At 64.9% G+C, this 56,757-nt stretch carries 54 protein-coding genes and 1 tRNA gene (2 of these 55 running past the window's edge); 24 read left to right on the plus strand and 31 right to left on the minus strand.

Going from position 1 to position 56,757, the window contains the following annotated elements; translation table 11 throughout:
• From mtgA to ACW170_RS04810, 3 genes are all read left to right on the plus strand, one after another.
• Positions 1-92, plus strand: partial view of a monofunctional biosynthetic peptidoglycan transglycosylase gene (mtgA, locus tag ACW170_RS04800; RefSeq protein WP_492088534.1) — the 3' end only. 604 nt of this gene lie to the left of the window's left edge; the window shows 92 of its 696 coding nt (coding positions 605-696); the start codon falls outside the window, past its left edge; it ends in the stop codon at positions 90-92.
• Between the two features lie 100 nt (positions 93-192).
• On the plus strand, positions 193-2,097 hold the full coding sequence (locus ACW170_RS04805; protein WP_492088535.1) for a M2 family metallopeptidase: 1,905 nt from the start codon (positions 193-195) through the stop codon (positions 2,095-2,097).
• Between the two features lie 171 nt (positions 2,098-2,268).
• A complete protein-coding gene (locus ACW170_RS04810) occupies positions 2,269-3,891 on the plus strand; it encodes a TadE/TadG family type IV pilus assembly protein (protein ID WP_492088536.1) in 1,623 nt (540 codons plus the stop codon).
• 18 nt (positions 3,892-3,909) lie between these two features.
• Here ACW170_RS04810 and ACW170_RS04815 read toward each other — a convergent pair whose 3' ends face one another.
• The gene (locus tag ACW170_RS04815) at positions 3,910-4,821 is read right to left on the minus strand and encodes an isopenicillin N synthase family dioxygenase (protein ID WP_492089138.1); all 912 of its coding nucleotides are present in this window, start codon (positions 4,819-4,821) and stop codon (positions 3,910-3,912) included.
• Positions 4,822-5,069: 248 nt separating this feature from the next.
• On the opposite strand from ACW170_RS04815, the gene ACW170_RS04820 reads away from it, so the two are divergent.
• Positions 5,070-5,744 carry a YiaD family glycine zipper/OmpA-like lipoprotein gene (locus ACW170_RS04820; protein WP_492088537.1) on the plus strand — a complete coding sequence of 225 codons (675 nt, stop codon included), beginning with the start codon at positions 5,070-5,072 and terminating at the stop codon, positions 5,742-5,744.
• 426 nt (positions 5,745-6,170) lie between these two features.
• On the opposite strand, the gene ACW170_RS04825 is transcribed toward ACW170_RS04820, so the two are convergent.
• The 3 genes from ACW170_RS04825 to ACW170_RS04835 all read right to left on the minus strand — a co-directional run bounded on the left by ACW170_RS04825 (position 6,171) and on the right by ACW170_RS04835 (position 9,072).
• Entirely contained in the window at positions 6,171-7,331 is a 1,161-nt protein-coding gene (locus ACW170_RS04825; protein ID WP_492089139.1) for an OmpA family protein, read from the minus strand.
• A gap of 251 nt (positions 7,332-7,582) precedes the next feature.
• The gene (locus tag ACW170_RS04830) at positions 7,583-8,035 is read right to left on the minus strand and encodes a MaoC family dehydratase (protein WP_492088538.1); all 453 of its coding nucleotides are present in this window, start codon (positions 8,033-8,035) and stop codon (positions 7,583-7,585) included.
• 56 nt (positions 8,036-8,091) lie between these two features.
• A complete protein-coding gene (locus ACW170_RS04835; RefSeq protein WP_492088539.1) occupies positions 8,092-9,072 on the minus strand; it encodes a threonine ammonia-lyase in 981 nt (326 codons plus the stop codon).
• Between the two features lie 57 nt (positions 9,073-9,129).
• Here ACW170_RS04835 and glpK point away from each other — a divergent pair, with 57 nt between their 5' ends.
• Positions 9,130-10,659: a glycerol kinase GlpK gene (gene glpK, locus ACW170_RS04840; RefSeq protein ID WP_492088540.1), complete on the plus strand. Its 1,530-nt coding sequence runs from the start codon at positions 9,130-9,132 to the stop codon at positions 10,657-10,659.
• A gap of 36 nt (positions 10,660-10,695) precedes the next feature.
• On the plus strand, positions 10,696-11,781 hold the full coding sequence (locus ACW170_RS04845) for a phosphotransferase family protein (RefSeq protein WP_492088541.1): 1,086 nt from the start codon (positions 10,696-10,698) through the stop codon (positions 11,779-11,781).
• Here the strand turns inward: ACW170_RS04845 and ACW170_RS04850 are convergent.
• The 6 genes from ACW170_RS04850 to ACW170_RS04875 all read right to left on the minus strand — a co-directional run bounded on the left by ACW170_RS04850 (position 11,778) and on the right by ACW170_RS04875 (position 16,902).
• Positions 11,778-12,263: a PA2169 family four-helix-bundle protein gene (locus tag ACW170_RS04850; RefSeq protein ID WP_492088542.1), complete on the minus strand. Its 486-nt coding sequence runs from the start codon at positions 12,261-12,263 to the stop codon at positions 11,778-11,780. The two genes, ACW170_RS04845 and ACW170_RS04850, sit on opposite strands and share 4 nt — an antisense overlap.
• A 90-nt stretch (positions 12,264-12,353) precedes the next feature.
• Positions 12,354-13,151 (minus strand): tryptophan 2,3-dioxygenase, encoded by a 798-nt coding sequence (locus tag ACW170_RS04855; RefSeq protein WP_492088543.1) that lies wholly within the window; start codon positions 13,149-13,151, stop codon positions 12,354-12,356.
• Between the two features lie 39 nt (positions 13,152-13,190).
• The gene (locus tag ACW170_RS04860) at positions 13,191-13,721 is read right to left on the minus strand and encodes a CHAP domain-containing protein (RefSeq protein WP_492088544.1); all 531 of its coding nucleotides are present in this window, start codon (positions 13,719-13,721) and stop codon (positions 13,191-13,193) included.
• Positions 13,722-13,770: 49 nt separating this feature from the next.
• A complete protein-coding gene (locus ACW170_RS04865; RefSeq protein ID WP_492088545.1) occupies positions 13,771-14,910 on the minus strand; it encodes an acyltransferase family protein in 1,140 nt (379 codons plus the stop codon).
• Positions 14,911-14,976: 66 nt separating this feature from the next.
• Entirely contained in the window at positions 14,977-16,449 is a 1,473-nt protein-coding gene (locus ACW170_RS04870; protein ID WP_492088546.1) for a carotenoid oxygenase family protein, read from the minus strand.
• 24 nt (positions 16,450-16,473) lie between these two features.
• Positions 16,474-16,902 carry a DUF2141 domain-containing protein gene (locus tag ACW170_RS04875; RefSeq protein ID WP_492088547.1) on the minus strand — a complete coding sequence of 143 codons (429 nt, stop codon included), beginning with the start codon at positions 16,900-16,902 and terminating at the stop codon, positions 16,474-16,476.
• 254 nt (positions 16,903-17,156) lie between these two features.
• On the opposite strand from ACW170_RS04875, the gene ACW170_RS04880 reads away from it, so the two are divergent.
• A tRNA-Ala gene (locus ACW170_RS04880) sits at positions 17,157-17,233 on the plus strand.
• Between the two features lie 14 nt (positions 17,234-17,247).
• Here ACW170_RS04880 and ACW170_RS04885 read toward each other — a convergent pair.
• The gene (locus ACW170_RS04885; protein WP_492088548.1) at positions 17,248-19,410 is read right to left on the minus strand and encodes a primosomal protein N'; all 2,163 of its coding nucleotides are present in this window, start codon (positions 19,408-19,410) and stop codon (positions 17,248-17,250) included.
• 30 nt (positions 19,411-19,440) lie between these two features.
• Between ACW170_RS04885 and fsa the strand changes: the two genes are divergently transcribed.
• The 8 genes from fsa to ACW170_RS04925 all read left to right on the plus strand — a co-directional run bounded on the left by fsa (position 19,441) and on the right by ACW170_RS04925 (position 26,347).
• Positions 19,441-20,094 carry a fructose-6-phosphate aldolase gene (fsa, locus tag ACW170_RS04890; RefSeq protein ID WP_271165077.1) on the plus strand — a complete coding sequence of 218 codons (654 nt, stop codon included), beginning with the start codon at positions 19,441-19,443 and terminating at the stop codon, positions 20,092-20,094.
• A 36-nt stretch (positions 20,095-20,130) separates the two neighbouring features.
• Complete coding sequence (locus tag ACW170_RS04895) at positions 20,131-20,844, plus strand: DUF484 family protein (protein ID WP_492088549.1); 714 nt, start codon at positions 20,131-20,133, stop codon at positions 20,842-20,844.
• The gene (locus tag ACW170_RS04900; protein WP_492088550.1) at positions 20,826-21,755 is read left to right on the plus strand and encodes a tyrosine recombinase XerC; all 930 of its coding nucleotides are present in this window, start codon (positions 20,826-20,828) and stop codon (positions 21,753-21,755) included. The genes ACW170_RS04895 and ACW170_RS04900 overlap by 19 nt, the downstream gene beginning before the upstream one ends.
• Before the next feature lie 37 nt (positions 21,756-21,792).
• The gene (locus tag ACW170_RS04905; protein ID WP_492088551.1) at positions 21,793-22,248 is read left to right on the plus strand and encodes an iron-sulfur cluster assembly scaffold protein; all 456 of its coding nucleotides are present in this window, start codon (positions 21,793-21,795) and stop codon (positions 22,246-22,248) included.
• Between the two features lie 79 nt (positions 22,249-22,327).
• Positions 22,328-22,576: a membrane protein insertion efficiency factor YidD gene (gene yidD, locus ACW170_RS04910; RefSeq protein WP_035305826.1), complete on the plus strand. Its 249-nt coding sequence runs from the start codon at positions 22,328-22,330 to the stop codon at positions 22,574-22,576.
• Positions 22,573-24,516 carry a threonine--tRNA ligase gene (thrS, locus tag ACW170_RS04915; RefSeq protein WP_492088552.1) on the plus strand — a complete coding sequence of 648 codons (1,944 nt, stop codon included), beginning with the start codon at positions 22,573-22,575 and terminating at the stop codon, positions 24,514-24,516. Before yidD ends, thrS begins: the two co-directional genes overlap by 4 nt.
• Positions 24,517-24,574: 58 nt before the next feature.
• On the plus strand, positions 24,575-25,756 hold the full coding sequence (locus tag ACW170_RS04920; protein WP_492088553.1) for an alpha/beta fold hydrolase: 1,182 nt from the start codon (positions 24,575-24,577) through the stop codon (positions 25,754-25,756).
• 90 nt (positions 25,757-25,846) lie between these two features.
• Positions 25,847-26,347 carry a YciE/YciF ferroxidase family protein gene (locus ACW170_RS04925; protein ID WP_164952646.1) on the plus strand — a complete coding sequence of 167 codons (501 nt, stop codon included), beginning with the start codon at positions 25,847-25,849 and terminating at the stop codon, positions 26,345-26,347.
• 60 nt (positions 26,348-26,407) lie between these two features.
• Here the strand turns inward: ACW170_RS04925 and dapD are convergent, their stop codons facing one another.
• From dapD to ACW170_RS04960, 7 genes are all read right to left on the minus strand, one after another.
• A complete protein-coding gene (dapD, locus tag ACW170_RS04930; RefSeq protein WP_492088554.1) occupies positions 26,408-27,265 on the minus strand; it encodes a 2,3,4,5-tetrahydropyridine-2,6-dicarboxylate N-succinyltransferase in 858 nt (285 codons plus the stop codon).
• The gene (locus ACW170_RS04935; protein ID WP_492088555.1) at positions 27,262-27,924 is read right to left on the minus strand and encodes a pyrimidine 5'-nucleotidase; all 663 of its coding nucleotides are present in this window, start codon (positions 27,922-27,924) and stop codon (positions 27,262-27,264) included. The genes dapD and ACW170_RS04935 overlap by 4 nt, the downstream gene beginning before the upstream one ends.
• Entirely contained in the window at positions 27,921-28,850 is a 930-nt protein-coding gene (argB, locus tag ACW170_RS04940; protein ID WP_492088556.1) for an acetylglutamate kinase, read from the minus strand. Before argB ends, ACW170_RS04935 begins: the two co-directional genes overlap by 4 nt.
• 52 nt (positions 28,851-28,902) lie before the next feature.
• Complete coding sequence (locus tag ACW170_RS04945) at positions 28,903-29,736, minus strand: sulfotransferase family protein (protein WP_492088557.1); 834 nt, start codon at positions 29,734-29,736, stop codon at positions 28,903-28,905.
• 139 nt (positions 29,737-29,875) lie between these two features.
• Positions 29,876-30,529 carry a hypothetical protein gene (locus tag ACW170_RS04950; protein ID WP_492088558.1) on the minus strand — a complete coding sequence of 218 codons (654 nt, stop codon included), beginning with the start codon at positions 30,527-30,529 and terminating at the stop codon, positions 29,876-29,878.
• Positions 30,530-31,648 carry a glycosyltransferase family 4 protein gene (locus ACW170_RS04955; protein WP_492088559.1) on the minus strand — a complete coding sequence of 373 codons (1,119 nt, stop codon included), beginning with the start codon at positions 31,646-31,648 and terminating at the stop codon, positions 30,530-30,532. It abuts the gene before it with no gap.
• Positions 31,645-33,219, minus strand: a complete 1,575-nt coding sequence (locus ACW170_RS04960; RefSeq protein ID WP_492088560.1) for a glycosyltransferase — start codon at positions 33,217-33,219, stop codon at positions 31,645-31,647. Before ACW170_RS04960 ends, ACW170_RS04955 begins: the two co-directional genes overlap by 4 nt.
• Before the next feature lie 697 nt (positions 33,220-33,916).
• On the opposite strand from ACW170_RS04960, the gene ACW170_RS04965 reads away from it, so the two are divergent.
• Positions 33,917-36,178 (plus strand): glycosyltransferase, encoded by a 2,262-nt coding sequence (locus ACW170_RS04965; RefSeq protein WP_492088561.1) that lies wholly within the window; start codon positions 33,917-33,919, stop codon positions 36,176-36,178.
• 9 nt (positions 36,179-36,187) lie between these two features.
• Here ACW170_RS04965 and ACW170_RS04970 read toward each other — a convergent pair whose 3' ends face one another.
• Positions 36,188-36,997: an alkaline phosphatase family protein gene (locus ACW170_RS04970; RefSeq protein ID WP_492088562.1), complete on the minus strand. Its 810-nt coding sequence runs from the start codon at positions 36,995-36,997 to the stop codon at positions 36,188-36,190.
• A 135-nt stretch (positions 36,998-37,132) separates the two neighbouring features.
• Between ACW170_RS04970 and ACW170_RS04975 the strand changes: the two genes are divergently transcribed.
• From ACW170_RS04975 to ACW170_RS04995, 5 genes are all read left to right on the plus strand, one after another.
• Entirely contained in the window at positions 37,133-37,891 is a 759-nt protein-coding gene (locus ACW170_RS04975; protein WP_492088563.1) for a hypothetical protein, read from the plus strand.
• Between the two features lie 241 nt (positions 37,892-38,132).
• The gene (locus ACW170_RS04980; protein WP_492088564.1) at positions 38,133-39,575 is read left to right on the plus strand and encodes a hypothetical protein; all 1,443 of its coding nucleotides are present in this window, start codon (positions 38,133-38,135) and stop codon (positions 39,573-39,575) included.
• Positions 39,576-39,716: 141 nt separating this feature from the next.
• The gene (locus tag ACW170_RS04985; RefSeq protein WP_492088565.1) at positions 39,717-41,465 is read left to right on the plus strand and encodes a GspE/PulE family protein; all 1,749 of its coding nucleotides are present in this window, start codon (positions 39,717-39,719) and stop codon (positions 41,463-41,465) included.
• A 4-nt stretch (positions 41,466-41,469) separates the two neighbouring features.
• Complete coding sequence (locus ACW170_RS04990; protein WP_492088566.1) at positions 41,470-42,672, plus strand: type II secretion system F family protein; 1,203 nt, start codon at positions 41,470-41,472, stop codon at positions 42,670-42,672.
• On the plus strand, positions 42,669-43,091 hold the full coding sequence (locus ACW170_RS04995) for a type IV pilus modification PilV family protein (RefSeq protein ID WP_492088567.1): 423 nt from the start codon (positions 42,669-42,671) through the stop codon (positions 43,089-43,091). The genes ACW170_RS04990 and ACW170_RS04995 overlap by 4 nt, the downstream gene beginning before the upstream one ends.
• Before the next feature lie 28 nt (positions 43,092-43,119).
• Here ACW170_RS04995 and ACW170_RS05000 read toward each other — a convergent pair whose 3' ends face one another.
• The 3 genes from ACW170_RS05000 to ACW170_RS05010 are packed head-to-tail and all read right to left on the minus strand — an operon-like array spanning position 43,120 to position 46,618.
• Positions 43,120-45,450 carry a secretin GspD/PilQ domain-containing protein gene (locus tag ACW170_RS05000; RefSeq protein ID WP_492088568.1) on the minus strand — a complete coding sequence of 777 codons (2,331 nt, stop codon included), beginning with the start codon at positions 45,448-45,450 and terminating at the stop codon, positions 43,120-43,122.
• Positions 45,451-45,470: 20 nt separating this feature from the next.
• A complete protein-coding gene (locus ACW170_RS05005) occupies positions 45,471-45,953 on the minus strand; it encodes a hypothetical protein (protein WP_492088569.1) in 483 nt (160 codons plus the stop codon).
• Positions 45,953-46,618, minus strand: coding sequence for a hypothetical protein (locus tag ACW170_RS05010; RefSeq protein WP_492088570.1), 666 nt, complete (start codon positions 46,616-46,618; stop codon positions 45,953-45,955). Before ACW170_RS05010 ends, ACW170_RS05005 begins: the two co-directional genes overlap by 1 nt.
• Before the next feature lie 170 nt (positions 46,619-46,788).
• On the opposite strand from ACW170_RS05010, the gene gspG reads away from it, so the two are divergent.
• Both gspG and ACW170_RS05020 read left to right on the plus strand, forming a co-directional pair.
• On the plus strand, positions 46,789-47,265 hold the full coding sequence (gene gspG, locus ACW170_RS05015) for a type II secretion system major pseudopilin GspG (protein ID WP_492088571.1): 477 nt from the start codon (positions 46,789-46,791) through the stop codon (positions 47,263-47,265).
• Between the two features lie 25 nt (positions 47,266-47,290).
• Positions 47,291-47,752 carry a pilus assembly FimT family protein gene (locus tag ACW170_RS05020; protein WP_492088572.1) on the plus strand — a complete coding sequence of 154 codons (462 nt, stop codon included), beginning with the start codon at positions 47,291-47,293 and terminating at the stop codon, positions 47,750-47,752.
• Here ACW170_RS05020 and ACW170_RS05025 read toward each other — a convergent pair.
• Genes ACW170_RS05025 through ACW170_RS05035 form a run of 3 tightly spaced genes read right to left on the minus strand, consistent with a single transcriptional unit; the run spans position 47,700 to position 50,371 of the window.
• On the minus strand, positions 47,700-48,776 hold the full coding sequence (locus tag ACW170_RS05025; RefSeq protein ID WP_492088573.1) for a hypothetical protein: 1,077 nt from the start codon (positions 48,774-48,776) through the stop codon (positions 47,700-47,702). The two genes, ACW170_RS05020 and ACW170_RS05025, sit on opposite strands and share 53 nt — an antisense overlap.
• The gene (locus tag ACW170_RS05030) at positions 48,745-49,761 is read right to left on the minus strand and encodes a hypothetical protein (protein WP_492088574.1); all 1,017 of its coding nucleotides are present in this window, start codon (positions 49,759-49,761) and stop codon (positions 48,745-48,747) included. The genes ACW170_RS05025 and ACW170_RS05030 overlap by 32 nt, the downstream gene beginning before the upstream one ends.
• Complete coding sequence (locus ACW170_RS05035; protein WP_492088575.1) at positions 49,748-50,371, minus strand: type II secretion system protein; 624 nt, start codon at positions 50,369-50,371, stop codon at positions 49,748-49,750. Before ACW170_RS05035 ends, ACW170_RS05030 begins: the two co-directional genes overlap by 14 nt.
• A gap of 396 nt (positions 50,372-50,767) precedes the next feature.
• Between ACW170_RS05035 and ACW170_RS05040 the strand changes: the two genes are divergently transcribed.
• A complete protein-coding gene (locus tag ACW170_RS05040) occupies positions 50,768-51,385 on the plus strand; it encodes a cell wall hydrolase (RefSeq protein ID WP_492088576.1) in 618 nt (205 codons plus the stop codon).
• Here the strand turns inward: ACW170_RS05040 and ACW170_RS05045 are convergent.
• From ACW170_RS05045 to putA, 6 genes are all read right to left on the minus strand, one after another.
• A complete protein-coding gene (locus tag ACW170_RS05045; RefSeq protein WP_492088577.1) occupies positions 51,340-52,263 on the minus strand; it encodes a hypothetical protein in 924 nt (307 codons plus the stop codon). The two genes, ACW170_RS05040 and ACW170_RS05045, sit on opposite strands and share 46 nt — an antisense overlap.
• Complete coding sequence (locus ACW170_RS05050) at positions 52,245-52,919, minus strand: ABC transporter ATP-binding protein (protein WP_492088578.1); 675 nt, start codon at positions 52,917-52,919, stop codon at positions 52,245-52,247. The genes ACW170_RS05045 and ACW170_RS05050 overlap by 19 nt, the downstream gene beginning before the upstream one ends.
• A complete protein-coding gene (locus ACW170_RS05055; RefSeq protein WP_492088579.1) occupies positions 52,920-54,083 on the minus strand; it encodes a KpsE/RkpR family capsule polysaccharide export protein in 1,164 nt (387 codons plus the stop codon). It abuts the gene before it with no gap.
• Positions 54,084-54,126: 43 nt separating this feature from the next.
• Complete coding sequence (locus tag ACW170_RS05060; RefSeq protein ID WP_492088580.1) at positions 54,127-54,855, minus strand: ABC transporter permease; 729 nt, start codon at positions 54,853-54,855, stop codon at positions 54,127-54,129.
• Positions 54,856-55,004: 149 nt separating this feature from the next.
• Entirely contained in the window at positions 55,005-56,324 is a 1,320-nt protein-coding gene (locus tag ACW170_RS05065) for a glycosyltransferase family 4 protein (RefSeq protein WP_492088581.1), read from the minus strand.
• A gap of 63 nt (positions 56,325-56,387) precedes the next feature.
• A protein-coding gene (gene putA, locus ACW170_RS05070) for a bifunctional proline dehydrogenase/L-glutamate gamma-semialdehyde dehydrogenase PutA (protein WP_492088582.1) crosses the window boundary here: on the minus strand, positions 56,388-56,757 show its final stretch. It continues 2,762 nt past the right edge of the window; the window shows 370 of its 3,132 coding nt (coding positions 2,763-3,132); its start codon lies off the right edge, out of view — the gene reads right to left on this strand; the stop codon is at positions 56,388-56,390.

The following is a 56,757-nucleotide window of genomic DNA, read 5'->3' on the forward strand; positions in this document are numbered from 1 at the left end:
GTCCCTATGTCCGCCGGCGCGCCTCACGCATCCAGGCCGCCATGGGCACGGTCCGCAACGACGGCCTGAACGCCTGCGTCCGGCTCAAGTAGGCCGAAGGCCGATAGCCAAGAACAATCTCCGTTGAACGGCGTCGCTTGACGGCGGATCAGGCCTGACCTCTCCTGCGCCCGCTGTTCAGGAGATCCCATCATGAAGCGTCAGATGATGACCGCCGTCGCGGTCTGCGCCCTCGCCTTCACCGCCGGCTGCGCCGCCACCACGACCCCGGACGAGGCCCTGCCGCTTCAGGCCGGCGGCGGCGAGCAGACCTTCACCCCCGCCCCGGTCACCGCCACCGGCCTGCGCGCCGACTATCCGACTACCGTCGCGGGCGCGACCCAGTTCGTCGCCGACGCCGAGGCCAAGATGCTGACCTTCGGCGAATACGCCGCCCGGGTGCAGTGGGCCCGCGCCACCAACATCACCTTCGACACCATGTGGCTGGAGTCCAAGGTCAACGCCGAGGCGACCGAGCTTCAGGTACAGTTCGCCAACCAGGCGGCCAAGTTCAATGATGTCGCGGTGGACCCCGTCGTCCACCGCAAGCTGAATCTGCTGCGGCTCGGCATCGTCCTGCCCGCCCCCAACCGCCCCGGGGCGGCCGAAGAGCTGTCGCAGATCACCACCCGGCTGGACTCGACCTATTCGACCGGCAAGTTTGACTTCAAGGGCCAACCGATCACTCTGGACGAGGCCTCGCTGATCCTGGCCGACAGCCGCGACCCGAACGAGACCAAGGCCCTGTACGAAGGCTGGCGCACCATCTCGCCGGTGATGAAGAACGACTACGCCCGCATGGTCGAGATCGCCAACGAAGGCGCGCGCGAACTGGGCTTCGCCGACACCGGCGCCCTGTGGCGGTCCGGCTACGACATGCCCGCCGACGATTTCGCCGAGGAAACCGACCGCCTCTGGGCTCAGGTCAAACCCTTCTACGAGAACCTGCACTGCTATGTTCGGGGCCGGCTGAACGCCAAATACGGCGACGCGGTCCAGCCCGACCACGGCCCGATCCGCGCCGACCTGCTGGGCAATATGTGGTCGCAGCAGTGGGGCAATATCTATGACGTCGTGGCCCCGACCAGCGGCGGCGCCTCCAGCTACGACCTGACCGAACTGCTGAAGACCGCCGACTACGACCCGGTGAAAATGGTCAAGACGGGCGAGGGCTTCTACGTCTCCCTGGGTCTTGACCCTCTGCCCCAGACCTTCTGGGAACGCAGCCAGATCGTGCGCCCCCGCGACCGCGAGGTCGTCTGCCACGCCTCGGCCTGGGACCTGGACAACGCCGACGACATTCGCATCAAGATGTGCACCAACGTCAACGGAGACGACTTCTACACCGTCCACCACGAGCTGGGTCACAACTACTACCAGCGGGCCTACAAGAACCAGCCGATGCTGTTCCGCAACGGGGCCAACGACGGCTTCCACGAGGCCATCGGCGACTTCGTCGGCCTGTCGGCCCTGACCCCCACCTATCTGAATCAGATCGGTCTGTTGAAGACGACGCCGGGGGCGGAGGAGGACATTCCCTTCCTGCTGAAGATGGCCTTGGACAAGATCGCCTTCCTGCCGTTCGGCCTGATGGTCGACCGCTGGCGCTGGGGCGTCTTCTCGGGCGAGACCTCGCCGGACCAGTACAACGCCGCCTGGACCGCCGACATGCTGAAATACCAGGGCCTGGTACCGCCGGGGCCACGTCCGACCAACGCCTTCGACCCGGGCGCGAAATATCACGTGCCGGGCAACACCCCCTACACCCGCTACTTCCTGGCCCACATCTACCAGTTCCAGTTCCAGCGCGCGGCCTGCAAACAGGCGGGCTGGACCGGCCCGCTGCACCGCTGCTCGGTCTATGGAAACGAGGCGGTCGGCGCCCGTTTCAACGCCATGCTGGAGATGGGCCAGTCCAAGCCCTGGCCCGAGGCGATGCAGACCTTCACCGGCGAGAGCACCAACGACGCCTCGGCCGTCGCCGACTATTTCGCGCCGCTGAACCAATGGCTCACGGTCCAGAATCGCGGCCGCGACTGCGGCTGGTCCGAGGCCTGAGGCCGCCCACGGCTTATAGGTCTGCGGGGCCGTTAACCTGAGGCTTGAGGCTTCTCTTAACCGTATGACGGCATTCTGCCGTCATACGGGCCGGGTGCGCCCGGCAGGGAAGCGACGAACTTGGCCTCTCCATCGATCCGTCGGGCGGTCCGCCGCCTCTGCAGCCTCGTCTTGCGCCTTGGTCGCGACCGGCGCGGCAATGTGGCGATGATCTTCGCCTTCAGCCTGCCGATCATCGCCATGCTGGCGCTCGGCGGCATTGATCTGCACCGCGTGACCACGGCCCGGTCCCAGTTTCAGGACGCCCTGGACGCCGCCACCCTGTCTGCGGCGCGGTCGTCCTACACGGATCCGAAGGATCTGAAGGCCGTCACCCTGATCACCCTGCGCGCCAATCTGGAGAATACCGAGATCGAACCGATCCAGGACTCCGACGTCACTGTCGTGATGAACGGCACGACCGTGGTGGTCTCTGACGCGGTCGGCAGGGTGAAGACCCTGGTCGCCAACATCGTCCTTCCGCCCTATGGCCAGATTCTCGACGACACTATTCCCGTCAACGTCCATTCCGAGGTCAATCGGTCGGCCAAGAACCTCGAAGTGGCCATGGTGCTCGACATCACCGGCTCGATGAGCGGGAGCAAGATCTCCGACCTGAAGACCGCCGCGCTCAAAATGGTCGATATCGTCGTCAAGGACGTCCAGACCCCCTACACCTCGCGCATGTCGGTGGTGCCCTATTCGATGGGGGTGAATATGGGATCACGCGCCGCCGCGGCGCGGGGGCCTGTGGCGGCAGGCAAGACCATCACCGGCGCGACCAAGACCTGCACGCCGTCCAAAAATCCGACCAGCTGCACCATCACATTGACGGCCGCGAACCATGGCTTCGCCGTCAATGATCGCGTCGTTGTCACCGGAGTGTCCGGTATGGCGATCAACAGCGCGACAAATATGGACCGCAGCTCGAAGAACACGGCCTTCACAGTCACGGCGCGGACGACCAACACGTTTAGCTATGTGGTCAACAATAATGTCAGCGGCAGCTATTCCAGCGGTGGGACGGCTTATTGCACAGCTGAAGGATGTCAGTATCTCGCCTACACTAATGCTGCAGGCGGTACGTCCGTTCATGAGATCAGCGCCTGCGTGACGGAGCGGATCGGATCGGCCGCCTATACCGACGCCTCGCCCGCGTCGGCCTATGTGGGCCGCAACTATTCGAGCACCAATGAGAACACCTGCCTCACCGTCGGCGTTCAACCCCTGACCAGCGACCGCGACAGTTTGAAGGCCATCATCAACAGCCTGTCCGACGGTGGATCCACCGCCGGCCATATTGGCACGGCCTGGGGCTGGTACACGGTGGCGCCCAATTTCAACAGCCTGTGGCCGTCCGCCTCGGCCGCCAACGACTATGATGAGTTCAAGACGATCAAGGCCGTGGTGCTGATGACCGACGGCGACTTCAACACCCCCTACTATAACGGGGTCATAGCCAAGAATTCGCTGGGCGGTTCCTATTCGTACAATGATGTTCGGATCAACCAGAACGCCAGCAACGGATCTTCCGCCTCGCAGGCTGAGAAGCTCTGCACCGCCATGAAGGAGGAGGAGGGGGTTGTCGTCTATACCGTCGGCTTTGCGATCGCCGCCAACAGCGCGGCGGCCACCCTGCTGTCCAACTGCGCCTCCTCGTCCGACAAGGCCTACCTCGCCAACAGCGGAACGGCCCTGGTCGCGGCCTTCGAGGCCATCGGCCGCGACATCACCCAGCTGCGGATCGCGCGCTGAGCCGCTGAACCGCCGCCGTCAGAGCAGGCGGATTTCCCGGAGACGTTCGGTCAGATAGGCCTCGGCCGTGATGGTCTTTCCGGCGTAGCGGTCGGGATTGTCCGGCGTCACCGCGCTGGGCAGGGTTTCGATCGGGAAGTCCGGGTTGAAGTGCAGGAAGAAGGGCGTCGAATAGCGGGCGAAGCCCCGCCGTTCCGGCGCCGGATTGACCACCCGGTGGGTCGTCGACGGCAGGACATGATTGGTCAGCCGCTGCAGCATGTCGCCGATATTGATCACCAGGGCGCCCGGCGGCGGGGCGATGTCCAGCCAGCTTCCGTCCTTCTCCTTCAACTGCAGTCCGGCCTCCTCGGCCCCCAGCAGCAGGGTGATGACATTGATGTCCTCATGCGCCCCGGCGCGGACGCCGGGCGCATCGGCCGGCACCGGCGGATAGTGCAGCAGCCGCAGCACGCTGTTGCCCATCTCGACCTTGTCGTCGAAATAGCCGTCGTCCAGGCCCAGATAGCGCGCGATGGCCCTCAGGATCTTGCGCCCCAGGGCGTCCAGATCCTCGTACATGCCATAGACATGGGCCTTGAAGCCGGGCGTCTCGGTCGGCCAGACATTGTCCCGCATGAACTGGCGGTACGGATGGTCCTGCGGCAGTTCGCGGCCCACGTGCCAGAATTCCTTCAGATCGACGGTGGCGGCGCCCTTGGCCGCTTCGACGCCGAACGGGGTCAGGCCGCGCGCCCCGCCGGTTCCCGGCTGGTGGTGTCGGCGTTTCACCTCTTCCGGCAGGGCGAAGAAGGCCTTGGCGTCGTCAAGAGCGGCGGCGATCCGCGCCTCGTCCAGCCCGTGGTCCGCCACCACGGCGAAACCGAAGCGCGCGAAGGATGCGCCCAAGGCGTCGCTGAAACCCTGGAAGTCCGCGTCATAGCGCGTCATCGAAACCGGCGTGATGGCCTGGGGGACGATGGTCTGGGTTTCGGTCGAGCTCACAGGCGGTCTCCTTCAGGCGATATGCGGCGGCTTCATACGCCTATTCCGCCTCTGTGTCAGTCGGGGCGGATTGTCCTGAAGGGTGGCGTTACGCGCCGACGGATGCGGAGGACCTGTTCATCTATGGTACAGCTTGGAACCTAGACAGTAAGCAGGCGTTTTTGCGCCAGACTGCAATTCGGAAGGACCATTCCATGCGCGCCAAGATCTTCGTCGCCAGCGTTTCCATCGCGGCCCTGCTGGGGACCGCCGCCTGCACCACGACCGACCCCTACAGCTCCACCCCGACCCGCAACAACACCGGCACGGGCGCCATAGCTGGCGCACTGGGCGGTGCACTGCTGGGTTATCTGACCAATACGTCCAACGGCGAGCAGGGACGCAAGAACGCCCTTATCGGCGCCGGCATCGGCGCGCTCGGCGGCGCCGCCGTGGGCCAATATATGGACCGCCAGCAGCGCGCCATGGAGGCTGAACTGTCGGGCAGCGGAGTCGGCGTCGCCCGTCAGGGCGATAATCTCGTGCTGCGCATGCCGTCAGACGTCACCTTCGCCACCAACCAGTCGTCGATCGATCCGCGCTTCCTGCCGGTGTTGGACGACGTCTCGCGGGTGCTGCAGGAATATGACCGTTCGACCATCGACATCGTCGGCCATACCGATTCCTCGGGCGGCGACGCCATCAACCAGCCGCTTTCGGAACGTCGCGCGGCCAGCGTCGCGTCGGAGCTGGTGCGTCGGGGCGTGATCGCCGAACGTCTGTATGTTGCGGGCGTCAGCTCCAGCCAGCCGGTGGCGTCCAATGCGACGCCTGAAGGCAAGGCCCAGAACCGTCGGGTCGAAATCCTGATCCGGCCGTTCACGGGCTGATCTGACCTGTCGCAACGTTCAAGGAGGGCGGCGTCATGGACGCCGCCCTTTTTCATGGGGCGCACCGAACCGTGATTTGCACCGGGTCGCGCCGTATGATTCCCCGGAGGGCGTGGCGGTGGGAGGAGTCTGGTGGCGCCTGACGGTCCAGGGTTTGGGCAGGGTCTGAAGCTTGCGGGGATTGCGCTGGTCAGCGCCATCCTTACGGCCACGCTCGTCGTCCTTGTCGGGGAAGCGTTTCTTCAACCGTCTCAGCCGACAACACTCGATCCGCAGATCCAGCTGACGTCCTCGGCAGACTGATGCCCGAAGGGGCAGTCGCCGGCGCACACACAACAACAGCCAAAGAAAAACGCCGCTTCCGGGCGGAAGCGGCGTTCAATCTTACGACAGGCTTCTGACCTGGGGCCGACCCTTGGAACGGTCTTAGAAGTTGATGTCGATGGTGGCGCGACGGTTCAGCGGCTCACGCACGCCGTCAGCCGTGGGCTTGGCCAGGGCGGTTTCGCCCTTGCCGTCCAGGGCGATGACGCCGCCGTTGACGCCTTGGGCGACCAGGGCGTCGGCGACGGTGCGCGAACGACGGTTCGACAGGCCGAGGTTATAGGCGGCCGAGCCGGAGGTGTCGGTGTAGCCGACGATGACGACGCGGGTCGCAGCGCCGGTCTTGGCGTAGCTGGCGGCCTGGGTCACGACCGAGCGGGCTTCAGCCGTCAGGTCCGAACGATCCCAGTCGAAGTAGACCACGAACTGACGCGCGGCCGGCTTCTGAGCGACCGGCGGAGGCGGCGGCGGGGGCGGAGGAGGCGGGGGGGGCGGGGGCGGCGGGGGCGGAGGCGGCGGAGGAGCCATCTCTTCTGCGCCGAAGCTGTAGCGCAGGCCCAGGGTCACAGTGTGCGACTGGTCGTAGTCGCCGTCCCATTCGCCGAACGACGTAGCGCCCGCGCCGGTGCCGACGGTGGTCGAGGCCCAGGAGGCGTCGCCCGTCAGATAGCGGTAGGTCAGGTCGATGTTGGCGCGGTCGCCGATCGCCCAAGCCAGGCCGGCGATCGCCTGAGCGGCGAACTCGGTCGAGCTGTCGTCGATGCCGAAGCTGGCGCCGCGGTTGGCGCGCAGGTTGCCGACGGTCTCAGCGTTGATGTGGTTCACGCCGGCGCCGAGGCCGACGAAGGGACGCACGCCCCAGGCTTCGTAGCCGAAGTCGTAGAGGACGTTGGCCATCAGGGTGGCGGACTCGATGTCGCCTTCCGGGGAGAAGCAGCCGCCCGTCGCCGGGGTCAGGTTGCAGACGCCCTGGGTGCCCGACACGGCGCGGATCTTGCCGATGTCGCCCGAGCGGTAACCGCCTTCCAGTTCAACGCGCCAGCTGGGGTTGAAGCGATAGCCGAGGCGGGCGAAGGCCGCCCAGCCGTCGTTCACTTCATAGTTCCAGTTAGCGCCGGTGGTCGTCGACTCGGCATTGATGTCGTCGATGATGTGGTAGCCGGCGTCGATCGCGCCGTACCAGCCGTTCGGCTCGGCCGACGCGACGCCAGCGGACAGGGCCAGAGCGGCCGCTGCGCTGGAGGCCAGCACGAAAGTCTTCATACGCATAGGGGGTAGCCCTCCGCCTGTTGTAATCTAGGGCGGGTCTACCGCCTGCGCGGGTCTTATCAGCGTTGCCGTGGAAGGTCGAGGCGAAAACGGGGCGATAGAAGGCCCCGAGATCAACATCGTGCTATTGATGCTACAGGTTAAATTAGCGACCCAGCCGTGATTGGAACGATTTTAGGCCGTTTCCTGAGGACTTGCATTCACCATGACGGCCGACATCGGCGGGCGCAGCCCTGAGCGCCGGTTTAGGGAGCCGCCACCTGCATCCCCAGCCACTCGGCGACGAGGGCGGGTTTGTCGGCGCCTTCGATCTCTACCGTAAGCTCGTGCTTCAGCAGCCAGCGACCGTCACCCTTGTCTTCGGCCGACAGCAGGCGAAACCGGCCGCGCACGCGCGACCCGGCTCGGACGGGCGCCAGGAATCTCAGCTTGTCGAACCCGTAGTTGATCCCCATCGTCAGACCTTCCAGCGGCGCGACGGCGTCATAGCTCATGGCCGAGGCCAGGCTGAGGGTCAGGAAACCATGGGCGATGGTCCCGCCGAAGGGCGTGGCCTTGGCCGCCTCCGGATCGACATGGATGAACTGCCGGTCCTCGGTGCAGTCGGCGAAGGCGCCGATCCGCGTCTGGCTGACCTCGAACCATCGCGAGACCCCGACCTCCTGTCCGATCAGGTCCTGGAGTTCCTGTGGCTTCATTATCCTATCCTCCCTTTTTCGCGAAGCTGACCCAGCCGCACGGGGAAGGAAAGAGGTCAAACGCCGGGCCGACCCTCGATGATCTCGGCGTAGAGACCGGGATCCACATTGCCGCCGGACAGGATCACGCCCGTCGTTCGGCCCTCGCCCTCGACCTTGCCGGCCAGCAGAGCCGCCAGGGACACGGCCCCGCCCGGCTCCACCACCAGTTTCAGGTGGCGGAAGGCGAACCGCACCGCCTCGGCGACCTCGGCGTCGGACACGGTCGCGGCGCCGGCCAGCCGCTTATTGATCGGCCAGGTCAGCACGCCCGGCATGGGCGCCATCAGGGCGTCGCAGATCGAGGGCGCCCCCGCCGGATGTCCGACCCGTTCCCCGGCCGCCAGCGAGCGGGCCGTGTCGTCATAGGCCTCGGGTTCGACCACCAGGACGCGGGTTTGCGGGCTGCGTTCGGCCATGACCAGATTGATCCCGGCCATCAGCCCTCCGCCCGAGGCGCCGCACAGCAGCTGGTCCATCGGCGCATCGGCCTGGTCCAGCATTTCCAGGGCCGTCGTCCCCTGGCCCTCGATGATGAAGGGGTCGTCGAACGGCGGCACGAGGACGCACCCCCGCTCGGCGGCGATGGCGGCCCCGATCGCTTCGCGGCTCTCGGTCCAGCGATCATACAGCCGCACCTCGCCGCCGAAGCCGATCACCCCCTCGATCTTCACCTTCGGCGAGTCCGACGGCATGACGATCAGAGCCGACGTCCCCACCAGAGCCGCGGCGGCGGCCACGCCCTGGGCATGATTGCCGGACGAGAAGGCCACGACCCCGCGCGCCTTCTCCTCTGCGCTCAGCCGGCTGATCCTGTTATAGGCGCCGCGAAACTTGAAGGCCCCGGCTCGCTGCAGGCTTTCCGCCTTCATCAGAACCCGACCGCCCACGACGGCGTTCAGGGCGGGGCTCTCGATCAGGGGCGTGCGGACGGCGACGCCGTCGATCTGGCGGGCGGCGTCGAGAACGCCTTCATAGCTGGGCAGGTGCGTCGTCATATGCTCCCTTTAGCTCGAGCCGCAGGCGTCGCCCAAGACGGTGCAGGAGAGAAATTCATGAGCCTGATCCTCGCCATCGACCAGGGCACGACCTCGACCCGGGCCATCGCCTTTGAACTCTCGCCTCAAGTAGCGCGAAGCGCGATAGGCGAAAGAAACCCTGATCTTCGCCCGGTCGCCGTCAGCCAGATCGAGCTGGCCCAGCATTTCCCCCGCTCCGGCTGGGTCGAACATGACGCGGCCGAGATCTGGTCCGCGACCCTGCAGACCTGCCGCGAGGTGGTGCGCCAGGCCGGAGGCGTCGATCGGTTCGCCGCCATAGGCCTGACCAACCAGCGCGAGACGGCGGTGATCTGGGACGCCGCGACGGGCGAACCCCTGCACCGCGCCGTCGTCTGGCAGGACCGCCGCACCGCCGACGTCACCGCCCGACTGACCGCCGAAGGTCATGAACCGACGGTCCAGGCCGCGACCGGCCTGATCCTCGATCCCTATTTCTCGGCGACCAAATTCGCCTGGCTGCTGGACGCCGCGCCCGGCTCGCGCGAGCGGGCGGCGAGGGGCGAGGTGAAACTGGGCACGATCGACGCTTGGCTGATCTGGAAACTGACCGGCGGTCGGGTTCACGCCACCGACGCCACCAATGCGTCTCGCACGGCTCTGATGGATTTGAAGATGGTGGAATGGCGCGATGACCTGTGCGCCCTGTTCGACGTGCCGCGTCAGGCCCTTCCCGCCATCGTCCCCTGCGCCGGCCTGATCGGCGAGACCGATCCGGCGCTGTTCGGCCGCCCCCTGCCCATCGCCGGATCGGCCGGCGACCAGCAGGCGGCCCTGGTCGGCCATGGGGCCCTGCAGCCCGGCGACGCCAAAATCACCTACGGCACCGGCGCCTTCCTGGTCGCCAATGTCGGCGAGACGCCGGTGGCCTCGACCCGTCGTCTGCTCGGCACGCTCGGCTACCGGGCCGACGGCCGCACCGCCTATGCGCTGGAGGGGTCGATCTTTTCGGCCGGGTCGGCGATCCAGTGGCTGAGAGACGGGGTCAAGCTGATCTCCGAGTCCCGCCAGTCCGAAGCCCTGGCCCAGAGCCTGGCCGACAACGGCGGGGTCTATATGGTCCCCGGCTTCACCGGCCTTGGCGCGCCCTGGTGGGAGCCGGAGGCGCGCGGGACCGTGGTGGGGCTGACGCGGGATTCGGGCCCGGCCCATTTCGTCCGCGCCGCGCTCGAGGCCCTGGCCTATCAGACCCGCGATCTGCTGGACGCCCTGGCCCAGGACGGCGCCCCGCCGTTGAAGACGCTGAAGGTCGACGGCGGCGTCACCGCCAACAGTTTCGCGATGCAGTTCGTCGCCGACATCTGCGAGGTCGAGGTCGAACGTCCCGCCTTCCAGGAAATGACGGCCCTGGGAGCCGCGCGCCTGGCGGCTCTGGGCGTCGGCCTGCTGTCCGATCTGGAGGCCCGTCCCGCAGAAGCCCCGGCCTGCTGGAAGCCCCGAATGAAGCCTGAGGAACGCGACCGTCTGCTTTCCGGCTGGCGCCGCGCCGTCAAGGCCGCCATCATCGCAGCGCCGGACCGCGCCTAAGACGCGGGCGGTTCAAGGGAAACGACAGGGCTACATATGACCGACGCCTCCGACGCGCCTATGCAGGATGCTCAAACCGCCTTTTCCGGCACCCGCGAGGTCGATCCCCGCTACCGGCTGGACGAGGCCGCGCTGGACGCCTGGATGACCGACCACGTCGCGGGCTACGCCGGCCCGCTGACGGTGCGCCAGTTCAAGGGCGGGCAGTCCAACCCCACCTATGAGCTGACCACCCCGACCGCCGCCTATGTGCTGCGCCGCAAGCCGCCCGGCGTTCTTCTGCCCAGCGCCCACGCCGTGGACCGCGAGTTCCAGGTCATCTCCGCCCTGGCCGCACAGGGGTTCCCGGTGGCCAAGCCCCATGCGCTGTGCCTGGACGAGGCCGTCATCGGCTCGATCTTCTATGTGATGGACAAGGTCGAGGGGCGTATTCTCTGGGATCTGAAACTGCCGGGTCTGACCCCTGCCGAACGCCGCGCCATCTATCACGCTCAGACGGATGCTCTGGCCCGGCTCCACGCCTTCGATCCCGCCGCCATCGGCCTGGCCGACTATGGCAAGGCCGGCAATTATTTCGCGCGTCAGGTGGGACGCTGGACCAAACAATACCGCGCTTCCGAAACCGAATCTGTCCCCGCCATGGACCGCCTGATCGCCTTCCTGCCGGACAGCCTGCCGCCCGAGGGCCCCAGCCGCATCGTCCACGGCGACTTCCGTCTCGACAACATGATCCTGGCGCCGGACCAGCCGGACGTCCGCGCCGTGCTGGACTGGGAACTGTCGACCCTGGGCGATCCCATGGCCGACTTCTCCTATCTGCTGATCGCCTGGGCCATTCCGGCCAGCCTGCGAAACGGCCTGGCCGGCGCCGATCTGGAGGCCCTGGGCATTCCCTCGGTCGAGGAGACAGTGGACCGATACGCCGCCGCCACCGGCATGCGGCCCGCGGATCTGGACTGGCTCTACGCCTATAACCTGTTCCGACTGGCGGCGATCTGCCAGGGCATCGCCGGCCGCGTCCGCGACGGCACGGCGGCCAGCGCCCACGCCCGCAGCATGGCCGCCCAGGTCGGCCCGCTCAGCGACGCGGCCTGGGGCTTTGCGAAACGGGCCGGGGCCTAGGTCGGATACAGCGGGTTCGAGGCGTCCCTCTGGCCTTCCAGACTGTGTTTCAGGGCGTGCATCTCGTCATGCCCGACCTTGATCGCCGCATAGGCGCGACGGACAGTCTCGCGCGTGGTGGCGGAGATTCCGGTGTCCTCCAGCGCCTTTTCGAACTTGTCGGCGATGAAGCCTTCCCCGCTGTTGATCGAGCCGACAACGGAATCGTCGTTGCGCATCAGGGCGTGTTTCACATCCAGGAAGGCGCGATGGGCCTTGGCCAGGATCGAACCATGCGGCTCGGGATCGCCGCCCAGGCCGCGCACGGCGCCCGATAGATCCTCGACCACCTGCCGTCGTTCGGCGCTGCGGTTCTCGAACAGGGTGCGGTAGTGCGGATCCTCGGTTTGTTCGGCCGCCTCGCGATAGCCGTCCACGCTGTCCAGCGTGGTTTCGATCAGCCCATTCAGAACCTTGATGTCGTGGGCGTTGGGATTGGTCATTTCGCTCATTCCTTCCGCATTGCGGTCGAACGGCGAAATGGTCGGGCGTGACGAAGGTTGCCGCGCACCGATCAGATGATCAAAACGGCGTCACAGGCTGGTACGCAGCGACCACAGCTCGGGGAAGCAGCGCTTGGTCAGGGTCGAGGCCAGATAGGCCGCTCCCTCGGTGCCGCCGGTGCCGCGCCGCCGGCCGATGATCCGCTCGACCGTGACCACATGCTTGTGCCGCCAGGTCAGCAGGGCGTCGTCCAGATCGACCAGCTTCTCGGCCAGCTGATACAGGGGCCACCAGCGTTCGGTGTCGCGATAGACCTCCAGCCAGGCCGCCTCCACGGCTTGCGACGGCTCATAGGGCTGGGTCACGTCGCGGTTCAGCACCTCGGTCGGCACCGGCAGGCCGGCCTTGGCCATCTGGGCCAGGGCGTCGTCATACAGGCTGGGGGCGGCAATGGCGGCCTGGAGCGCGGCCAGGGCCTCGGGCCGGTCCGTGTGGAACTTCAGGAAGCTGGAATCCTTGAGCCCCAGCATGGCCTCGAACCGGCGGAACTGGTCGCTCTGGAAGCCGGAGGACGAACCCAGAGAACCCCGGAACCGCAGATAGTCGGCCGGGGTCATGGTCGACAGAATGTCCCAGCTCTGGGTCATCACCGCCTGGATGCGGCTGACGCGGGCCAGGCTCTTGTAGGCGGGTACCAGATCGCCGGCGCGCACCATGGACTGGGCCAGGGCCACCTCGTGCAGGATCTGTTTGAGCCACAGTTCCTTGGTCTGGTGGATGACGACGAACAGCATCTCGTCGTGCTGGTCCGACAGCGGATGCTGGGTGGAAAGCAGGTCGTCCAACGCCAGATAGCCGGCGTAGGTGATGTCGCTGGATTGGGTCATGCCCGCCTATCGCCCGGGCGGGCGGGCGGCGCAAGCGGCCTACTGGCGGGACTGGCTCGTGGCGTTCGAGGCGATCTGACGGCCGGTGTCGAAGGCGTCGCGGGCACCTTTGTAGATGAAGCCGTAGGTCGGATAGACGGTGGTGCCCAGATCATTGATCGGATTGTACCAGACCTTGACCTGCGACCAGTCGTTGGAGGGCGAGACGTCGACGACGGTGACGTTCTCCTCGACCTTGCCGCGGCTGCCGCCCCAGTTGGCGTGGGTCACGCGGACCACGCGGTCGGTCAGAATGTCGGAAACCACGGCGACATGGCCCCGGCTCATGCGGCCCTCAGGCCGGAAGACCAGGACCGATCCGGTCTCGGGCGCAGCGCCGGTGCGGAACTTCTCGGCGGCCTGACGCCACCAGGTCCAGGCGTCGCCGAAGATGTTGATGCCCGAGAACATGCGGGCGAAGGTGACGCACTGCCAGTACGGCTCATCGGCCTTTGCGGAAGCGGGCGCGACGCCCAGCGCAAGAAATCCGAAGGTCGTCGCAACCGCGACGGCTTTGAGCCGTTTAATCATGCTGAGGCTGTATCCCGACTGCCGATGGTGGTTTTTAGAACACAGAGCCTCAGGATTCGACAACCCCTTTCGGCGTATCGCCGTGTGGTAGGGGCTTATCCTTCTGTTCGCTTGACAGGGGATTTCGACCCTGGCCCCAGGCCCTCAAAGCCTTGCGAGCCGGGTGTTCGACGAGGTGGTAGGACAGGGCCGCGACGACCGGCAAAAGCGCCAGAATCGCCAACCACACGAAAACGTGAACCTGCTTGTCGGGGGCGTCCGTTGCCTTGGCCGCCAGGTTCACGGCCAGCAATTTCCACGGCACGCAGACCATATAGACCGAGTAGCTGATCTCCCCCAGATAGACCGCCGGCTTGGACGCCAGCCATCCGGCCCGTTCGTTCGGCAGCGAGGCCAGCGACAGGATCAGGGCGCCGGCCAACAGGACGGTGATCCCGTCCCAAAGACCCAGGGCCGCGCTCAGCACCATCAGGCCGAACGACACGGCCGAGGCGGTCCAGGGCGCCTTCAGCGGGGCCCGGCGATAGATCAGGTACAGGGCGCACCCCAAGGCGAAACAGGGCACGATCCGCAGCGCCCCCCAGCGGATGGTCGCCTCGGTCAGGGGGAAGCCCGCCAGCTGCTCGAACCCGGAGTAGAGGGCCGCGAGGAACAGCGCGGTTCCGATCACGGCCGCGAACGGCCGCTGACGCAGCCGCCAGAAGACGAAGGCGAACAGGGGGAAGCACAGATAGGCGAACCATTCGGCCGAGATCGACCAGGAGGGATGGTTCCACCCCGCCACCGGCGCCAGGCCCCAAGCATGGACCATCAGCAGATTGGCCGGCAGCGACGCCCAGCTCAGCACATTGCCGTCCACGCTCATCCCCGCGACCAGGGCGGCGCCCGCCAGCAGCCCCACCCCGACCAGGGTCGCGATGTGCAACGGATAGACCCGCGCCACCCGCGCCCAAAGGAAGCTGCGGTACGAGAACCGCTTCTCCCCCGCCGCCTGCAGATAGACATGGCTCAGGATGAAGCCTGACAGGACGAAGAACAGTTCGACCCCCAGATAGCCCTTGTCGACAAGGCCGGACGATGGCGCCCCGGCCAGGTTCTCCCAGAAGGTATAGACGGCCACCCAGATCGCCGCGCCGAAGCGCAGGGCGGTGATGGGGCGGAGATCGGCGGGAGTCTGGACGGGGGTCATGGTCTCACCTTGGCACGTCGGTCTTGTCGAACCGTGAAGGCCCGCAAGCTTGGCGCCCCCGCCGCCTTACGCGACCCACGTCCCGTGGAACCCCGCCGGCAGGGCCGTATCCGCCTGCCAGGTCGCCACCGGCCCGTCCTCGACATGGGCCGCGTCGAAGACGTGCAGCTCGGTCCGACCCGCCGCCAGGTTCACCGAAGGCCCGACCAGCCAGGCGTCGGTCTCGGCCGTGGCTCCGGGCTTGGGCACGAAGACCGTCTCCTCAACGATCTGATGGAGGCCGAAGGTGAAGCCGTGCGACCGACCGCTCTCCCAGTCCTGCACGGCCAGACCTGTGGGCAGGGGACGTCCCGACGTCTCGCCGCTGGTGTGAACGGTCAGGCTGCGCTTCAGGCCCAGACGGCGCGGGTCCGCCTTGGGGAACTCGCCAACAGCGTCCGTCGTCAGCATCTCGGCCTTGCCGTCGGGACGCAGGGTGATCAGGGCCAGCTTGGCCGGATCGCCCGGCACCACCCCGTGTCCCTCGACCAGAACCCGCGCCCCATCGACGGCGAAGCGTGGATCGCCGCTGGCCGCGACATCGAAACGGATCGTCCCGTCCGCCTCGGCCCAGGCGTCGCCCAGATGGAAGTGGAAGAAGCCCGGCAGTTCATACAGGCGCGACTGCGTCAGGTCGTCCTTGTCCAGCACCATGACCTGCGTCCCGGTCTCCGGACGCCACACCAGGCCGTTGATGATCGGCAGGGCCTGACGCTCCTGGATCCAGGGCTGGAGCACGAGGATCACATGCCGGTCGGTGGCGGTGAAGTCGTGCATATAGCTGGCGCGCGGCAGGCGGATGATCTCGGCCTGGTTCAGGCCCCCGTCGGCGTTCAGCCGCCAGATCACCGCCCGATCGCCGGCCGTGCCCACATTCCAGATCGAGCCGTCAGGCGCGCGACGCGGATGGGCCTGGAACGGCATGCCCTTCAGGTCGTCGCGCAGGGTGACGAAGCCCTGGCTCGACAGGTCAGCCGCATCCATGGCCAGCGGCGAGCCGCCTTCCCACAGGGCCCATACCTGGTTCCCCGTCGCCATGACGGCGGTGTTGGCGGCGTTGGAATCATCGTTCGAGCCGACGCGGGCGCGGGCGTCGCCACGGGTGCCGAAACCGGGCGTGACGACGGCGTCCAGTTCGGTCTCCACCCGGCGTTTGGGCGTATCGGCGAACCGGGCCTCCAGCGTGGCCTGACCGTCCTGGATGCGGAAGGCCCGCATCAGGCCGTCGCCGTCGAACCAGTGGGTGACGGATCCGCCCGGCCGCCGGAACCGGCCGGGTCCATTGCGGAACAGGGCGCCCTCCAGCCCCGCCGGGGCTCGGCCGTGGATCAGACGCATCGTCTGACGCGGCAGGTCGCCCTCGACGTCGCGGGTGGCCAGGGCCCAGTCGGCCTTGGCTGCGGCGTCGAGCGCGGCTGCGGCGCGGACCCTCTCGGGCGTGGCGACTGCGGCCGACAGGGCGGCGGCGCCCATCAGGAAGGAACGGCGGGAGGGGGTCATGATCTGGCTCCGGAAGAGGTCTGGTTACTTCAGGCTGATGGTCTGGGCGACCGCGCCGGTCGCGGCGAACTTCGCGCGCTCCCACGACGCCGGACCCATGTTGCCGACGGCGTTGTTGGAGAAGGCGAAGGGTTCGACCGGCATGCCGAACGGATTGGTCTTCATCTTCCCGTCGCCGTCGAAGTCGTGGAAGGCGCGCATGGCGTAGTCGCCGTCCGGCAGGTCCTCGAACCGGACCTGTTTGGAAGCGCCTGCCGCGTCCACCATGGCGTAACGAACCGGCTGGCCCTCGCCGCCATAGTTGGCCTCGCTGTTGAACAGGGCGACCATGATCCGCCCGGTCGGCGCGGCGACATCGAAGTCGAAGGTGACGTCGGCGGCCAGTGCGGACGTCGAGGCCAGGGCGGCGGCGGCAAGCGTGGCGCCAGCGCAGAGGGCGAAAAGGGTCTTCATGGCGCAGTGTCCTTTCAGGGGGACCGACGACCGGCCCTTGATGACCTGACCCTGAAGACGATGGGTCGCCCTCGCCATCGGACATGCGGGAGCGACCACCCGGCCTTCGTGAATGACCATCTCGGCCGCCAACGATGCGCGTGTCGTCACCCACTCGATGATTCAGCGCCCCATCTCGCCGCTACGCCGCGCTTCAGCTCGAAACGCGGACGACATCCGCCACGGCCCGGCCTGTGGCGGTCTGCACGCGTTACGGCCTGGTGGCGGAGTGGCTACGCGGCGGGCATGCAAGCCCGAAAACCCTCCGTTCGACTCGGAGGCCAGGCCTCCATCCTCTCCTTCAGGTCAGAGGAAGGAGTAGGGGTCCACGTCCACCGTCAGCCGGACCGAGGCGGGGATCTTCACCCGCGTCAGCCAGGCGCGCAGGAAGGCCTGAAGGTTCACATCACGGTCGGCCCGCACCAGCAGCCGCTTGCGGCGCCGTCCGCGCACCAGGGCGAGGGGCGCGTCGGCGGGGCCATAGACCTCCAGCCGCTCGGCGTTGGGAATGGCCTGGGCCAGGTCGGCGGCGACCTTTTCCACCGCCGCCGCATTCTCGCTGGACAGGATGATCGCCGCCAACCGGCCGAAGGGGGGCAGGGCCGCCGCCTCACGCTCGGCCATCTCCGCCTCGACGAAGGCGTCCCGGTCGCCGGCCGCCAGGGCCTGAAGCACCGGATGTTCGGGGGTCCAAGTCTGCAAAATGGCCCGCCCCGGTCGGTCGGCGCGACCCGCCCGTCCCGTCGCCTGCGCCAAGAGCTGATAGGTGCGCTCGGCCGCCCGCAGGTCGCCGCCCCGCAAGCCCAGGTCCGCATCCACCACCCCGACCAGCGTCAGGCGGGGGAAGTTGTGGCCCTTGGCGGCGGCCTGGGTGGCGACCAGGATGTCGATCTCCCCGTCGGTCATCCGCTGGATCAAGGCCCGGGCAGACTTGGCGTCGGGCGCGGTGTCGGAGCTGAACACCGCCGTCCGCGCCTCGGGGAACAGCTGGCGCACCTCTTCCTCGACCCGTTCGACGCCGGGCCCGACCGAGACCAGGGAGTCCTCGGCCCCGCACGAGGGGCACAGTTTCGGCCGCGCCATGGAGAAGCCGGTCAGGTGACAGACCAGACGGCCGGTGTACCGGTGCTCGACCAGCCAGCTGTCGGTGTCCGGCGCAGTCAGCCGGTGCCCACAGACGCGGCACAGGACGACGGGCGCATAGCCGCGCCGGTTCAGGAACAGCAGGGTCTGCTCGCCCCGCGCCAGGGTCTCGCCCACCGCAGTACGCAGCGGTTGTGACAGCCAGGTCTGGGGATCGGGCGTGTGCTGGCGCAGGTCCAGCAGTTCGATATCGGGCATCACCGCCACCCCGTGACGCGCGCCCAGCTTCAGCCAGTCATACCGCCCGGCCTGAGCGTTCCACAGGGTCTCCAGCGACGGCGTCGCCGAGGCCAGGACCACCGCCGCCCCCTCGATCCGCGCCCGCGCCACCGCCAGGTCGCGCCCGTGATAGACCAGACCCTCTTCCTGTTTGAACGAACTGTCGTGCTCCTCGTCCACCACGATCAGCCGCAGATTGACGAAGGGCAGGAACAGGGCCGAACGGGCGCCGACCACGATATTGCACCGGCCGGCGACCACCGCCTCCCACACCTGACGGCGGCGGGGCGGGGCGACGCCGGAATGCCATTCGGCCGGGGCGGCGCCGAACCGGGCGGTGATCCGTTCGATCAGGGCCTGGGTCAGGGCGATCTCGGGCAAGAGGATCAGGATCTGCGCCGCCGGATCGGCCCTCAGCACCCGCGCGATCGCCTCCAGATAGGCCTCGGTCTTGCCCGACCCCGTGACCCCGTCCAGCAGGAAGGGCCGGAAACCGCCGCCCGTCACGCCCGCCGCCAGGGCCGAAGCCGCCGCCGCCTGGTCGCCGTTCAGGGTCGCCGGCGCATGGTCAGGATCGGGCCGGTCGAACGCCGCCTCCGCCGCGATTTCGACGATCTCCAGAACCCCCTCGTCGATCAGGCCCTTGATCACGCCCGACGACACGCCGGCGGCGCGCGCCAGATCGGCGCCCACCATAGAACGGTCGCCCAGGGCCTCCAGCACGCCTGTCCGGGCCGGGGTGGCGCGCGCCGGCTGACGGTCGCCGACCCGCCGCACCCGACGTTCCGGCCGGGGACGCGGCGCGCGCAGCCCCTTCAGCGCGGTCGCCGCCATCTCGCCGGGCGGCGACAGGGTCCAGCGCCCGGCCCATTCGACGAAGTCCATCACGCCTGCGGGTAGCGCAGGATCGTCCAGTCTCGACTCCACCGATTTCAGCCGCCGGTTGGAGCCGGTGGTCTCGAACACCTCCGCCACTACGCCCCGGATCAGGCGCGGCCCCAGAGGCACGGCGACCTGATCGCCGCGCGCCAGGCTCAGCGTCTCAGGAACCTCATAATCAAAGGCTTCCGGCACGGGCAGGGGAATGAGGACCGAGGCGACTTTCACCGAACTTCGCCCTCGGCTATGAAGCCGTCCATGAAACTCTTTCTCGATACCGCCGACGTCGCCGTCATCAAGGACATGGTCCCCACCGGCATGGTGGACGGCGTCACCACCAATCCGTCGCTGATCGCCAAGTCGGGTCGGAACATCGCCGAGGTCATCGCCGAGATTTGCGCCCTCGTCGAGGGGCCGATTTCGGCCGAGGCCGTCTCGCTCGATTTCGAGACCATGGTCAAGGAGGGGGACAAGCTCGCCGCCATCGCCCCGAACGTGGTCGTGAAACTGCCCCTGACCTGGGACGGCCTGCGCGCCTGCCGCGTCTTCACCGACAAGGGCATCAAGACCAACGTCACCCTGTGCTTCTCGGCCGCCCAGGCCCTGCTGGCGGCCAAGGCCGGCGCCACCTTCGTCTCGCCCTTCGTCGGCCGGCTGGAAGACAATGGCGCCGACGGCATCGCCCTGCTGGAAGAGATCCGCGTCCTGTATGACGTGCACGGTTTCGAGACCCAGATCCTGGCCGCCTCGCTGCGCAACGTCGCCCATGTGGCCGCTGCGGCCGTCGCCGGATCGGACGCCGCCACCTTCGGCGCCGACACATTCAAGGCCCTGGTAAAGCACCCGTTAACCGACAGAGGTCTTGATGCCTTCGTGGCGGACTGGGCCAAGACCGGTCAGTCCATCCTGTAAATCGCGCGTCACGGAGAGGTCTGTTTGAGCGGCTCATTGGACCTTTTCGAAACCTCCGAGGCGGACGTCGTTCCCCATCTGGGCGACGGCCTGCATTGGCCCGAGGTGCGCGGCTGGCTTCAGACCCATCCCCAGACCCTGCTGGACGATCGCTCCCTGCTGGAAGAGATCGGTTTGCGCCCGCACGGCCGCAATGTGGTCGAGTTCGGCGCCGCCGCCTTGACGCGGCTGGAGGCGGTGGTCGAGCGCGAAGCCGGCGCCCGGCGCGAGGTCGAGACCATCGCCCGCGCCAATTTCGCCGCCCAGACCCAGACCCACGTCGCAGCCCTGGACCTCATGGAGGCCCGCAACCATTCCGACTTGGCGCGACGTCTAGATGCGGCGGCTCAAGGGCGGTTCGGCCTGGCCGGCGCCGCCATCGCCCTGGAACGACCCGGCGGCGTGCCCTTCGGCTGGCGTGGCTTGGAAGCCGGCGAAGTGGACGGCCTGCTCGGCGAACACGGCCTGACCTGGCTGGGCCCGATGTTCGAGGGGCTGGACCTGTTCGGCGCGGCCGCCGATCAGGTGAAGTCCGTCGCCCTGATCCGCATGGCGCCCCATCTGACGCCGGGCGAACCGCCCCGGTCCTGCCTGTGCGCCTTCGGCTCGCCTGAACCGGAAGGCTTCACTCCCACCATGGGCTGCGAACTGGCCGCCTTCCTGGCCCGGGTGGTGGAGCGGATGGCCGAGCGATGGCCGGTGCTGAACTGACCGCCGCCGAGGCCCTGCTCGCCTGGCTTGAGCATCTGGCGCACGAGCGGCGGCTGTCGCCCCGCACCCTGGAGGCTTACGGCCATATCGGCCGGCTCTATGTCGCCTTCCTCGAACGCCATCGCGGCGAGGCCCTGACGTTGAAGACGCTGGGAACTGTCACCGCCGCCGAGGTCCGCGCCCATCTGGCGGACCGCCGGTCCGGCGATCATCCCCTCGCGGCCCGGTCCCTCAGCCAGACCCTGTCGGCCATTCGCGGCTTTCACGCCTTTCTGGACCGACGACTGGACACCCCCGCGCCCCAACTGGCTTTGGTGCGTGGTCCCCGCATCAAGCCGTCCCTGCCCCGACCGGTGACGGAGGACCAGGCGCGCGGTCTGCTGGCCGAACCCGACGCCGATCCGGACGCCGAACCCTGGGAAGCCGCGCGCGACCGCGCCGTCCTGACCCTGCTCTACGGCTGCGGTTTGCGGATTTCCGAAGGCCTGTCCCTGACCTTGGCCGATGCTCCGCTGGGCGAAACCCTGCGTGTGCTCGGCAAGGGCTCCAAGACCCGGATCGTCCCGGTCCTGCCCGCCGTCCGCGCCGCGGTGGACGCCTATCTGGCGCTCCAGCCCTTTCCGCTTCAGCCGTCCGACGCCCTGTTCCGCGCCCGACGCGGCGGGCCGCTCAGCCCGCGTCACGTTCAGGCCTCGGTCCAGCGGCTGCGCGGGCGGCTGGGCCTGCCCGAACGCACCACCCCCCACGCCTTGCGCCACAGTTTCGCGACCCATCTGCTGGGCGCCGGCGCCGACCTGCGTTCGATCCAGGAACTGCTGGGCCACGCCAGTCTCTCGACGACCCAGAAATACACCGGCGTCGACGCCGAACGCCTGTTGAACGCCTATATGGCGGCCCATCCGCGCGCCTAGGCTTTCCCCTAGGCGCCGCCCGTCCTATCTTCCCGCCATGATCGACGATCTCTACAGCGCGCGCATTCTGAGCCTTGCGGCCAACCTGCCGCACGCGGGCCGGTTGCCGGCGCCGGAGGGAACCGGCGAGCGGGTCGCCAAGCTGTGCGGATCGCGCGCGACGGTCGATGTGACGCTGGACGATCAAGGCCGCGTCGTCGGCTTCGCCCAGGACGTCAAGGCCTGCGCCCTGGGCCAGGCGGCGGCCGGGGTGTTGGGCCAGTCCGTCATCGGCGCCTCGGTCGAGGAGATCGTCGACGCCCGCGACGCCATGATCGCCATGCTGAAATCCGGCGGGGAAGGCCCGGTCGGCCGGTTCGAGGATCTGCGCCTCCTGCGCCAGGTCGCCGACTATCCCGCCCGCCACGCCTCGACCCTGGTGGCGGTCGAGGCGACGCTGGAGGCGGTCAATCAGGCCCTGGCGGAACGAACTCGTCTCGCCGGCGCGGCCTGACGGGCTCTGACCGGTTGATCCCCCTGCGATGACAGGGGATAAGCGCGGCGAACCCATCCAGCCCCCGGCGAAGGGACAAATGTCTCTCTATGAACGCGGCGTCCGCGCGGCCCATCGGGGCTACAAGCTGACGCTGTCCCCCCTGATCGGCCAGCAGTGCCGGTTCCTGCCGACCTGTTCGGACTATGGGCGCGACGCCCTGATCCAGCACGGACCGGTCAAGGGGGGATGGCTCACCGTGCGCCGTCTCTGTAAATGCCATCCCTTCGGCGGTTCGGGCTATGACCCGGTCCCGCCCCTGAAGACCGACGAAAAAGAACAGTCATGATCGATCTGAAATTCCCCGACGGCGCGGTGCGTCAGTATCCGGCCGGTTCGACGGCGCGCGACGTGGCGACCTCGATCTCGCCGTCCCTGGCCAAGAAGGCCGTGCTGGCCGAGCTGAACGGCGAGCAGCGCGACATGGGTCGGGTGCTGGAAACGGGAGGCGACTTCCGCCTGATCATGCGCGACGACCCCGCCGCCCTCTATACGATCCGCCACGACACGGCCCACGTCCTGGCCGAGGCGGTCCAGACCCTGTTCCCCGGAACCCAGGTCACGATCGGCCCGGCCATCGAGGACGGCTTCTACTATGACTTCTTCCGCGACGAGCCCTTCTCGACCGACGACTTCGCCGCCATCGAAAAGGAGATGGGTCGGATCGTCGATCGCGACGCCAAGTTCGAGCGCGAGGTCTGGGACCGCGACGAGGCCATCGTCTTCTTCGAAGCGCGCGGCGAGAAGTTCAAGGCCGAGCTGATCCGCGACCTGCCCGAGAACGAGACCATCACCCTGTACAAGCAGGGCGACTGGATCGACCTGTGCCGGGGCCCGCACTTCCCCTCGACGCGCCATGTCGGCAAGGCGTTCAAACTGACCAAACTGGCCGGCGCCTATTGGCGCGGCGATTCCAAGCGCGAACAGCTGCAGCGCATCTACGGCACCGCCTGGGCGACCAAGGAGGATCTGGACGCCTATCTCCAACGTCTGGAAGAGGCCGAGAAGCGCGACCACCGCAAGGTCGGCAAGGCGATGGAGCTCTTCCACATGCAGGAAGAGGGCCGGGGCATGGTCTTCTGGCATCCCAAGGGCTGGATCCTGTGGCGGGTCCTCGAGGCCTATATGCGCCGCCGCCTGGACGCCGCCGGCTATGTCGAGGTCAAGACGCCCCAGGTGCTGGACCGCAAATTCTGGGAACAGAGCGGCCACTGGGACAAGTACCGCCCCAATATGTTCGTCTGCGAGACGGTCGAGGGCGAGACCCTGTCGCTCAAGCCGATGAACTGCCCCGGCCACGTCCAGATCTTCGACCAGGGCCAGCGGTCGTACCGCGAACTGCCGCTGCGCATGGCCGAGTTCGGCGCCTGCCACCGCTATGAGCCGTCGGGCTCGCTGCACGGCCTGATGCGGGTGCGCGGCTTCACCCAGGACGACGCCCACATCTTCTGCCGCGAGGACCAGATCGTCGAGGAGACGGCTGAGTTCATCAAACTGGCCCGCAGCGTCCACGCCGACCTGGGGATGGAGACGGCCTATATCAGCCTGGGCACCCGGCCCGAGAACCGCGCCGGTTCGGACGAGTTCTGGGACAAGGCCGAGGCCCTGATGGCCGAAGCCGCCCGCGCCGCCGGGACCGAGCCGGTCGTGACCGAGGGCGACGGCGCCTTCTACGCGCCCAAGCTGGACTTCATCGTCAAGGACGCCATCGGCCGCGAATGGACCTGCGGCACGATCCAGCTGGACTATGTCCTGCCCGAACGCCTGGACGCGACCTACATCGCCGAGGATGGCCAGAAGCACCGGCCGGTCATGCTGCACCGGGCGATTCTGGGCAGCTTCGAACGGTTCATCGGCATCATGATCGAGAACTACGCCGGCGCCTTCCCCCTGTGGCTGGCGCCGGTCCAGGCGGTGGTGGCCACCATTACCTCGGACGCCGACGACTACGCCCGCGACGTCATGGCCCGGTTCAAGGCCGCCGGCCTGCGCACCGAGATCGACCTGCGCAACGAGAAGGTCGGCTACAAGGTCCGCGAACACTCGGTCGGCAAGGTCCCGGTCATCGCCGTCGTCGGCCGCCAGGAAGCCGAGCAGGGCATGGTCGCCATCCGCCGCCTGGGCTCCCAGGCCCAGACGGTGGTCACGGTCGAGGAAGCCATCCGCATCCTGACCGACGAGGCCACGCCGCCGGATTTAAAGGATGGTCGTGATGTTCCGCTGTCTTGAGATGAAGACTTAATAGACTGCACAGTCGATGACGGAACTTTTTCGAAGCGATAACGTCGTGGCGCGCGCCGTTGCTTGCGAGGATGTATCACGCTGGGTTGTTACGTTTGACAACTATAGTATCGGCCACGGATTTGACCGCGAAGGGTTCGCAGAATCATATCTTCGAGCGCAAGGCATATCCGCCATTCACATAATGGGCAAACGCGAAGACTGGTATCAGTATCCCGATATGCCCGACGTACTCGGCGCCGTTCGGGCGGTAATTGGAGGCGCGTCACGAAGCATCACCTACGGATCTTCCATGGGCGGCTATGCCGCGCTTCGGTTTGCAGACGCACTTGGCGTAGATGCGGCTTTGGCCTTGTCTCCTCAGTATTCGATTAATCCGGCGCGAGCACCCTTTGAGAAGAGATGGCTGCAGGACGCCGAGCGCATATCGTGGCGTCGCGACGGTGAACCACCGCTTCCACGACGAGCCCGAGCCGTAGTGGTGTTCGATCCGGCCTCGCTCGACCGCTTGCACGTCGAGTGCATCGCCGCAGAAACTGAGATCGTCGCTATTCCAATTCGATACTCAAGCCACCCATCCACCTCCATGCTGGCGGAACTGCAGATGCTTTCGCCGTTGGTGAGGGATGTTCTCGCGGGGATCGAGGATGCCGCCCTGTATCGACGAACAGCCAAATCGCGCAGGGCCGAGAGCGTCACCTATCTGACGACCGTGTCTGAGGCAGTGGCCGCGCGACGGCCCCGCTGGGCGCTAAGCTTGTCAGAACGCGCAGTAGAGGTTCAGCCTATGCACGTTGGCGCGCTTCAGTCTCTTGCTAAGAATCTTCACGCTCAAGGCCGCCATGACGAAGCATTGACAGCGCACCAAAAGGCGCAGGACCTGTCAGGTGGCGATGTCACGATATCAGTGCCTTATGCCAGCATGTTGTCAGAGCTGGGTCAACACGACAGCGCCTTGGCGCTGGCGCGGGAGGTTGTTTCCAAGCCTGACGCCCGCACCATGGCGCCCGTGCATGCGTGGCATGGGCATATCGCCTATCAGGCAGGAGAGAAGACAGAGGCCCTAAGGGCGGTAAGCAAGGCTGTCGCTCTTCATCCTACGGAGCCAGCATACCTAGAACGGCTGAATAAATATCGAAATGAAGTTTCACGCAGTCGCAGGATACGATTAGTCCTGCTGCGGATTCGTGCATCCGCCCTTGCGTATCTGAACCGTTTCACGCGTTGAGCGCGATTTCGGACACAGGAACATTCGCCGATCTGATCGCTTGTGGTGGGGTGCGCCCCCGCGCCCCATAACCATTTGTGAGACACGACCATGGCCGAGAAAACCCTCGACACCCTGTTCCACGACACCCTCAAGGACATCTATTACGCCGAGCGCAAGATCCTGAAGTCCCTGCCCAAGATGGCTCGCGCCGCTCAGTCGCCCGAGCTGAAGGCGGCCTTTGAAAAGCACAAGGACCAGACCGAAGGTCAGATCGAACGCCTGCAGCAGGTGTTCGAGATCATCGGCAAGGCCCCGCGCGGCAAGACCTGCGACGCCATCGAGGGCATCCTGGCCGAGGGCGACGAGATCATGGAAGAATACAAGGACAACCCCGCCCTCGACGCCGGCCTGCTGGCCGCCGCCCAGGCGGTCGAACACTATGAGATCACCCGCTACGGCACCCTGAAGCGCTGGGCCCTGGTGCTGGGCATGAAGGACGCCGCCGCCCTGCTGGACGAGACCCTGCAGGAAGAATCCCAGACCGACGAAGACCTGACCGGCATCGCCGACGCCGCCGTCAACAAGGACGCGATGAAGTCCGCCGCCTGATCTTGTCGGCCGGATAGACAACGGAGGCGGCCGCGCGGTCGCCTCCGTTTTCGCATCTGATCAGTCGCGCAGCAGCTCGTTGACCCCGGTCTTGGCCCGCGTCTGGGCGTCCACTCGCTTGACGATGACGGCGCAGTACAGCGACGGCCCCCCCTTGGGATCCGGCAGAGCGCCCGGCACCACGACCGAATAGGCCGGCACCTCGCCCCGGAAAACCTCGCCCGTGGCGCGATCGATAATCTTGGTCGAGCCCGACAGATAGACGCCCATGGCCAGGACCGCGCCCTCGCGCACGATCACGCCTTCGGCCACCTCGGCGCGGGCGCCGATGAAACAGCCGTCCTCGATAATGGTCGGATTGGCCTGGAGCGGCTCCAGCACCCCGCCGATGCCCGCCCCGCCCGACAGGTGCACGTTCTTGCCGATCTGGGCGCAGGATCCGACCGTGGCCCAGGCGTCGACCATCGAGCCTTCATCAACGAAAGCGCCGATGTTCACGAAGGACGGCATCAGCACGACATTCTTGGCGATGTAAGCGCCTTGGCGAACAATGGCGCCGGGCACCGAGCGGAAGCCGGCGGCCTGATAGTCGGCGGCGGCCCAGTCGCCGAACTTGTTGGGCACCTTGTCCCAGTAGGGACCGACGCCCGGCGCATGGCTGGTCGGGCCGCGGTCGCCGGCGCGCATGATCTGGTTGTCGTTCAGGCGGAAGGACAGCAGCACCGCCTTCTTCAGCCATTGATGCGTGGTCCAGACCCCGTCTTCCCCGCGCGAGGCGACGCGCGCCTGGCCGGCGTCCAGCAGGGCCAGGGCGGTCTCCACGGCGTCGCGCACATCGCCATGGGTGGCGGCCGAGACGTCTGCGCGCTCTTCCCAGGCGGCCTCGATGACGGATTCGAGATGCGACAGGTCGGTCATGCGGCTTCGTCCTTGAAGGTCAGGGCGTTGAGGAAGTCGAGAAGATCGGGGGCGATCCAGTCAATATGGTCCCCCAGGGGTTTGCCGTGGCCGTCGCCGATCAGGACGGTCGCCATACCTAAAGCCTTGGCCGGCTCCAGGTTCTTGGGCGTATCCTCGAAGAAGGCGGCGCAACGGGGTTCGAAATCGAACCGCTCGATCATGCGACGAAAGGCCGATGGGGCCGGCTTGGGCGTCAGATCGCCGTCCTCGATGGCGAACACCCCCTCAAAACAGTCGGCGACGCCGATCCGGTCCAGCACCCGGTGCGCATACTCCCGCGCGCCGTTGGTGAAGACGAAACAGCGTCCCGGCAGTGTCTTCAGACGCTCGGCCAAGCGCGGATTGGGCTCCACCCCGTCCAGCGGCACGTCGTGGACCACGTTCAGGAAGTCCTCGGGATCGATGGTGTAGTTGGCCATCAGCCCGGCCAGAGTGGTGCCGTGTTCATCCAGAAACTGCCGTTGCAGGACCCGCGCCTCCTGCGGCGCCAGGCCGACCGCCTCGACCACATAGGCGTTGATCCGCGCCTGAACCAAGGACATCAGCCCCTGTTCGCGCGGATACAGGGTGTCATCCATGTCGAACACCCAGGCGTTGACGTGCGAAAGGTCGATCAAGACGCCTTCACCAGGGTGCCGGCGCCGAACTCGGTGAACAACTCCACCAGCATGGCGTGGGGCCGACGGCCGTCCAGAATGACCACGGCCTCGACCCCGGCGCGCACGGCCGCCATGGCCGTCTCCAGCTTGGGGATCATGCCGCCCGAGGCCACGCCGGTGTCGATCAGGCCTTGCGCCTCTTCCAGCGTCATCTGGCGGATGATGTCGCCATCAGCGCCCTTGACCCCCGGCACGTCGGTCAGCAGCAGCATCCGCTTGGCGCCCAGGGATCCGGCGATGGCCCCCGCGACGGTATCGGCGTTGACGTTATAGGTCTGGCCGTCTTCGGCCACCCCGATCGGCGCGATGACCGGCACCCAGTCCTCGGTCTCCGAGGCGATCAGCCCCTTGATCAGCTTGGGGTCCACCTTGGTCGGTTCGCCGACATAGCCCAGGTCGACCTCGTGCTCGATCATGCTGTCCGGGTCGCGTTTGGTCCGGCGGGTCTTCTCGACCGTCAGCAGGCCGGCGTCCTTGCCCGACAGGCCGACGCCCCGCACATCCGCCTCCTTGCCCGCCATGGTGATCCAGTGGGCGATCTCTTTATTCACCGCCCCTGACAGGACCATCTCGGCTACTTCCATCGTCGCCGGATCCGTTACCCGCAAGCCGTCGACAAAGCTGGACTTCACCCCCGCCTTCTCCAGCATGGCGCTGATCTGCGGCCCGCCGCCGTGCACCACGACCGGGTTCACCCCCATCAGCTTGAGCAGCACCACATCGGCCGCGAATTGACGCGCCACGGCGCTCTCTCCCATGGCGTGGCCGCCATATTTGATGACCACGGTCTCACGGTCATAAACCTGGATATACGGCAGGGCCTCGGCGAGCGTCTTCGCCGTCTCCCAGCTGCGTTCCTCGGACTGGCGTTCTGTTTCGTTCATCACCGGCGCGAGATAGCGGGGGCGGGGCGGGGAGTCACCACCAAACCTTGTTTCAGCGCGGCGCGTCGGCAAACAGGTTGCTCGCGGCGTCGAACATCCACCGGATTTCGTCAAGACGGTCTCGCGCACCGGGGCCTTCTCCGTCTGTTGCGAAGCCAGCGAGTACGTCGTGTACATCTGAAGCCCAGGGGGCGATCTCGGATCGGCTCGCGATGTGACGGCGCAGATCGCCAGACAGGAAGTCATCCACTGCCGCCGATCGGGCGGTGTCTTCGACGGCGAGGGCTAGTCCAAGCGTTTGATTTGCCATGGACGCTGCGGTCCGCCAGTTTGACAGGAACCCGTTCCAATCCAAAAACAACCGAGGAAGGCCACGACTGGCCCGCTCGGCGTCCAATACGTGGCGTAGCCATAATCGCAGCGCTTCCGCCTGTCCCATGTCGTTGCGGACGGTGAGTGAGGCGGCGACCTCAGCCGGCGCACGCAAGGGCGACAGGATCACTGTTCGATATCCGGCCTCGTCCAGCACCCCCTCCCACAAGGGGAAAAACCGACAAATACGTGGATCCTTGAGAACGATTAGCGACGCATTGCCGAACTCTGAGTCAAGTAATCGCCGGGCCTCATCCCGGAACTCTGGTCGCGCCTCCAGAACGGCCGACAGGTTGAATGGCCGCCAATCCCGCCAATTTGAACCGCCCGCCTCAAGCAGTCGGTCGTGAAACTCCATCAGGACCAGACTTTCCCAGAAGCCTCGAGGGTTGTCGTCGGCAGCCGGCATCAGGGTGCGCGGCGGCGCCCCTCCAAGCAAAGTCATCGCCCCCGCTACGGAGGACGTGCCGCTTCTGTGCATGCCAAGAACGATAAGAGCCGTGCGATCAGACATCAAACGGGGTCCCGCCAAAACCTAACCATCAGCCTTGCCGAGCTCGTTCGATGATCTCATTCACACGGAGCTCGAATTCATGGCTTGAAACGCAGGCTCGGAAAACAAAGCTGTTAGAGGTGCGGTGTAGGTGTAAAATCTATAATAGTCCGGTCATATCAAACATAAATCCTGCCATGAATGGGCCGGGTATCGTGGATTGCCACTTTTCCTTGTATTCGGACGCCTCTATTATATCGAGTATATAGAACTCAATCTTCTCATCATCGGTCTCGAAAGACTTGTCGAGATCTGGTGCGTCTATATCAGGCCATCGTCCAAACAAGGTTTGGTAAGCGGCCTCAATGAACTGTCGTGCGCCGTGGCGGCGATAATGATTGAGTGCAAAAGGCATCAACTGATCGATCCCCGGACAGCAGTCCGGCTCTCGCACCATCGCCGCCAGGTCATCAGCGGAAAGCTGGACTGCCGATGGAGTCGTCGCGCTAAGCCTGTCGATTGACAACGTCGCCAAGATTTCGTCCGACACGCCGCAGCGCAATTTGACATCATCGCTGATGGCAAAAGCTTGGCGCAGACCGTGAAGTTCGAAGCCGCACCACCCCATCCGCAAACCGGAGGCCGAAGCTGATGCAGAATAGCCTGTCGCACGGGCGAAGGCGATCGGCGTCTCATCGGCAGTCAGTTTGACCAAGGCGGGTGCGGCGCCGCTCGGAGCCGCGTAGCCTCTTAAACACTCGTTTTTCGCATCTTCCAGAGCGAAGGCGGCGATGGTCGAATAGGCGTATGACATCTACTGCTCCTTCATCCAGCGTGCGATTTCCTCGTAGCAGGCGTCCCATTTGTGCGGCGCCGCACGGTCCATGATGTCGGACAGCGACTGTCCTTTTGACCGCGTTTGGGCCGCGCGCAGTTCGGCGACTCTCATCGCTTGAACGAATTCAGGCATTTCGCTGGGGTCGAAGAAGACGCATTGTTCTGGGAAGACCTCCGGAATGCTCGAGCTATTGGAGCAGGCGGTGATCTTTCCCAAAGCCCCGGCTTCCAGAACGGGCAATCCGAAACCCTCGAAGAATGAGGGGTAGATGCAGAAGGCGCTATTCAGCATCAGCGCTGTCCTTTCCGCGTTGGAAAGGTAGCCAGTGAAGTAAATGCGATCGTCGGAAACGCCAACGCTATTCAACTTTTCAAGAAGTCGAACCTTCTCGTCCAGCCATCCGTCGCGTCCGATGAAGACAATGCGGTATTGATGTGCAAAGCCGGGGTTCTGTGCAAGGTAGTCAAATATCAACCCGCCGTTCTTTCGAGGTTCAAGCGTCCCGATCACGGCCACATAGGGTTCGGCCTGCAAGCCCGACCGGACCTGTAGCAAACCTGCACTGAGTTCGGCTGGGTCAAACTCGGCGCCTAGCCGAACTACAGACATTTCCGATTTTGGCTTGCCGAAATAGGCATGAACATCTGTCAGAGTTGCGTCGGATACACAGAAAATATGATCCGACGTGGCCACGTCTTCACGGATACGATTGGCGAAATGGAAGATGTTGTCAGCGTTATGAAATTCTGGCGTCAGTATGGGGCTGAGGTCGTGAACAATGATCGCTTCCTTGCCGAAATAGCCTCGTACCGGCTTGATGTTCGGAAATAGCGCAATCATTTCGCGGGCTTCATTCGATGGTATCGACGCACCATTCCAAGCGGCAGAGGCCAGGCTGGGCAGCCCTCCTACACCCGAATGTTGGGCAAGAAGGCGCGCGACGACATCGCGCCCGACAGGGATGGTCTCGTATGCGAACGTCCAGTTGATCGTCTGATCCGTCATTGCGCGTTCGGCGATGGCGGCGACGACGTTGGGAATGCCCGTCCAAGTGTTTTCGAACAGGGCGCTGATATCCAGTACCGCCTTTGTCACGAGGCATCTCCTGACTGTAGTTTTTCAACCAGCCCACGGAAGCGAGCCGCGAAATTCTCCAAGCCAAACTGAGATCTTACTTCCTCCCAGGCCGCCGCAGATTTGTGAGCATAGGCCGGCCGGGGCAGATGGCTGGACGTCGCGAATGCGTCTCGAACGTCCGCCGCATCGACGTAGTATGTATCCACCCCATACATTTGGTAGCGTGACGATAGACGAATATCGAAAGGACGCCTGGTCGAGGGGATCACGACCGCATCATTGTCGGAGATGTAGTCGCGCATCGCGGTGTGATCGACCGATATGGGAGGGACGCCGCGCGCCATCGCCTCCAGCAAAGGGAGATTTTGTCCCTCTGCATGTGATGTGCAGACGTAGAAGGCGGCGGCGTCGAAGAGATGATTGAGCTCGTCTCTTGTCAGCACATTATCGGTGATCCAGACACGGTCGCTGACCATCGGCCGGATCATTCGCCCCGCCTCAGCGATCTGCTCTTCCAGAAGAATGCGGTTCGCCAGCCGCTTGCCCCTATGCGGCGTCGACATCTTCAGCAGCAGAATGGCGTTGGGCTCCTGTTCCGCAAATCGCAGGAAGCCCTCCAACATCGGCTCAATCTGTTTGCGGTAATCGTGGACATTGAAGACGCTGAGATAAATCCTCGGGGTTTCCAAGCCCAGAGAAGCGAGTACGGACGCGAGCGTTGACCCCCGTGAGCGAGCGCCGTCGTCCATCGTATTTTGGACGCGTGGCAGGATCGATAGCGGCTCCCAGTTTACGGCGCTCAGCTGGCGAGCGCTCCGCGCAATCTCGTGCTCAGTCGGCAGCCCCTCTCTCGGACGCCGCGAATGACCGCGAAGGATAGGCGCCGCAATCCGACTCACAGGGCGATCCACGGCAGCCTTTACAGCCTCCGCGCCATGATTGGAGGGAATCCACAGCTCGTCAGGAATGTTTAACATTGTGGTTTGATCGGAGAAGGCGTGGTGGCTGAAGCGCTCCTCCGAGCCTCGTAGACGGTCGAACTCCCACGCAAAGCAATTGATGTTGTAGGCGCCCTTCAAGACCCGCAGCCGTTCCGGTGGATAGAAGCCGATATGGATATTGACTGCGGCTGCAGACCGTTTCCGGATGTCAGACACATATTCGGGCTTCGCGATCACCGTGTAGTCAATATCAAGCTCCTCCAAGGCCTGAATGAAGCCTCTCATCGCGAAGGAATAGGAATAGTCCGCCTGTCCAAGCCCCGCAGCAGCCGCTTCGCGTTGACCTTCGGACACCAGGGAACTCGGCGCGGAAAGAAATACGCGAAGCGCCGTTCTCTCCTCCCCGACGCCCCAGAAAACGGTCGTGTTGTCGACCTTCTTGAGCAAACGTAGATCGAACTCGATCTCGTCGCTCAGGGGATGACCCATGTCGCGCGCCTGAACGAGTAGTTGGGCCGTCTCATCAAGACGCCCGCTCACTTTTGCCAGATGCGCGAGGTGCAGAATGATATCGGCGTCATCCGCCTTGATCGCCAGAGCTTTGCGATAAGCTTCCTCCGCCTTGGCGTAGAAGCCCGCCTCCTTCAAAGCATGACCGTACTGGACCCAGGCCCCGCGTCGGCCCGGCTCAAGCTTACAGATCCGTCTGCGCCAATAGGCGTCCCGCGCCCAATCACGTTGCGCCCGAGCCATGTCCGCGCGCTTTCTAAGCTCTGCTGGGCTTTCGCCGCGCAGAGCCCCGCCGAAGGCGTTAAGCCCTTTACGGAGCGATCGACCCACTGAAGGCGCACGACTCATATGAACTCCCTGCATTTCGTGCCGTGGAATATGCACCGCTGATGACAATTTGCCCGCGGAGGAAACTCGAACGGACGAAAATACGAAATTCACCGACGGCTCACGTCGTCCCAGCATCTATGGGTTGATGTGGCAATAGGGGGCGGCCTATCCAGTTGCAATCCTATTGCAGCGATCAATGAACGCGCTCCGAGCGCCCAGGTTCGAAATGGAAACGCCCTTGATCTTTGAGCCGGGAATTCAAACGGAAGCGGAGATTGGCTGGACGCCGGAGGACGTGTTGCGCCTCTATCACCTGGCGCTTGATCGAGGTGTCGAGTCCCAGGACATCCTAGACGAAATGGCGGGATGGGAATCGCGCCACAGGATCGGCTCCTTTTTCCATTCGCCAGAGTTCAAAGACACCGTAGGGGCACGGTTGCTGGCGGGAGAACGGCCGCGCGACTCTCTTGCGCCCAAAGCCGAACTTACGGCCTGGGCGGCCAGAATGATGCCGCTCTCCGATCAGGGGCGTCAACGGGTGGCCGCAGTACGGTCATGGTCCGCGCTTTACCACGCTCTGGCCGCTGACGAGGTCTTCCGCGGCTATTTGGAACCAGACAGCCCGCTGACCGAGCCAAAGGCCTTTGCCACCCTCACCGCCGCAGCCCAGGTCGAAGGGCGGCTGGAGGAAGCGGCGGCGCGCTACGTCAGGGGGTGGGCCGTCTCGCCGGATGCGCCGGACGCCGCGCTTGCCGTTGAGGTTTGGATAAACGGCGCCTTTTGCTCCGCCGGCGTTACGGAACGATTTCGCCGAGACATTCAAGATGCATTCGGAGGAGGCGGCCGGGCCGGCTTTGAGATCGACATCCCGGCGGCGGCGGGCGTCCGCTTCCCTCGGATGGAGATCGAAGTTCGCGTGGCGACAAGTCAGTTCGTTCTGGGACGGGCGACCGTCGCCTCACAGCCGCCAGGGCCGGATATTCTCTCGGATGTGCGCAATGATATGGCCGAGGCTCGACGCCTTCTTGCCCGGCTCGAGGACCGGCTTCCTGGATTGGAGAATGCGCTTTCGGTCCCGCTGTCCGACTATGATGGATACAGCCGCGCCTGGCGTGAATCCGGACCTGAGCCGGAGCCGTGTGATCTTGGCATCGACGTCGTTCTGGACATCGGGGCGGGGGCGTTCCGGGATGTCGAGTTGTCCGCGCGCGCCGTCTCGGCTCAGACCCATGGAGCGAAATCCCTGATACTTGTCGCTAATGCCGAGCGGTTGGCTTTGGCTGGTGATCTGTGCCGGCGGCTGGGCTGGACTGCACCCGGCACGCCGACCTTCTGCGTCGCGAGCGAAGATCGAAACCCGGTCGTGCGTTTTGAGGCGGGACTGGCCGCGGCCGGTGGCGAAGCGGTTCTGGGTCTTACCCCTGACGTCGTCTTGGAGCGCTACGCGCTGGCCCGTATCGCGCGACGTTTCGCCGACGACTCCTCTTTGGAAGCCGTCTATTTCGATGAAGACGTCTTCGACCCGCAAGACCTGGACGCTGATCCCGACGCCCGGCGCCGCACCGCACCGCGCCTCAAGCCCGAATTCGATCCGGACTATCTCTTGCAGACCCCTTATGTCGGCGAGCTTGTCGCCTGGCGTCGAAGTCGATTGGAGACTTCAAGTCTCAGGCCTGAGGCCGTTCCTCATGCGGCCTGTGAGGCTCTGTTGCGTCTTCAACCCGATCAGATCGGCCATATCGGCCGGGTTCTGGCCAGCCGCACCGCGCCGGAACAATGGGATGCGGGTGTTTGGCGCGATCAGGCGACGCTTAGGGTCGCTGAGACAGGCCTGGCCGGCGCCGTCGAACCCCGTGCGGACATTCTGGGGGCGCCGGTCGAGGCGTTGCGCATCCGGCGCAAACCGCCTGCGGCTTCGGCCTGCGTCATCATTCCCACCCGCGACGGGCTGGATATGCTGCAGCCCTGTATCGACAGCCTCCTGGACCGAAGGGAAGACAATCTCACTCCGTTCGAAATCCTGATCATCGACCACCAGAGCCGCGAGCCCGCGGTGCAGGACTATTTGTCGACCCTGGCCGCTCAGGGTTTGGCGCGGATTCTCACCTACGAGGGGGCGTTCAACTGGGCCCTGATGAACAATCTTGCCGCCGCCGAGACCGGGGCCGAGGTCTTGGTGTTTTTGAACAACGACACCTTGGCGCTGTCGCGCGACTGGCTGGACGAGTTGACGGCCCAGGCCCTGCGTCCCGAGATCGGCCCGGTCGGGTGCCGGCTGATCTATGGCGACGGAACAATTCAGCATGCCGGATTCGTCAATCGCGAGACCGCCTCGACCTTCCTGTCCCATGAGGGCGTAGGGGACGATGGCGGAGATCCCGGCTATCTGGGCCGTTACGCCCTGACGCATGCGACGGCCGCCGTCACCGGCGCCTGTATGGCGGTGCGAGCCGAGCTGTTTCGCCGTTTGGGCGGCTTCGACCCGGCCTTCCCCGTCGAAGGCAACGACGTGGATCTATGCCTGCGCGCCAGGGCCGAAGGCTTGACCGTGCTCTACACGCCGGACGCCACCTTCTATCATCTGGAGTCCAAGACCCGGGGCTTCAACCACGATCTCGAGCGTCAGTCCGTGGCCGAAGCCGCTTCACGGATCATATGGCGTCGATGGGGCGCGCGGTTCGGCCGCGACCCAGGCTTTAACGCCCATTTCGATCGCATGAGCCGCCCCTTCGCCCGCCTCCGTCCGCCCCCGCCCTGGGCGGGCTGACACCCAGGCCTAGGCCTCGTGTCCCACCGGCCTGCCGCGATAGCGCAACAACAGGGGCACGGTCAGGGTCATCTCATGGCTGACGCCATGTTCCCACAGCCCGTCCTCGCCCCAGCAGTCGCCGTGGTCGGCGCAGATCAGGATGGTCGCGTCCCGGAACCGGTCGAGAAGCCCGGCCAGGCGCGCATCGACGTATTCGACGCAGGCGGTCTGGCGGATGCGACAGTCCGCTGAACGATCGACCGTCTGGAACGGGACGCAGGGGTTGTCGTCCTCCGACCAGGGCGCGCCCTGATAGTGGTAGGGGACGTGGGTTTCCCCGATGTTCATGAAGACGAAGCCGGGCGCGTCGCCGGCCTGTTCCAACTGGGCCTCGACCCAGGCGATCTGGGCCTCGACGCCGTCGCGTCCGGCGAACCAGAAGGAGTCGAAGCCGTGGCGCAAGGTGGCCGACACCGGCGTGGCGGGATCGAACCAGCCCATGGCCGCCGTGCCGATGGTCCTCCAGCCGCCCTGACGGAAACCGTCCACGATATTGTCGCCGGCCACGGTGAAGCCGGGCGGCGCCACGCCGGGGTGGCCGGCGTAGCTGAGCCGGAAGAGGCGCGCCAGCTTGGGCGTCAGAAACGGCTGCGGCGCGCCCTCGACGCCCGGGGTGAAGCCGACGAACATAGCGGCGTGAGAGCCGTAGGTGAAATGCGACGGCGCCTGGGCCCGGTGCAGGGGGGCCAGGGCCTTCATGTGCGGCAGTCTGGCGGCGGAAAATGTGTCGTACCGGCAGGAATCCAGCGAAATGAACAGGATGCTGTCTGAATTCATGCCGTCTGCGGCCTTGCGAGATACGCGCCGGCGCGAGGCGCGACGCCCTTGAAATAGGGAGAGAACAATGGCCTAAACCAGCTCGCCATATCCCTGCCCGGCGTCGGCGGGCGGCGCAAGCGAGGGGCCTCGAAAATGAAAATCCTGTTCTGCATCCCCGCCTACGGCGGCAGCGTCCGGGCCGAGACCATGTTGTCCGTTTCGACGGGCGTGATTCAGCTGTCGAAGAATTTCCCCAGCGCCGAAATCCGGCTGTTCACCATCAACATGGCCGAGATTGCGCGGGTGCGGAACATCTTCGCCTCCATGCTCCTCGACGGCCACGACGCCATGTTTATGCTGGATTCAGACATGGGCGTGCCGGCCGACACCTTTTCGCGCCTGCTGTCTTCAGGGCATGAGGTCTGCGGCCTGACCTATCCGCGCCGCCAGATTGATCTAACGAAGTTTCACAAGCTGGCTCAGGAGGGGCATCCCCTCGAAAAATGCCAGACCGGCGCCCTCAGCTTCATCGCGGCGGGCGGCTTCGTCCACAACGAGGGGAAGATCGATATCCGAGAAGGCTATCTCGAGATGAACGAAATCCCCGGCGGTTGCATGCTTATTCGCAAATCGGCGGTCGAGCGCCTCTGGACAAAGTCGCCCAATTTGCGTCAAACTCAAAACATCAGCGATATGGAAGCTGACCTGGGATTGAAGAGGCTGATTCGCTGCTTCGACAACATCCAGGAGGGGGCGAACAAATACAGCGAAGACATCAGCTTCTGCCGCCACTACCGCAAGGTTGGCGGCAAGATCTTCGCCCTAATCGACGTCAGTGTCGCCCATTACGGCGACATGAAATATGAAGGTCGTTACTCCGACCTTCTTTTGGCGGGCGCCAAGTCCGCTTAGGTTGAGGCGTTTTAGCTGCCAAAAGACTCCCTGGCTGGGGAATTTGACTCTTGGCGGTCATGCAAATGTCAAATATTGACAAAGTGTTGACGCCGTGCCGACATCTTTTGTGGTTGACGACACGAGTAGGTGAACGGTAACACTCTTATGCCAGGGGAAGCAGGGTGGGCCGCACGGTCAATCTCTGTGACCATCCTACGCAGCTCCGTATGCAACCTCTAGGAACCTTTTGGGGACCCCAATGATCCGCAAGTCTCTCTACCTCGCCGCTTCGGCCGCCGTGCTTCTCACGGCCGCCCAGGCTCAAGCCGCTGACCTCGTCGGCACCGGCAATTTCCTCGGCGTCACCACCGTGACGGGCACCAGCACCGCTTATGAGCTGGCCGCCGAACTGACCTACTTCACCGCCTTCTCGTCGGCCACCGCCGCCGCCGCCACCCAGGGTGACGTTACCTTCGCGCTTCAGCCGGACGCCACCTTCACCACCGGCGAATCCCTGCTGCTGACGATCGACATGACCGGCGGCGTCTTCACCGGTTCGGGCCTCGAGATCGCCACCGGCACGGTGACCGGTTCGACCTGCATCGTCGACAGCGTCGTTCCCGTGACTGCGGCCGCCTCCGGTTCGTCCTCGGCCCAATATCTGGTGGCGCTGGACGGCGCCTGCGGTTCCGGCCAGGGCATCTTCATCGAAGCCCCGGTTCAGGTCACGGGCAACCTGACCATCGGCGCGATGCTGCAACAAAGCTTCGGCGGCCAACTGATCAACGTTGACAGCGGTCGCGTCGCGACTCGTTTCGTCACCGTGGCCCCGGCCTTCAGCGCCGAAATCGAAGCCTCGACCGCGACCGTCACCGCTCTGGTCGCCGAAGGCTACCGCGAGCTGAACGCCTCGCCCGCTCTGGTGGGCGCAGTTAACGTGGCTGTCGACACCGACGTCAACGTCGACATGAACGGCACCAACGCTGCTGCTGGCAACGTCGAGGGCGTGGTCCTGACCGCGACCGCTCTGACCGGCTCCTTCACCGGCTTCAACCTGTCCAGCGACGCAGAGGGCCTGTTCACCACCGGCACCGTTTCCGCTACGGTTGCGACCGTTCGCGTCGTCGACCTGGGCGCCTTCACCGGCACGGACGAAATCGACGTCGTTGACAACACCTCGACCGCCACGACCGCCGGCATCAACGCCGACGCCGTGATCCCGGCAACGACCATCTCGCTGACGGCCGCTGTCGATCTGGCCGACGGCCTGCGCGACTTCAGCGAAACCGGTTCGCTGGCTCCGGTCACGCGTGACGGCACCTCGTTCGTCGCTCCGTGGATCGCCCTGGGCGCCGCCTCGGCCAACTCGACCATCCGTCTGGCCAACAACGGTTCGACCGACACCGGCCCGATCCAAATGACGCTGAAGTCGAGCAACGGCACCGCCACCACGACCGAAACCGTCACGATCGACGCCGCTGACCTGGTCGCCGGTTCGCTGACGACCGCTGGCGGCATCCCCGCCGGTGGCGTGGTGTCCGTCTCGGGCGCCGCTCTGAAGACCGCCTTCGGCACCGACGCCGCCAACGGCGACCTGGAAGTGACGATCGAAGCTCAGCCGCAGTTCATCAGCGGCAAGGTTCGCGTGACCCAGGCTTCGGGCCAGATCTTCGAAACCTCGCTGGGCAACCTGTCCAACTAAGTCCAGTCTCACGACTGAACTGGGGAAAGGGAGGGCTTCGGCCCTCCCTTTTTCTTTGCCTGAGGCCCTGGCGAAGCCGGGGACAAGGGCGTGGCGCTCGGCTATAAGCTGGGGCCTCACCTTTGCCGATCAGAGACTTCCTTGACCGACGCCGCGCCCGTGGCCATCCGTTTCCCCTCTCCGGCCGCCCGTCGTCGCCTGGGCGAGGTGCTGCTTGACCGGGGCCTGATCCGCGCCGAGGACCTGGCCAACGCCCTGACCCTGCAGCAGCAGAACGGCGGCCTCCTTGGCCTGAACCTGGTCCGCCTGGGCGCCATTTCCGAGTCGCAGTTGCTGGAGGTCCTGTCCGAACAGCTGGATCTGCCCATCCTCCTGCCCGAGAACGGCCCCGCCCCCCATCAGGTCGCGGGCTTCCTGGCCGAGATCCGCTCCCCCCTGAACTGGTGGGCCGAGCACGAGGCCGTGGCCTGGCGCGCCTCCGCCGAAGGCGAAGGCGAGACCGCCCATATCGTCTGCGCGGCCGTTCAGCCGCTGGACCCGCAGCTGGGCGAACGGCTGGCGCAATCGACCGCCGAACCCGTTGTCTTCATGCTGGCCCAGCGGTCGCTGATCGAGGCCCTGACCCATGACCTCGACGCCGACGCCGGACCCGGCCTGGATCTCAGCCTCGCCAGCGGCGCCGACGCCACCCGCCTTCGGGAGCTGGCGCAGGAGGCGCCGGTCATCGACTTCGTCAATGCGGTCTTCGCCGAGGCCCTGACCCGGCGCGCCTCCGACGTTCACGTCGAGCCGTTCGAGGACCGGTTCCTCGTCCGCATGCGGATCGACGGCGTCCTGACCACGGTTCGCGCCGCGCCGCGCGCCAATTTCGAGGCCGTCGCCTCGCGCATCAAACTGCTGTCCCAGATGGACATCGGCGAGCGCCGCCTGCCGCAGGACGGCCGGCAGTCGATCCGGGTGTCCGGCCAGGAGGTGGACCTGCGTGTCTCCACCCTGCCGTGTTCGTGGGGCGAGTCCATCGTCCTGCGTCTGCTGGGCAAGACCAGCCGCCTGCCCGAGCTGTCCGAACTGGGTGTCGGCCCGGATCAGGAGCGCAAGCTGATCGACCTGGCCGAACGGCCGAACGGCGTTGTCCTGATCACCGGCCCGACCGGCTCGGGCAAGACCACCACCATCTACCGCCTGCTGACCCATCTGAACGACGGCGAGCGCAAGATCATCACCGTCGAGGATCCGGTCGAGCTGGACCTGCCCGGCGTGGTCCAGGTGCGAGTGCGCTCCGAGATCGGCCTGACCTTCGCCGCGGGGCTGCGCTCCATCCTGCGTCAGGACCCTGACGTCATCATGGTGGGCGAAATCCGGGATCCCGAGACGGCGCGCATCGCCGTCCAGGCCGCGCTGACCGGCCACCTGGTCATCTCGACCGTCCACACCAACACCGCCCTGGCCGCCGTGCCGCGCCTGATCGATCTGGGGGTCGAGGACTATCTGCTGGGCGATGTTCTGCGAGGGGTTGCGGGCCAGCGCCTGGTCCGCAGCCTGTGCGACTGCGCTCGTCCCTCGACGCCGGCCGAGGCCGAGGCGCATGAGCGGGCCGTACCGACCCATCTGAGGCTGGTCGCCGACGCCGAACCGGCGGCCTGGCGCGAACCCGTCGGTTGCCCCCGCTGCGGCCACAGCGGCTATAGGGGGCGGCTGGGCGTCTATGAGATTGCGGTCGCCACCCCCCACCTGATCCAGGCCCTGCGGGCCGACGCCGACGAGGATCATCTGACCCGGATCGCGCGCGACGACGGCTTCCTGAGCTTCGGCGACGACGCCTTCCTGAAGGCGCGGCGCGGCCTGACCACCCTGCCGGAGGTCCACCGCGTCGCCGGCGGCGGCGACTGACGGCATGAGCCAGAACTTCCAGTATCAGGCCATGGATCGCCAGGGGCGCGCCTCTCGCGGCGTGACCACGGCGCCCGACGAGGCCGCCGTGGTGCGCCGCCTGGCCGGCGACGGCCTGATCGCCGTCAAGGTGACGCCGGTCGCCGCCCCGCGCGGTCAGGGCCAGAACCGCCAGCTGAAACCCGCCGAAAGAGTCCTGGTTCTGCGCCAGCTGGGCCTGATGCTGGAGGCCGGGGTTTCCCTGCTGGAAGCCATGGACACCGTCTCGCAAGGGATGCAGGCCGCCAAGGGCAAGGCCCAGTTCCAGGCCGCCATCGCCGCCCTGAGGCGGGGCGACTCGCTCGGCAAGGCTCTGGAAGAGCATGTCCCGGGCTTTCCGGACTATCTCTACGCCATGGCGCGGGTCGGCGAGGCCTCGGGCAAGATCGCCGACGTGCTGAAACAGGCCGCCGAACAGATGGCCTACGAAGACCGGCTGAGGCGGGATTTCGGCAACGCCATGACCTATCCCGCCTTTCTGCTGACGGCGGGCCTGGGCGCGGTGGGCTTCATCTTCACCCAGGTGGTGCCCCGGTTCGGCGCCATGATCGGCGAGGACCGCAGCCGGGTCCCCGCCATGTCGCGGTGGGTCCTGTCTGCCGGCGAATACGCCAACGCCCATATCGGCGTCGTGGGGATCGTTATGGGCGCGATCGTGGCCCTGGGCGTCGTGATCGCGACCAACGCCAAGGTAAAAGCCTATGCCTATACGGCGGCCCACGGCCTGCCGGTGATCGGGGGCGTCATCCAGGCGCGCGAGATCGCCGCCTGGGCGCGGCTGACCGCCTTCGCCCTGGGCAATGGCGTGCCGATCCTACAGGCGGTAGGCCTGGCCCGCGCCGCCGTGCCGATCGGCCCGTTCCGCGAGGGGCTGAACCAGCTGGACGGCGACCTGAAGGCGGGGCTGACGCTGGACGCCTCTCTGGCGTCGCACACGAAGCTTGAGGCGATGGATCTCAGCCTGCTCCGCGCCGGCCAGCGTTCCGGCGCGGTCGGGGCCATGTTCGGCTTCATGGCCGACAATTATGAGAACCGGCTGCGTGACAGCATGAAGCGGATGACGTCGCTGCTGGAGCCCCTGGCCATCGGCTCCATCTCCATCATCGTCGGCTTTGTGGCCCTGTCGCTCGTCCTGGCCCTGTCCAGCGTCTATGAGGGCGTGGCGTGAAAACGGGCGGCCGGGACGGGTTCAGCCTGATCGAGGCCCTGATCGCCCTGACCATCGCCGCCATGACCCTGACGGCGATCTTCGAGCTTCAGCAGCAGATGACGCGGGGCCAGCGTCGGGCGACTGATGTGATGGAGCAGGTCGCGGCCCAGGAGAACGCCCTGGCCCTGATCCGCGAGCTGAACCCGATGGAACAGCCGGAAGGCTCCATCAGCCTGCCTGAAGGCGACACGGTCACCTGGAGCGCGACGCCCAAGACGGAAATCCGCCGCAACGCCGGTTTCCCCATCGGGGACGGCCTGTTTGACGTCCAGCTTTTCACCCTGACCGTGCAGGTCGAGCGCCGCAACGGCCGCTCGCCCGCGCCTCTGGTCATCGACCGCCTGGGCTGGCGGCGTGTGGACGCCTTGGCCGGCTAGTCCAATCGCCGAGGGGCGTAGACAGGCGTTAGTCTTGTGGTGCGACTTCTTCCGGCTCAATCGCTGTGCTGGGTTCCTCAGGTTCCGGCTCGACCTCCGCCTCTGCCTCTCTCGCCGCGGGCATCGGACGCGGCAGGTTCAGGCCCACGCCTCTGACGCGCGTGCCAAAGGTCAGGGGCGTCAGCGTGTAAGACCAGCCGGCGCCGGTCTTGAATGCGGCGTTCATGTCTTCCGAATAGCGATCGGCAAAGTCCGCCATTTCCTCGTCATTGCGGACGATATAGGGCGTGATCAGAAGCAGGAGCTCGGTCTTGGCGCCTTCAACCGTGTTGGATTGCAGCGCCGAGCCGATGATGGGGATATCCTTGAAGAAAGGAACTCCAGTATTCACCTTGCTGTAATTGTTGGCGATCAGGCCGCCTAGCACGCCGGTCCAACCGTCCCGAATCGCAATCTGCGTGGTCAGGCTGCGGTTGGTGATGGTCGGACTTGAGATCCCGGCAGGGGCAGCGCCGGCGGAGGAGATTTCCTGGCTGATCGTGACATCCACCCGGTCGCCATAGACGACAGGCGTGACCTCAAGGATCGTACCGGTCTGCCGATACTGGACGCTTTGCAGGATGTCGGTGGAACCGTCGGAGTCGGTGTTCGACGCAGACTGGGATGTGAGAATCGGCACGTCTGTGCCGACCTGGAACCGAGCCGTGCCCCCACTCCGCGTGACCAGCTGCGGTCGTTGAAGGATTGTGAGTCGGTCATTGGAGGCATTGGCGACAAGCCGAGCTCTGAAGTCTGGTCCGACGAAGGTGAAGACGCCCGCGCCGCCCGCCGTAGCAAGTGCTTCGGTGGACCCCGTCAGAAGGCCGTCGCCGCGCGCATCGGTTCCGAACAGGCTGACGCCAATACTGGTCGAGTCCGTCAGCGTCACCTCGGCGATCATGACTTCGATGACCACCTGAGGGGCGGGAGTGTCCAGCGTGTTGAGCAGATTGCGGAGCTGGGCGTAGTCGCTGGCCGTGCCCGTGAAGATGATCCGGTTGCCGATGGGGTCGGTCAGAAGGCTTCCGCCAAGGAACGACCCCGAGGCGCCTTGCCGGTTCTGGTTTCTGCCGTTGTTCGTCGAGTTCCGGTTCGAGGAGGAGGACGACGACGACGTCGTCGAGGATGATCCGCTCGTCACGCTTACGGCAGGCGTTCCAGGCACGCCCACGGGCGGCTGCGGCGTGCTGGTGGTCGGCGTCTGGCCCATAGCCAGTTGTCCCAGCGACTGGGCGTCGGTGTTGCGGACCTGGTAGACGAAGGTGGTCGCCTTGTCGCCCAGGGCCGTGGGACGGTCCAGCATGCCCACCCAGTAGTTGACGCGGTCGGCGAGTTCTCGGTCCTTGGTGAAGACGAGAATCTGGTTCGTCTGGGGGAAGGACAGAATGAGGATGGAGCGCCCAGCCAGGGGCTGGGTGCTGACAATATAGCCCTCGGCCGTCAGCGTCTGTTCGAGCGATCGCGCAAGGGCGTCGGCCGACCAGTAGACGGGTTCGATCCGCAGGGCTTCAGCGCCGGCGAAGCGCGGCTGGTCGACCTCGCGCAGCACACGCACGACTTGGCTGACCTCCCGGGCCGAACCCGAAATGATCAGGCTGTTGGAGAGAGGGTCCGGCGTGATCCGCGCGCCGCCCAGGTTTGGGAACAGGTCCGACAGCAGGGACTGCAGGACATTGACCTCGATCGTCTGCACATTGAAGAACTGGACGACACGCCCGCCGCTGTTCGGCGCGGTGCGCGATCGTTGCAGTGTGGCGCCTATGGCCTGGGTCTCGCTGGATCCGACCACAACCGTCCCGCCTTCGATGAAGACGTCGATCCCGTATTGTTTCAGCGCCTGTTGCGTGAGGCGGAACAGCGCCCGCTTGCTGACCGAGCCGCCTGTGCCGCCCGCGATCACCTCTGTCCGCGTCGCTACGTCTCCGTTGAGGCTGTAGGGCAGGTTCAGGACGCCAAAGGCTGTGGCGACGAACTGAGGAATCGACTGCGGCGCCAGGGTGGCGTCGACCGGTTCGTCGGGCAACAGGGCTGCGATCTCCGCCTCGGTGGCGGGTTGGCGGCTGGGCGCCGTTGAGGCGCGTCCCGGGATGGACAGGGTTTCCGCCGGGCGTCTTTGCCCGCCAACCGTCGCGTCGGTCGCGGAGCCTTCGGGTTGGCTTCGGGCCTGATCGAGCGCCGGCCGCGAAGTCCCGTCGCCCGCCGTCATGGTTGGAAAGGCGGCGCATCCCGCTGTCAGGAGCAAAGGCGCCAGACAAACCGCAGCCGTCAGGCCTGCGGTCCACCCGCGCGAACCGTCAACGCGCTCGTGATGAATCGGCATGGTCTTCAACTCCTGCTGCCTTAGCCGAAAAGCCGGACGACGCGCGCGTCTCGGCCCCGGCGCAAGGTTACGGCGTATTCTGATATTTCGCTGATGCGCCAGCCGTCCTGGAACAGATCGCCCTGCGTCATAGCCTGGGTTTGCGCCCCCGATAGGGCGGGGTGAGCGACCAGGGCCACGAAGGCGCCGGTCGTCTGATCACGTTCGATACCACGCAAAGCCTGTTTGAACACCACCGCGACATCGGGCGGCGGCGGAGGCGGCGGGGGAGGGGGCGGCGGAGGCGGGGGCGGAGGGGGCGGCGGAGGCGGCGGATCTGACCGCAGGGTGCGCAGGAAGCTCAGGGCCGCAGCGGCCGTCTCGCCGGGACGAAGCATCGGTCCGCTGGTCCCGCCTGCGCCACGCCGCACGCCGGGCGGCTCTTCCGGCAGCCCGGGTGAAAGCCAGCCGCTGATCAGGGCCAGGACCAGAAATACGGGGACGAGAATGGGGAGAAGTCGCATCAGCGGCGCGCCCCGTAGGCCTGATCGTTCGGCCGTTCCGCCGGCCCGCGCGCGGCGGCGCCGGCGGGCAGGACCACGGGGAAGGCCAGACGAACCCGGACCTTGCCGGTGATCGGGTTGAACGGCTCAGGCGTTTGCTGGACCCTGACCCGCTGCGGCGTCAGTTCATAGCTGAAGGCGACCACCCGGAACCCCTCGGGCAGGGCTGCGATCTTGTCGAGAAAGCCGAATACAGTCGTCCAGCGCAGATCGGCCTGAACCTCGGCGCCCAGCCATTCGGTTGGCCCTATGGCTTCGACTTCCTCTTCGGTCGTGATCGAGACGCTGGTCAATTCCGCCTCGCGTGCGGCGCGAGACAGCGAATCTTCGATCATGACCCGCGCGACATCGACGTTCGAGGCCTTGAAGCCCCAGGTCTCCATGTCTTCCAGCGCGACCTTGTCGTCCAGAGCGGTGCGAATTCGCGCTGCAGCGTCCGCCGCACGGCGCGCCTGGGCGCGATCCTCCATCGCCTCGATATAAAGATCCTCCTGCCCGGTGCGCCAGTCGGCGGCGGCGACAGGAAGAATCGTCAGAAAGCCGAGGGCCAATACCCCGAGCAGCGCGCGCTCACGCGGCGTCGTCTGCTGAAACCGGGCCGTCAAGGCGCGGACCTGCTCGCGCACGGCGGCCTTCGAACCAGCAATCACGTTTCGCAACTTGTTCCCGCCGCATCCCCGGCGGCCACGCCTGTATTATCGACGCCGCCACAAGCTTCCGCTATAGCAGCCGGTGAGCACGGCTCCTAGCTCCGTGAATACAAAAGGCGTCCAGTTTGTTCTCATTTGTCGTTGACTTGGCCCGGCGCGTTCGTCGTTCCAAATCGTCCCGCACCGTCCGCGCCGGCTTTTCTCTGCTGGAAATTCTGGTCGTGCTGGCCATTATCGCCATGCTCGCCGCAGTGGTGGGGCCCCGCCTGTTCGCGCAACTGGACCGATCAAAGACGACGACGTCGCGGCTTCAGATTCGATCGCTCGAGGCGGCGTTGGAGACCATGCGTCTTGATATCGGGCGGCTGCCGACCGAGTCCGAAGGGCTGCCGCTGCTGATGCAGGCGGATCCCCAACAGGTCGCCGGCTGGTCCGGCCCGTATCTCGACAAGGCTCTCCCGTCGGATCCCTGGAACAGGCCCTATATCTATCTGCCGCCGAGCAGCGCCGCAGACGGCACGCCGGGCGCGCCGGAAGCGCGGGCGCGTGTCATCAGCTATGGCGCTGACGGACAGGAAGGCGGACAGGGCGTCAATGCGGATATTACCTCCGATCAGCGCTAGGGTCAGGCGCGAGGGCTTCAGCCTGATGGAAATTCTCGTGGTGCTGGCGATTTTCGCGCTCAGCGCCGCGGTGATCATGCCGAGCACGTCGCGAATGCTCGACCAGGCGACGTCTCATGCGGTCTTCTTCGAATTCCAGGAACAGGTGTCGAACCTGCGGCGGGAAGCCAATCGGACCGGCGTCGCCATTCGACTGACCGAACCTGGGGCTCAGGATGGCAGGCAAGGTGAAACAACAGGACGGGTTTCGTCGCCTGAACCGACCATTGAGCCGGATCCTCCGCGCACGATCCTGTTGCGTTCACCCTGGCGCTACACCCTGGCGCCGAACCTGGATATCGCTGCGGGGGGCGCCTGCTCGGCAGCGACAGCCAACCTCATAAACGGCGATCGGGTCGTTATGACCTTGAGAACCTCAGGCGGGGACTGCCGCTTTATCCGCCTGCAGACAACGGAGGCGCAGCCTCGCGGACCAGCATCTCGATGATCAGTCTCTGTCCCTGGGCGTCCGTGCGGGGCCGGACATCATAGAAGTAGCCTGACGTCTCCAGGTCCGACACCAGGGTCTCGACCAAGGACACCGCCGTATAGGGCAGGGTCAGGCTCAAGGTCTCTCCCTCCGCCTCAAGCGCGGTAGGCGTCAGATCGTGGAATGCGACGATGCCGATGGCTGCGCCGGTCGCGGTGAGGGGGTTGGTCTCCGCTTCGATCTCCGCATAGGCGGCGAGCTTGCGCTTGTTGGTTTCGAGTCCCGAGAGGCTCGACGTCTGAGGGGTCGCCGCGCGGATTTCGACGGTCTCCGTCTCCAGAGCCTCGCGTTCGGATGACAGTCGCTGGGCCTGACCCACGAAGAACAGGCTGAGCCCGATCGAAACCATGGCAAAGGCGCCGGCGCCGGCGCCGATCATCTGCTCCCGGCTCAGGTTCGAAGCCGACAGGGCGAAGGCGGGGGCGTCGAAGGCGAGCGGCAGGGTCTGCGGCGGCGGCGGGCCTTCAGGCGCGTCATCGGCGCCGCGCTGGGAACGCACGAAGGCGGTCCATGCCTGTGCGTCGAACCGTTCCCGACGCCAGGCGGAGGCGACAAGCCGGCCGGCTCGCCAGCGCTGCGCCTCGTAGCCGTCCGCCAGGCGCACGATCCGCCAACCGACGCCGGCAGGCTGCGACAGGGTTTCCGGCCGAACCTCCGGCCTAGCGCCGCCAAACCGCGCCCTGACGAGAGGACCGATACGGGCGGCGTCCCACCACCAGACGCCGCAATCCGCGCCCGCCCAAGCCAGCGTATGGCCGCTTTCGAGATAAGGTGAGCCTGTCCGCGCGTGCAGGCCGGCCGCCTGCCCCCGCTTTGACCGGGGCAGACTTGCCGCTTCGAACAGAGAAAACGCGGTCATTTCGCGGGCGATCAGGACGACGGCAGGCCTCAGCCGTCCCAGGGCGCCGCCCTCATTCAGCGTGGTCCATCGCCCGTCGGCGGACAGCCGCTCAACGCGGGGCGTAAGAAAGTCTAACGGCATCAGAGGCGTCCGCAACGGCCCGTCGAGGAGCCTCGGTCATTTCAGTTTGATCGATCCAGACCGGACGCTCAAGCCCGGTCGGCGTCAAGGTCAGTCGACTACGATAGATCCAGGCGGAGCGCGTATCCTTGAGGGTCAGGATCACCCGGCCGGAGGGGAAGGTGTAGAAGCTCTCGCCGCTGGTGTTCGGCAGTCCCGTGGCGGCCGCGAAATTCTGAAACGACAAGAAGGGCGCATCTTCGCGTTGCCTCATAGCCGTCGATATCTGGCCGGGCGTCGCGCCATAGAGGATGCGCAGGGCCTCCGGTCCAGCGGTATTGATGTTCTCGTTGGTCGAAGTCGAGTCCATGGCCAGCCACGGACGAAGCCGTCTCCAGGCGCCCGGATCGACGGCCTCCCTCACATCCAGCAAGGACAGCCACTCATTCGGCGTTCGCATGGTGCGGTTCGGCGGTCGGCCGCCGGGATAGCCGGCGCCTTCTCCTCCCGGCGCCTGTTCCAGCTCGTCCTGATCAATGTAGTCGCGGAAACGCGCAGCGAGCAGTCGAGACGTGCGATCCGGGACGCCCAGTTCCGCGGCCAGACGACGAACGCCGTCCTCGGACAGATAGGCCAGATTGATGAGACCGGCCTGATCTCTGAACTCAATGATCAAGGGAGGCCTAGCCTCCGCCAGATAGGGCCGACCATCCAGCCGCACCTGGTCGGTGTTCGATCCCGAGCCCGGCACGGCGTCATCATAACGTCTGGGCGCACCGACATCGATCGCCATGGGAGACATAGGCTCGGTGGCGATCATATAGGCGGCTGACGCCTCCATGGTCATGGCGCGGGCCATAAACTGCACCCGCGCGCGCGCCGATGCGGCCTCCGCCGTCAGGCTGCGCAAGGCGGTCATCGCGACCAGAAAGATCAGCGACACCATGCCGGTCACAGCCAGGACGGCAGGCAGGGAGAAGCCAGGGCGACGACTAAAGCGGATCATCGAACCTTATCCAGCTTTCTGGGCGCGCCGAGCCTGCGCTGTCCACCACATCGATAACCCCGCCCCGAAAACGGACGAAAAGGGTCGTGGATCGCATGCCGCCGTCCCGCACCGGCTGACGCCCGGGAGAACGATAGGTCTCGGTCCAGTTGCTTCCGTCCAAGGAATAGGACAGCGCCGCATTCCGATCGGTCGTCGTCAACAGAACGACGCGCTTGTCACCCGCTTCGCAGACCAGACGCCGTTCCGATCCTGCGGGTTCGATCAGCAACCGCATGCGTCCGGTCCAGCCTAAGGGCGCGCATTGGCTCGCCCGTTCGGCGATGATGTCCGCCTCAAGAAGGTCCGCCCGCCCCTCGATCTGACGATCCATGGCGTCATTGACGGTCTCTGCCGGTCGCACAACGATGCTCCGAACCAGGCTGCGCGTGTCGCTGACTGCAATATCGGCGTCGGCGACCGCCATGGCCCGGCGGCCCAGCCGGAAGCCTGAATCGCCCGCCTTGATCCCGATTGAGAAGATGATCGCCAGCGCCATCCCGCCGATCGCGAGCACCACCAAGGCCTCGATCAGCGAAAAGCCGCTTCGGCGTGAAAGGAGCACGGTCATGGTGTTGTGTTAGCCTTGCGCACGCGAAAGGCCAATGGGCGCCCGGTCACGCTTGGCGGGCGCCGACCATGTTGGTAAGTTGCGCCCGAAGCGGGGAAACGCATGAAGGCGACAGCCTCAATCATAATCATGGGCGCCTTGGCGACGGTCCTTTGGGGGGGGATGGTCTCACGCGATGTGCTGGCCCAAACTGAACCCGGCCACCCGGTTGCGAGACTGCCGATGCCCACGCCTGCGCCGCAGATGGTGCAGGATGCCGATAGACGCGCCAAATTGAACGACCGCTTGAGGCACATGATTGCCGAAGGCCGAGGCGGCCGTCTGACCGACGCGAAAGCCGTCGGGCGCCAGGCGCCTAGAGCCCCTGTTCGCCCGGAACGCAGCGGAACTACGCGTATGTCCCGAGCCGCATCCGCCGAAACCGCCGTCGTCCGTTCGGCCGGTTATGTGGCGCCCCGTCTGGATTTGACCACGCCCGCGGCCATGCCGCGCGACCCCCTGACCTGCCTGACTCAGGCGATCTATTACGAGGCGCGCAGTGAAAATGAAGAAGGGCAGGCTGCTGTGGCCGAGGTGGTGATGAACCGCGCCGCCAGCGGCCGCTACCCCGCTGACATCTGCGAAGTAGTCTATCAGCGCAACACGCGAACTTGCCAGTTCACCTTCACCTGTGACGGATCTATTGGCCGTTCGCGCGTCAATCCCGCTTCCTGGGCGCGCGCGGAACGGATCGCCCGTAACGTCTATTCAGGCGAATCCAAACCCATCCTTCCAGGACGTTCAGTCAACTATCACGCCGACTATGTGAGCCCCTCGTGGTCTCGGCGCCTGGAGCGCGTTCATCGCATCGGGACCCACATTTTTTATGGTGCGCCTTTAGACCGGCGCGGCACGCCTGGCGCGTCGGAAGACCGGAAGAGCTCGCCTTTTGGGCTAATCTTCGTAAAGAATGAGGCGATCGAACGCGCCTATGCGGTCTTGACGGGAAGCGGGGATGCATCCTCAGCGCCCTGAAGCGGCGAAGCATCGGTGATCTGGCTTACAACGGCGCCGCCAAAGCTCATACCGCCATCAAATACACCCTCAAGAATTAGAACGCGCAATTCGGACGGGCCAGGCACATCCCACGTGCAGTCCAACGAGATTTCGAACACGCCGCTGCGCCCAGGATAGAATTCATAGGACGTAAAGTTTTCGCCGCCTCCCCAATCTATCCGAAAACGGCGGTGACTAACGTTGTGATCGAAATGCAGGGTCACGACCGCCTGCCAAGTGCCTGCCGGCATGACAAGATAAGGGCCATACAGGAGGCAACGCGGCCTTCCCGTTACGTCCAATTGTCCCAGGCGAGGCCCGGTCCCGGCATTTCTGGCGTCATAACTGAATAGCCGGCTGGACCAATCGCCGCGGCCGCTGCGAAACGTTTCGAAAGCGTTCTGAAGAGCAATCTCTCTTGCCGAAAGCTCGCGCAGGCGACCGGGCTTTACCGAGGCGCCCGAGAACCCTGGAAGCGCGGGAATCGTCGCGTGGTTTGTCAAATCCCGGATAAGACGGCCTTTGAAACCATAAGCTGCAGCTATTTTTCGCGACACCCCGTCAACGCGCGCATTGACGTCTGAATCTTCATGACATCCCTCCAGGTCAACAAAGGGCTTCAGACCGACCACGATGATGTTCTGATCGGACGCCCCTGCTGACTGGGCCTCGCGTATGTCCTCGGTCATGATCAGGGTGGCCGTCTGCGAGACGCTCGACCCCTCTCGCCATTCTTGCACATCGACGCCGACTTTGTCCGCGTGGGCCATGATGGCGACGCGCCATGCCTCACGCTCAAGGCTTGGCGGCAGGACAATCCACTGGGATGCCGGACCGCTCAAGCTGCCCTCAGCCACGTATAGACCTCGACGGCCTCTTGAACGTCATGAAACATCTTGGCCTTGCCGCTTTCGATGATCAGGGCGGTATCGCAGTAGCTGGCGACCAGATTTACGTCGTGAGAGGCCATCAAGAAGGCTCGGTGGGCGCGGTGTTGGAACAGTTCGTCCTGGCATTTTCGTTGAAAGCGCGCGTCGCCGACAGCCACCAACTCATCAATGAGATAGCAATCAAATTCGATCGCTAAGGATAGGCCGAAAGCCAGCCTCGCGCGCATGCCCGAAGAATAATGTTTGATCGGTCGCCGCATGGCTGATCCAAGCTCGGCGAAATCATCCACCCTCGCCAGCATCTCCTTATAGTCTTTCTGGTAGAGCCGAGCGAGAAACCGGACGTTATCAAGGCCTGAGAGACTGCCTTGAAAACCACCATGAAAGCCGATCGGCCATGAAGAACTCATGCGCCAATCGATAACCCCCTCGGTTTGACGGTCCACACCGCCGAGTATGCGGATCAGCGAAGATTTCCCTTGGCCGTTCCGACCAAGGACGGCAAGCCGGCCGTCACGCTTCAGCTCGAAGCTCAGTCCCTTGAACAGAGGCAGAGAGGAGGTGTTGTATCTCCGGCTCAAACCCCTGACCACGAGGCCGGTATTTTCAGAAGGAAGGCTCATCTAGGCTTGGCTGTGTTCACGAACGCCAGCCCAGATCAGCCAACCGACGCCATAAATCATAAGCGCGCTGACCAAGACGGTTATAATAGATATCCATCGACGCGGGGCTGTCGCCTTGTCGGGTAAGTTTGGAGTAACTATCCGCTCAAGATATAGCTTTTGGCGACGTGCTTCCTGCTCCGCAGTAGAGAGCGAAATTGTCGATTGAGCTAGTTCCTTCTCCGCAATTTCACGAGCCGCGACCAATTCTTCATAAGAGCCAATCTTGCTCGCAAGAGACGTTGAGTCCCCCGCGATTTTACTGCGCTCAGATTCTATCTGACGCTCATAAGCTGCTATACGATTGTCCAAAGACGCGATCTGAGGGCTTTGCGGGGCCTCTGACGCCAGTTGAGACCGTTCTGCGCGCAAGGTCGCCAGCGTGGTCATTAGTGATCCGATTAGTTGAGACCCTTCCGCAGCGGTCCGGACGGGATCAACAAAACGCTGCTGATTACGAAAATTCGTGAGTTGTCTTTGGATGTCAGCGAGGCGCCCCCTGGCGTCGTCGACCGAGAGGCGTGCTTCCTTCACAGCGTCGTCGGATTGCCGGACGTTGAGGCGATTAACCAAGCCCTCCCCGCCCTCCAATAAGATTCGGTTTAGGTCGTAAGCCGTTTGTGCCTCGAACGCTTCGACGCGCAACACGCTGATTCCTGTCGATGCATCGTAGCCGACGGTGACGAAACGTTCGAAGCCCTTGTGAAGGCTTTCGTTAGAGCGGCCCTCTCCGAGTCGAGGCCAGCCCGTAAAGATATCAAGGCCGCGAGGCCGGAGTATTCTGCTCAGGTCAAACGTCTTCTGGGCTTCGAGCATGCCGTCGCGCGAGCTGATGTACTCATGTACAGCGAATGCGTCTGACGTCGTGTTGGTCAGGCCGACCCCCTGCAGCGCCATGCCAAGGTTGGACGGCTGCGATTGGTTGGCTGCACGAACGATGAAGCGCGACTCCGACACATATCGTGGCGACGCGACAATGAGGAAATAAAACGCGGTCACCAGAGTCGGCAAAACCACGATCAGAATAAACGGCAAAGGTATTCGTTTCCACCACGGCTTGCCTCGGGCTGGACCTTCAAGACGATCCGGCAAAGGGCCGAGATAGTTGAGTTTAGCATCCGTCATGATGTTTCCGGTGACATTGACGCCAGAGCCGTCTCGCTCAGGGTCATTCCGTTTCGATTTTATCGCGAGAGCTTAGCACGAGCGCCAAGCCGAGGATGATGAAGATTGTACCCCAAGCCAAGGCGTAGGTCGTGTCGTAGTGGGTCTCTACAAACTCCCCAAATACGGCCGCTCGGATCATTTCGATCGGATGGACGAAAGGGATGTAAAGGAGATATTTTTGCACGCTGGGCGGGACCCAGGACACCATGGTGAACGCGCCGGACAAGGGGATCAGAAGGTAGCTAATCAGGCCGATGAAGCGCTCAAAAATTTCAAAGCGCATCGCCAACCCGGTTAAAACAAGAGCGAACCCGACGGCGATCCAGCAGAGAAGAAACCATCCAGAATAAAGCAGTAAATAGCTATATGGAGCATCTACTTCCCCAAGGGAAAGCAAGACTACGTAGACCACTGCAAATGCGGCAGTAGAACCACCAAACTCCATCAGGATTCTTGCCCCGAAAATGTGAAGCGGCGCGATTCTACGATGATACAACAAGCCCATATTGGCCTGTAGGGCTCCGGCCATGAAACTGATCAGGTGCCGTATTAGAATCAGCGACATATATGCCGTCATGACGAAGGGGGCCAGGCGGACCCCGTGCTCATAGGCAGGCTTAGTCAGACCCCACAGGGTCATTACGCCGAAACAGAACAGCAGGGGTTCGCCGATCAGCCACGCGAAACCCAACCCTTCACGACCAAAGCGGGTAATGACCTCGCGCATCATCAGAGCGCCGATGATGCGAAGATGTCTGGCTAGAGGCGCGAAGACCATAAGCTCTCGTCGGTTTCCCTGGATCGCAAGCCTCAAACCTACGTCGAGAGTGTCCATTCAGACGAATGAGGGGTGGGGTCAAGCCAAAGATTCAACGACCATCAGGATTTCAGGCCAAGTTTGGCGTAAAGCTCGCGAAGCCGCGCCTGGTAAGCCGTTGGGCTGAAGCGCTCGGCCTGAGTTACACCGCGTTTTTCCAGTTCATGCCGATAGGGTGCGTCCGCATCCAGCGCCTGTATTCCCCGCGTAATGGCTTGGACATCGTACGGATCAACGATCACGGCTGCGTCACCGGCGACCTCCGGAAGAGATCCGCCCGTCGATGTCAAAACGGCTGTTGAGAGGGCCATGGACTCCAGAACAGGTAGGCCGAACCCTTCATATAGCGACGGGAAAATCGTCGCCTTGGCGCCGCGGATCAAGCTGATCAGCATTGAAAAGGGCATGTAGTCGTATTGCCGGATACGATCCGCATTTGGGCCGCCGTCACGCTTCACCTGGTTTAGCAACGCCACCTCTCCCTCATCCAGCCAAGCGCGACCGCCAATGAGAACAAGAGGAGTTTTGCTGCCGGAGGCGAGATAGGCCTCGACAATGCGCCCGAGATTTTTCTTCGGTTCGATGGCGCCGAAATGAAGGAAATAATCCTTCCAGCCGAGGTTAAATACGCCTTCCAGCTCGGTTTGAACCTCGGGCTGTGGCCTATTCAGCAGTGCGGGCGGGATGCTGACTGCCTGGTAGGTGTTGGTAATACGGTCTTCGCTCACTCCCATAAGGCGGATGACGTCTTGGCGGGTCGTCTCCGAGACGACCGCAATATGATCGGCGCGCTTGGCGATCGCCTTGCACAAGGCGCCGTAGACAGCCTTGTCGTCCAATGTTGTGTGCGGCAGGCGCAACGGGATGAGGTCGTGGATCGTATAGATGTTAGGGACGCTCTTTGCGTAGATGGGCAGCGTCGATGTCCAGTGCATCACATCCGGCGCCGGCGCATCCGTGGTCACGCCGAAATTCACCGGCGTCTCTCGGCCATAAGCGGCGAAGGCGCGGTTTCCATAAAAGAACAATTCCTGTGACGCCCAGAAGCGATCAGCAGAGGGCCGGCCACCGCGGCGGCTAGGCCAGATCACTTCGCCAGACGGAAGGATCGGATAGGCCTCTCGTCCGAGTGGGGCCATGAGCGTCTCTCGGAACCGCTTTGATTTTTGGCTGCGATTCAGCTTTTGCGGCGGTCGTTCAGCATCAACCAGTCCGGCCTCATTTAGTACATTACTGGACCTTCTCGGCGTGGGCGGTCCGTAAAGCACCTGGGTTCCGAACCCTAGGGTTTGAACATTCTCCAGCAGGTTCCGACCATAGGTCGCAATTCCCGACCCTTTCGCCAGGGCGAGATTGAAGCCGTCGATGCAGATTGAAGTCATAGTGATCCAGAGAAAACAGTCGCAGCTCATGGACGACAGGCGATGGTTGTCGTCAACCTTTTCTCACAGATTCAAGAGTGTCGGATCTCCGCCTTGCGCCGCGATATTCACACTGATGGCCTTCTCCGCCGCATAGCGGATCAGGCTGTTTGGTCCGCCCGCTTTCGGGCCCGTCCCGGATAAGCCTTCGCCGCCGAACGGCTGAACCCCGACCACCGCGCCGGTGATCGACCGGTTGATGTAGACATTGCCGGCAGGGACGAGGTCGACCACCTCGGCGGCGAAGGCTTCGATGCGGCTGTGGACACCGAGCGTCAGGCCGTAGCCCCGAGCGGCGAGCTTGCCGGCGACCGATTTCAGGTCGGCCGAGTCGTAGCGATAGATGTGCAGGATCGGGCCGAACACCTCGCGCTCCAGGAAGTCGGGCGTCGGG

This window comes from Brevundimonas sp. FV2ps16, assembly GCF_058681075.1.

Bases quoted from the DNA above. Each gene is read 5' to 3' on its own strand.
- ACW170_RS05060 (WP_492088580.1), bottom strand. From the start codon at position 54,855: ATGATGCGCGAGGTCATTACCCGCTTTGGTCGTGAAGGGTTGGGTTTC.
- ACW170_RS05025 (WP_492088573.1), bottom strand. From the start codon at position 48,776: ATGCCGTTAGACTTTCTTACGCCCCGCGTTGAGCGGCTGTCCGCCGAC.
- ACW170_RS04925 (WP_164952646.1), top strand. From the start codon at position 25,847: ATGGCCGAGAAAACCCTCGACACCCTGTTCCACGACACCCTCAAGGAC.
- ACW170_RS04950 (WP_492088558.1), bottom strand. From the start codon at position 30,529: ATGTCATACGCCTATTCGACCATCGCCGCCTTCGCTCTGGAAGATGCG.
- ACW170_RS04845 (WP_492088541.1), top strand. From the start codon at position 10,696: ATGACCGACGCCTCCGACGCGCCTATGCAGGATGCTCAAACCGCCTTT.
- ACW170_RS04865 (WP_492088545.1), bottom strand. From the start codon at position 14,910: ATGACCCCCGTCCAGACTCCCGCCGATCTCCGCCCCATCACCGCCCTG.
- ACW170_RS04830 (WP_492088538.1), bottom strand. From the start codon at position 8,035: ATGAAGCCACAGGAACTCCAGGACCTGATCGGACAGGAGGTCGGGGTC.
- ACW170_RS05065 (WP_492088581.1), bottom strand. From the start codon at position 56,324: ATGACTTCAATCTGCATCGACGGCTTCAATCTCGCCCTGGCGAAAGGG.
- ACW170_RS04965 (WP_492088561.1), top strand. From the start codon at position 33,917: ATGATGCCGCTCTCCGATCAGGGGCGTCAACGGGTGGCCGCAGTACGG.
- ACW170_RS04875 (WP_492088547.1), bottom strand. From the start codon at position 16,902: ATGAAGACCCTTTTCGCCCTCTGCGCTGGCGCCACGCTTGCCGCCGCC.
- ACW170_RS04825 (WP_492089139.1), bottom strand. From the start codon at position 7,331: ATGAAGACTTTCGTGCTGGCCTCCAGCGCAGCGGCCGCTCTGGCCCTG.
- ACW170_RS05055 (WP_492088579.1), bottom strand. From the start codon at position 54,083: ATGACGGATGCTAAACTCAACTATCTCGGCCCTTTGCCGGATCGTCTT.
- ACW170_RS04835 (WP_492088539.1), bottom strand. From the start codon at position 9,072: ATGACGACGCACCTGCCCAGCTATGAAGGCGTTCTCGACGCCGCCCGC.
- thrS (WP_492088552.1), top strand. From the start codon at position 22,573: ATGATCGATCTGAAATTCCCCGACGGCGCGGTGCGTCAGTATCCGGCC.
- ACW170_RS05040 (WP_492088576.1), top strand. From the start codon at position 50,768: ATGTCCCGAGCCGCATCCGCCGAAACCGCCGTCGTCCGTTCGGCCGGT.
- ACW170_RS04820 (WP_492088537.1), top strand. From the start codon at position 5,070: ATGCGCGCCAAGATCTTCGTCGCCAGCGTTTCCATCGCGGCCCTGCTG.
- ACW170_RS05050 (WP_492088578.1), bottom strand. From the start codon at position 52,919: ATGAGCCTTCCTTCTGAAAATACCGGCCTCGTGGTCAGGGGTTTGAGC.
- ACW170_RS05020 (WP_492088572.1), top strand. From the start codon at position 47,291: ATGGAAATTCTCGTGGTGCTGGCGATTTTCGCGCTCAGCGCCGCGGTG.
- ACW170_RS04855 (WP_492088543.1), bottom strand. From the start codon at position 13,151: ATGACCCAATCCAGCGACATCACCTACGCCGGCTATCTGGCGTTGGAC.
- ACW170_RS04815 (WP_492089138.1), bottom strand. From the start codon at position 4,821: ATGACGCGCTATGACGCGGACTTCCAGGGTTTCAGCGACGCCTTGGGC.
- ACW170_RS04975 (WP_492088563.1), top strand. From the start codon at position 37,133: ATGAAAATCCTGTTCTGCATCCCCGCCTACGGCGGCAGCGTCCGGGCC.
- glpK (WP_492088540.1), top strand. From the start codon at position 9,130: ATGAGCCTGATCCTCGCCATCGACCAGGGCACGACCTCGACCCGGGCC.
- ACW170_RS05005 (WP_492088569.1), bottom strand. From the start codon at position 45,953: ATGCGACTTCTCCCCATTCTCGTCCCCGTATTTCTGGTCCTGGCCCTG.
- ACW170_RS04970 (WP_492088562.1), bottom strand. From the start codon at position 36,997: ATGAATTCAGACAGCATCCTGTTCATTTCGCTGGATTCCTGCCGGTAC.
- ACW170_RS05000 (WP_492088568.1), bottom strand. From the start codon at position 45,450: ATGCCGATTCATCACGAGCGCGTTGACGGTTCGCGCGGGTGGACCGCA.
- yidD (WP_035305826.1), top strand. From the start codon at position 22,328: ATGTCTCTCTATGAACGCGGCGTCCGCGCGGCCCATCGGGGCTACAAG.
- ACW170_RS04905 (WP_492088551.1), top strand. From the start codon at position 21,793: ATGATCGACGATCTCTACAGCGCGCGCATTCTGAGCCTTGCGGCCAAC.
- ACW170_RS05030 (WP_492088574.1), bottom strand. From the start codon at position 49,761: ATGATCCGCTTTAGTCGTCGCCCTGGCTTCTCCCTGCCTGCCGTCCTG.
- ACW170_RS04980 (WP_492088564.1), top strand. From the start codon at position 38,133: ATGATCCGCAAGTCTCTCTACCTCGCCGCTTCGGCCGCCGTGCTTCTC.
- ACW170_RS04990 (WP_492088566.1), top strand. From the start codon at position 41,470: ATGAGCCAGAACTTCCAGTATCAGGCCATGGATCGCCAGGGGCGCGCC.
- ACW170_RS04900 (WP_492088550.1), top strand. From the start codon at position 20,826: ATGGCCGGTGCTGAACTGACCGCCGCCGAGGCCCTGCTCGCCTGGCTT.
- ACW170_RS04805 (WP_492088535.1), top strand. From the start codon at position 193: ATGAAGCGTCAGATGATGACCGCCGTCGCGGTCTGCGCCCTCGCCTTC.
- dapD (WP_492088554.1), bottom strand. From the start codon at position 27,265: ATGACCGACCTGTCGCATCTCGAATCCGTCATCGAGGCCGCCTGGGAA.
- ACW170_RS04850 (WP_492088542.1), bottom strand. From the start codon at position 12,263: ATGACCAATCCCAACGCCCACGACATCAAGGTTCTGAATGGGCTGATC.
- ACW170_RS04870 (WP_492088546.1), bottom strand. From the start codon at position 16,449: ATGACCCCCTCCCGCCGTTCCTTCCTGATGGGCGCCGCCGCCCTGTCG.
- argB (WP_492088556.1), bottom strand. From the start codon at position 28,850: ATGAACGAAACAGAACGCCAGTCCGAGGAACGCAGCTGGGAGACGGCG.
- fsa (WP_271165077.1), top strand. From the start codon at position 19,441: ATGAAACTCTTTCTCGATACCGCCGACGTCGCCGTCATCAAGGACATG.
- ACW170_RS04860 (WP_492088544.1), bottom strand. From the start codon at position 13,721: ATGATTAAACGGCTCAAAGCCGTCGCGGTTGCGACGACCTTCGGATTT.
- ACW170_RS05035 (WP_492088575.1), bottom strand. From the start codon at position 50,371: ATGACCGTGCTCCTTTCACGCCGAAGCGGCTTTTCGCTGATCGAGGCC.
- ACW170_RS04945 (WP_492088557.1), bottom strand. From the start codon at position 29,736: ATGTCTGATCGCACGGCTCTTATCGTTCTTGGCATGCACAGAAGCGGC.